Source organism: Pseudarthrobacter sp. MDT1-56, assembly GCF_059383555.1.
The window spans coordinates 227,824-285,494 of the sequence record NZ_JBWZCK010000005.1 but is presented as its reverse complement, the minus strand read 5'-3'; the positions used below and the strand labels follow the sequence as shown (position 1 = coordinate 285,494).

Genomic DNA, 57,671 nt, shown 5'->3' with positions numbered 1-57,671 from the left:
GCGAACATGGCGAAGTGCTGCGCGAGCTCCCCGCCGACGGCGTGGGTGAGGACGGCCCGGACGGCCGGCTCCGCGGAGGTGGAGGCCACCGCAAGGGTCCACCCGGCGTCGTGCGCTTCCTGGGCGAGCCGGGCGATACCGGGCCGGGCGGGCATCACGCCGGAGGCCACCAGTTCCTTGTAGATGGCGGTCTTGCGCTGGTGCCAGGCCAGAATGGCCCCGTCCACGGCGGCGTCGTCCCTGAGGCCGAGGCGTGCGGTGAGGTCGGGTGTGAGGATGCTGCGCATGCGTTCCTTGCCGCCGCCGATCTTGACCTTCTCCCCGTATTTCTCCACGCTCCACTGCACGGGGACGTTGAACTCGGTGAAGGTCTGGTTGAAGGCCGGGAGGTGGCCGTGCTGTTCGGTGTCGGCGAGGACGCCGTCGCAGTCGAAGATGAGCGCCGGCATCAGCGGCCGCCCTTGCCGGCGCTGCCGAACTGCTCGGTGAGTTCCTTGACCATGGTCATGACGTCCGCCCGGTTGTGTTTGAACAGCGACGGCGGGTCCCACTTGTTGTTTTCTTCGGCGCCTTTGAGGAAGGCCAGAGAGGACTTCATGAAGGTCTCCTTCAGGGCGGTGGAGATGTTGACCTTCGCGCAGCCCCGGGCGATCAGGTCCGCGAACTGCTCCGGGCTCAGGCCGGACCCGCCGTGCAGGGCGATGGGGATGTTGCGGGCCTCGACGATCTCGGTGACGCGGCCGACGTCGAGCACGGGGGCGGCCTTGTAGGAACCGTGCGCGTTGCCGATCGAGGGGGCGAAGACGTCGATGCCGGTGGCGTCGATGAAGTTCAGCGCGGTTTCCAGGCTCTGCTGCGGAGCGACGTCGTCCGAGCCGTGGTCGTCCTCGACGCCGGTGATCGCCTCGATCTCGCCTTCCACCTGTGCGCCGTACTGGCGGGCCTCGGCGACGACCTCGATGGTCTGGCGCTGGTTTTCCGCCACGGGCAGGTTGGAGGCGTCAAAGAGCACGGAGTTCCAGCCGGCCTTGAGGCATTCGGTGACCACATCCCGGTCCGGGCAGTGGTCCAGGTGCAGAGTGACCGGGACTTGGATGCCGCGGGTCAGTGACTGCCACATGTCGAACAACTGGCGGGAGCCGATGCTCCGGACCGTCTTGACCGAGGTCTGCAGGATGACCGGGGAGTTCGCCTCCTCGGCGGCGGCAAGGACCCCCTCCATGGTCAGGTCGTTGAAAATGTTGATCGCCGGCACCCCGTAACGGGCATGGAAGGCCGGATCAACGATGTCCTTGAGGGGCACAACACCCACGGGAACCTCCTAGGTTGGCTGCCTCCCACGCTAGGGGAGCTTCGCCGCTTCGGGTACGGGGGGAACCCCGCATGCGCCCTTGGGGGTCATCCCCACCTGTCGGGCCGGACGGGTGCCGTGTTTGAGTTGGCCCACTATCCCCCAGCGAAAAGGATCAGAGCCATGGCCGACGGAACCGTACTGGAAACCATCACCCTCGAGGAAGCCCAGCAAGTCATCGACGCCGCCGCCAAGAAAGCCGCGGAGATCGGCCAGCCGATGGACATCGCCGTGGTGGATGCCGGCGGGAACCTCAAGGCGCATGCCCGGATGGACGGGGCCAACATCGGCTCCATCACCATCGCGATCAACAAGGCGTACACCTCCATCGCCTTCCAGTGCGAGACCGGCGGCCTGCAGGAAGCCACCCGGCCGCACGGGCCCATCCACGGGCTGAGCGACGCCCACGGCGGCCGGCTGGTGGTGTTCCCCGGCGGCATCCCGCTGGTGCGCGACGGCCGGATCATGGGCGCGATCGGTGTGTCCACCGGCACCATCGAGCAGGACCAGGAGGTCGCCGAGGCCGGAGCCGGGGCTTACTGACCGGGCTTCACTCAGCGCCGCCCTGAATCATCCTCTGCGCGTCAGCCCGGGCCGCGCATCAGTGACCGCGCCGTCTGCAGGGAGTGCCGTGTCGACGAAATTCCCTGACGAGATCTGCCGCTTGACCTGCTCAAGCTCATCTTTGAGCAGGTCAACGGTGGCACGGTATTTTTCGAAGTCCGCCGCCCGGCGCCTGGCCACGGCGAAACCGATGCTGGCGGCAAGAATGGCGAGCGGAAACGACACCAGCAGGGCCCAGCCGGAGATGGCAAGGAAGTCCAGCGCTACGGGGAGTGCCTGCTGGAATGCCAGGAAGTCGTTGACCCCACTGACCACTCCGTTCAGCGCGGAGTCCAGCGGGCCCAGGAACTGCCCCACGAGAGGCGTCCCGGAAAGCGACGGAGCGCTCAGCGGCGGGTCTCCCCCTGCCGACCAGCGCGAATCACCGAAATGGTTCAGGACGTAGATCCCGGCGCCCGCGTTGAGGGCTGCGAAGAGCAGGACGGAACCGAGCGCCGTCCAATGAAGCCTGCGCGGACGCCAGACGCCGGCCACGAGCGCGAAGACGGCGGCCGCAACCCAAGAATAGATGCGGAGTTCGTCGCGGCTCAGGCCGCCCAGTAGATCCAAGGAATTCCCTGCCCCCTTCAGTTGGAATCAATGCTTGATCCGGTCGCAGGCGAGCCTACCCCAGTCAGGACTCCCGCACCTTCCAATGAGCGCCGCCCCAGGCTACCGGGAGCGGGAACCGGCATATTCCGGGACGACTGGAGGCGAAGCCGCTTCTGCCCGCCATGGGATGGCCGGACTGTCCGCGGGCTCTTCGCTGCGGCTCCAGCGCCCAACCGCGCGGCCCACGGCCATCGAAAGCCGGTGGGACGGCTGTTCCACGTAGCGGTAGAACAGCTCGGCGGCCGCAAACGAGGCGGCCACGGAGACGGCGAGCGCCAGCGGAAGCGAGACCGATCGCAGCAAGGTGACGCCGGCCAGGATGATCGGAAGGTGCACAAGATAGAGGCTGAAGGACACGCGTCCCAGCCATTGCGCGGCGGCCGTGTCACCGATCCTCTTAGCCGAGCGGCAGGACACGAACAGCAGGACGATCAGCGTCGCGCCCACCGTAACAACGGCCTCGACGCCGGGGATCGGCTGCGCGGGGCTGATCCATTCCGCGTTGGCCAGGAATATGCCCGCGGCGGCTACGAAGATCCAGACGACGCGGGGCCAGGACTCGGTCAGTTCACGGATCCGCTCACGCTCGGCGCCGAGGACGGCCCCGATGGCGAAAATCGGGAGGTAGGACAGCCACTCCACGTCCTGCAGGGCCCCCACCGCGACCAGCAGGAGCGCAACGCCGATTTTCACGTGCCAGAAGCGCCGCCAGCGGAGGGCGATGAGGACGTAGGCCGGGAGCAGGAGGGAGAACAGAACTTCCCATTTGAGGGACCACAGCGGGGTGTTGATGGTGCTCGCATTGAGCAGCAGCAGCCCGTCCTTGAGGACCTGGCCCATGCTGGGGTCGGTGACGTAGATGTCCGCCCACGGGCTCTGCAGCGGCGATGCCGACCGGGGAATGATGGCCATCAGCGCCACAGCCACCGCAAGGGACGCCCACGCCGGCAGGTAGAGGCGGAAGAAACGCTTGGCGTAGTACTGGGCCCACTTCCCGGCTGCCCCCGGCCGGGTGAACGGCAGGACCAGGACGAAGCCGGAAAGCACAAAGAAGACGTGGACAGCCGGAGTGCCGTTCCAGAGCAGGTGCAGCGGGGAGAAGACGGCCCACGCCTCCGCGGTGTTGAGCCCCGCGGAGCGGTCGCCACTGACAACGTTCCCGATTCCCGGGAGCGTTGACAAGGCGTGACAGGCGACAACCAGCAGGGCGGCAAGCCCCCTGAGGCCATCCAGCTGCGTGACTCGTGTTTGACCGTTTTTAGAGCGCATTCACCTTATGTTACCAGTTCGTTACATTGCGCCCCTGGCGGCTGGGCGTATTTTCAGTCCGTTCCGTGGAGACCGGACCGGTGGCCGCGACGTCATTCCCGCCCCGGGCTTCCGGCATCAGCCCCGGCGCAGCGGCCAGGGGCTCCACCCGCCTGCCACATCCCGCAGCCTGACCTCAGCGTCGTGGAGGCGGGCGTCGTCGACAGAGGCGGGTTCGCCTTGTCCGCTTTCCGAGCCGGAGCCGTCGAACGCGGTCAGGGCGTATTCGCTCCACCGCTTGCGGCCCACGGGGTAGCGTTCGCTGTAGCCGCCGGCCGCTACAGAGAGCACCAGCCTCTCCAGTCGGCCGGCTGTTGTCTCCACCGTTTCGTCGCAGGCGTCGCAACCGCAGACCGGAAACGCGAAGTCATGCAGCACCCCGGCGTGCACCATCACCCCCGGATACCCGGTCAGCACAAACGTCAGGGCCGCCGCCCGGGAATCCCGCGGGGCGACTTTGACCGCCCGCAGCAGGTCCCGGCCCTCGATCAGCAGCTCGCCGGCATGCACCGGATTGTCCAGGACCTCGACGTCGTACACGGCCGTGAGATGGTCGATCAGGGCACGGACGACGACGTGCAGCCCGGCGAAACGCTCGGGGTGGCTCTCCACGCTGTAGGACTCCGGGTCGGGCGCACCCGCGCCCCATTGCCGGCCGTAGGGAATGGGCTCCCCATCGCGGTTGTAATAGGTCTCAGCCGTCAGGGCGGGCCGGACGTAGCGGGGCTGTCCCGCTGACCGGAACACCGGAAGGGGCCTTGCCGGGGGCTCCTCCGGCTCTTCCTGGGCCCAGTCGGACAGCACGGAAATCAGCCCGCGGACCGCGTCGTCGTCAGCGCTGCGCAGAGCCTCGAGCAGGCGGTCAACCTCGAACGCCTTCTCCCGGTTTCCCACCGTGGAAGGGGCCCCTTCGTAGGCTGTCCACTTCGCGTCCGGCCGGAGCCCGGCGATGGTGTTCCCGACGAAGACCGCCGCAGCAGCACGGAGGGTGCTGTCGTCCGCGAGCTGGGAGCCGGCCGTGCGCAGGAACCGGATAAGCCGCTCAGGGTCCGCGGCCAGCTCCTCAGCCCGGACTCCCTGGGCCTCGCAGAATTCAACGAACGGGCCATAGGCTTCAAGGTGCCGGACCACCGCGGGGCCGGCCCCTTCCCGGTACAGCGCCGTGCGCCGCGGCATCGGTTCCGGCATTCCGGTGGGCTGCCCTTCGAACAAGTCCTCTGCTGTCCCCATAACCGCGATCCTAATCCCCCGAGCTCCTCGTAGAGTCCGCCGACGTTCGTACCGGCGTTCGCCATTGATGCCATCGCGAAGCGCACCTCTCCCGGTATCATCGCCACCGGCCCGCCACCCGCCTGCGACCGATGACGAGGGTCGAGCGGGCCGCTTCGATGTCGTCGTCGGACCGGGGTTTCTCGCCCCGTCGCCTATGTGAGGTATCGGTAGACCGTGGCGCGGGAGACTCCGAGCATCTTGCCGATGTCTGAGGCGCTGTTGCCCTTGCCTAACTCGTCGGCCGCAGCGAGGTGATCATCCTCCTGATATCCCGGTACTCGGGAGTGTCCGCGTACCTCTTCGCCTTCTCCAGATACGGCAGGGTTGCGTCTCCAGGCGTCACGTTGTTGGCAGGGTCGTAGAACGCCCCGAACATGGCAGAGTTGGGCGGCCAGAGGAAGAAGTGGAACATGTAGCACGCAGAATCCCCCGTTGGTACCGGGCCGGTCACGATGCCGTAGGCAGCTCCCGGCGTATCCGCTGGCCCGGGATCCTCGGCGTTGCCGCGGGTCTCGAACACGTACCGGGGCGCCGCACCGTTCTGCGTGAGCGCCGTCATCTCCTGCGAGTCCAGGACGGAGTAAGGGTACCGCTCCGTACAGGTGGAACCCGTGGCCATGTTGGTCCGGAGAGTAGCCAATGGCTTCCCGGCCTGGTTCTTAACCTCAGCGAATGCGCCACCACCTTCTGCCAGCTCACCGGCGGGATCCCTGACGGTCCACGCGGCGGGCAAGTCGAATGTCAGCTGGCCGTCCGCCGTCGTGTACTTAGTCCAGGCCGCCGACGACGTCGGGGCGCCAGTAGCGCTCGGTGACCCACCCGAGGAGGGCCCTTGGCTCGGTGCTGCGGTTGTCGTGACTGAGGCGGCGGGTCCGCTCGGAGTGTCCGACGCCGGCGGCGCGGCCTGCTGACCACACCCGGAAAGCGACACGGCAAATAGAAATGCCGCGGAAACCACAACGCTGGACGATCTTGATCTGCTCATGTGACCCTCCCGGTACCGACGATGGTCCCTTAAGTGTCGCGCCCCCCGGAACTTCCGGAAACTCCTGATCAGCATCCAGGATCCGTCCATCACATGGGTGCGGCCACCGCGTGAGCTCTCTTCGAAACGTACTTTGGTGGGTCGTTTCAAGAATTCACGCGGTGGCCGCCTCACGCCCGGGAGCCGGGCCGTTACATCATGCTAATGGGCGCTTCCGATTTCGTCTCGGCGGAGCCCAGCGAGGGAGGTGCTGTGGTCGCGGCTGCATGCCCGGCGAGGACACCCGTCTGGTGCCGAAGCTTCAGCCGGTACATCAGGACGCCGGCGAGGGTGACGGCAGCGACGAAGAGAACCCCGCCCCACTGCAGGTACCACTCGAATGGCGGCACGGAGTTGTAAATTTCCGGACGTGGCCAGATGAGGTTCACAGTCATGGCGCCGCCCCACAGGACCGCGAGGATGTTCACCGGCAGTCCCCATTTGCCCAGGCTGAAGCCGGGCTCGGTGCCGTCATCGGGCAGCGGCCACTTTTTGGCCAGGCGGTTCCGAAGCATGGGCACGGTCACCAGCAGGTAGGAGAGGTAGATCAGGACAATGCTGATGCTGGAGAGGATGGTGAAGATGGCGGGCTGGGAGACATTCACGATCAGCGGGATGATCGCGATGATTCCGATCACGATGGCGGCGACCGTTGGGGTCTTCCGGACGGGGTGTACCTTGCCCAGGTGGCGGCTGAAGGGAAGGTTGTTGTCCCGGGCCATTGCAAACATCATGCGGATGGCGGCGGCATGGACGGCCAGCGTACAGACCATGACGGCCACCACGATGCACAGCAGGAAGGCTTTGCCGAAGGGGCCGCCCAGCACGGAGAGCACTATGTATTGCAGGCCGCCGTCAGGAGAGCCTAGCTTGGGATCGTTTAGGTCCGGGGCCGCGAGGAGTCCGGTGAGGAGGATCAGTCCGCCCAGCACAAAGGACGCGGTGATCGCCCGCAGGATGGCCCTGGGGGCTGTGCGCTTCGGGTCCTTCGTCTCTTCGCCGAGGGAGCTGGCGGTATCAAAGCCGTACATCACGTAGCCCGATGCCATGGCGCCGATGATGAACACTCCGAAGAAGCCCAAGGGGTGGTCCGCCCCAAACCCGGTGGTTTCGAAGAGGATACCGGGTCCGCGGACCATGTGCCATGCAAGTGCAAGGATAAGCAACACCGCGGCAACAAGTTCAACGAGGACGCCTACGCTGTTGATCTTGGTCATGAGTTTCACGCCGAACGCGTTGATGAGGGTGGAGATGCCGATCATGATGCTCGCGAGCAGTACCCCGTTGAGGGCGAAGTCGTAGGTGCCGGTGCCGTCACCGATGATCTGGAACCCGGACCAGATCTGGGGCAGGGTGAGCTGGAGGGCCAGCGCCACGGCACCCAGGGCCACAATTGAGGAAATCAACAACAACCACCCGGCCAGCCAGGCGAAAGTGCCGGAGGAGAGCCTTTTGGCCCAGTTGTAGACCGAACCGGCCACAGGGTAACGCCCTGCCAGTTCGGCGAAGCATAAGGCCACCATCAGCTGCCCGGCGAAGACAATTGGCCAGGACCAGGCGTAGGCCGGGCCGGCCATCGCGAAACCGAAATAGAAGAGCTGAAAAACGCCGGTAAGGATGGAGATGTAGCTGACTCCGGCCGCGAAGCTGGCGAACTTGCCGATGCTTCGGTCCAGGGTCTGGGCATATCCGAACTGGTCCATGCCGCTTGAATCAGTACTCTTGCTGGGTTCTATCAATGGAACTCCTAAGTCAGAAAAGCACGATGGTGGTGATTTGCGGCCGCTTTGGACGCAGATGAAACCAAGCGACCGGGCGCCGCGCCGTTGTGGCGCCCGGCTGTTTCCCCAATGCTGTTGCCTAGTGGGCTGTGCCCTCCCCCGTTTCCTTCGGAGCCGAAGCCGCCCCGAACCAGCCGCTGGGCGCGGGCTGGATGTTCTGCCAGATGTGCTTTGCCTCGCGGTACTCGTTGAGGCCCGCCCGGCCGAGTTCGCGGCCGATCCCGGACTTCCCGAAGCCGCCCCACTCGGCCTGGGGCACGTACGGGTGGTAGTCGTTGATCCACACGGTTCCGTGCCGGAGGGCGCCGGCGACGCGCTGCGCTTTAGAGGCGTCCGATGTCCATACCGCGCCGGCCAGGCCGTACTCTGTATCGTTCGCGATTGCGATGGCCTGATCCTCGGTCCGGAACGTCTCGATGGTCAGCACCGGGCCGAATGACTCCTCGCGCAGTACGCTCATGCCGGAGCGGCAGTTGCCGAGGACGGTGGGCGGGTAGAAGTAACCGTCGGCGAGCGGTCCCTCGTCAGGGATGTAGCCGCCACACAGCAGCTCGGCGCCCTCCGCAATGCCGGCCTGTACGTAGGCGTGGACCTGGTCCCGGTGCTTGGCGGAAATGAGCGGCCCGGTCTCGGCGTCGGGATCGAACGGCCCGCCCATCCGGATCTTTTTCGCCCGTTCCACGATCTCGGCCGCAAAGCGGTCTGCAATCGACTCCTCGACGACGAGCCGCGCCCCTGCCGAGCAGACCTGCCCGGAGTGCAGGAAAACAGCAGTCAGGGCGTTGTCGACGGCGGCGTCCCAGTCGGCGTCCGCGAAGACGACGTTCGGGTTCTTCCCGCCGAGTTCGAAGGCGACGTTCTTCACGGTCTCCGCGGCCGCGGCCATGATCGTCTGGCCTGTGGCCAGGCTTCCGGTCAGGGAGACGAGGTCGACGCGCGGGTCGGAGCTGAGTGGGCCGCCCACCGTCGAGCCTGGTCCGGTGACGAGATTGGCGACGCCGGCAGGGACGCCTGCCTCTTCGAGGGTTTCCATGAGCAGGATCGAGGTGGACGGTGTGAGCTCGCTGGGCTTTAACACGAACGAGTTTCCGGCGACGAGTGCTGGCGCCACTTTCCATGCAGCCTGGAGGAGCGGGTAGTTCCACGGTGCGATGAGGGCACAGACACCGAGCGGCTCGTAGACCACGCGGCTGATGGCGTTGGGCTGGCCCGTGTCGATCACCCGGCCGGCGTCGAGGCCTGCGATCTTTCCGTAGTAGCGGAAGCAGGCAGCAATGTCGTCCATGTCGTACTCGGCCTCGACGAGGCGTTTGCCGGTGTCGAGCGCCTCCGCCCGGGCGTAGGCGGCCTTGTCCCGCTCAAGCAGGTCGGCCACGCGAAGCAGCACGTTACCCCGCTCGATATCTGTGAGCTTGCGCCACGGGCCGCCATCGAACGTTGCCCGTGCACTGGCGATCGCCCGCTCCGCGTCCTCGACGGTGGACGACACGACCACTGCCACTTCGTGACCGTCTGCCGGGCAGCGCACGGAGGTGGTGCCGCCGTCGGACGCCTGCTGCCAGGCTCCGCCGATGTAAAGGCCCTTGATGGGATCCCGTGATTTCCCGGCCTGATGGACTTGCTCAGCTGTGGCAGTCATTGTCTCTCCTTCTGGTGTGTGCATCCGTCATTCCTAGCCCCTGGTCGCAGGGGCGGCGTTGCCGTTACGCTCCAGCGGGCTGACGCCGTGCCGGTAGAACTCCGTGTGCTGCGGCGCCAACGGTGCATTGCCGGCGATCAGGTCGGCGGCCTTTTCAGCGAGCATCATGACAGGCGCGTAGATGTTGCCGTTGGTGACATAGGGCATGGCGGAGGCGTCCACCACGCGGAGGCCCCTGGTGCCGTGCACGGTCATGTCCAGCGGGTTCACTACAGCCATGGGATCGGAATCGGGGCCCATCTTCGCAGTGCAGGACGGGTGGAGTGCTGTTTCGGCGTCGCGGGCAACCCAGTCGAGGATCTCCGCGTCCGTCTGCACGGCCCGACCCGGCGACAGCTCGCCCCCGCTGAAGGGGTCCATGGCGGACTGGCCCAGGATGTCACGGGCAACTCGAACGGCCTCAACCCATTCGCGGCGGTCCTGGTCCGTGGAGAGATAGTTGAACACCATGGACGGGTGCACGGTGGGATCAGTGGACTTGATCTTGAGGGTGCCGCGGGAGTCGGAGTACATGGGGCCGATGTGCACCTGGTAGCCGTGCTTGGCATCGGCCTTCTGGCCGTCGTAGCGGACTGCGACCGGAAGGAAATGGAACATCAGGTTCGGGTACGCAACGTCCTCGTTGGAGCGGACGAAGCCGCCGCCCTCGAAGTGGTTGGTGGCTGCCGGTCCCGTCCGGCCCAGCAGCCACTGGAGCCCGATCAGCGGGTAGCGCCACAGGTCAAGGTTAGGCTGCATGGAGACCGGCTGGGTGCAGGCGTGCTGGATGTAGACCTCGAGGTGGTCTTGGAGGTTTTCGCCGACGCCGGGCAGGTTGACAACGGAGTTGATGCCCAGGGAGTTCAGGTGGGCCGCGTCTCCAACGCCGGAGAGCTGGAGCAGCTGTGGGGTGTTGATGGCGCCGCCTGCGAGGATCACTTCGCCTGCGTTCACCTGGTGGGTCCTGCCATTGCGGCGGTAAGTGACGCCGGTAGCCACGTTGCCCGTGAAGTTGACCTTGGTGACCAAGGCCCGGGTCAGGATGGTCAAGTTGTCCCGGCCGAAATTAGGCCGGAGGTAGGCGCGGGACGCCGAGAGCCGCTGGCCTTTGTGGACGTTGCGGTCAAATGCCGCGAAGCCTTCCTGGCGGTAACCGTTGACGTCATCCGTCAGCGGGTACCCGGCTTCCTGGGCGGCGGCGAAGAAAGCCTGGAACAGGGGGTTCGTGGCCGGGCCGCGTTCCAGCACGAGGGGGCCTGAGTGCCCGCGCAGCTCATCGTCCGGGTCCGCGGCGGACGCGTTTTCCATCCTGTTGAAGTACGGCAGGCAATGCGCGAAGTCCCAGGTTTCCATCCCGGCGTCCGCGCCCCAGCGTTCGTAGTCGAGCGGGTTTCCGCGCTGGAAGATCATGCCGTTGATTGAGCTGGAGCCGCCCAGTACCTTGCCGCGTGCGTGCGCTACCCGACGGCCGCCCATGTGAGGCTCGGGGTCCGACTGGTATCGCCAGTCGTACAAAGGATTGCCGCTGGGAAAGGTCAGCGCGGCGGGCATCTGGATGAAGAGGTCCCAGGGGTAGTCGCTCCGCCCCGCTTCGAGGACCAGGACACTGCTCTGGCCCCCATCGCTCAGACGGTTGGCAAGCACGGACCCCGCGCTCCCGCCACCGACGATGACGTAGTCGTAGTTGGTTTTTGTCATGCTGCAAACTCTCCTTCTGCCTGGCGCAGATCTTCCGCCCAGGGCCGGTGATCCTGCTTCCGGGAACTGGCGGTACACCGTGGCGCTCCGGAGAAACCGTAAGACGTCACTGGTGTGGTGTAGGTCATACCGCTGAACAGTAATGCAGCTTGAACAAGTGTTCAATAGCACTACTGGACAAGTGTTCAGAAAAGTTTGTTTGTTACGTTCAAGGGCTACGGCGGCCCGGTACGCGCCAGGGACTGGCGGCCGTGCGGTGGCCGAGCATGAAGGGTCCTAGCGTCGTTGGAAGGCGCTGGCGCCTTCACGGAATGCCTGGGCAATCCCCCCGCTAGGCGGCGAAGGCGATCTCCTCAGTACGGGCGATGCTCCTTTGGATGGAGGACTCGTCCACGCCCAGGAGCGCTGTCAGCCACATCCCGTTTTGCACGACAACAATGTCCGCCGCCCGCACCCTACATTCATCACTGGAAAGTTCAGGTTTCGCATTACCTATCAGCGCCGCGAGTCCACTGAGGTACCGCTCGAAGGCCTCCGCGTTAATCAGCGCAAAGTCTTCATGGGCCTGCGCGAGAGCCCAGAGGTGGAGGCGCAGGGACAGATGTTCGGTGGTGAGGAATTCCGGGTCCGCAAGGCGGCGAAGAGCCTTCTGGAGCTGCCCGTCGGGGGGCGATGCCGGATCGGGGGCGACCAGCTTGACATCGCGTTCGTCGATCTGATGCAAGACCGCACGGATGAGGCTCATCTTGTCTTCGAAGTAGTAGTTCACCAGCCCGAGTGCGACGCCGGCTTCCCGGGCCACGGCGCGCATATTGACACCTGAGATGCCGTGGCGTGACAGCAGCTCCAGTGCCGCTTCGAGAATGCGCGCCTGCCTGTCAATCTGTTGGCCCGACTTCACGGTGTTTGTAGTCACTTGGCCAGAATATGGCCAAAATCGTGACGGTGCATCCCGCTGACAGGACGCCCTGCTCCCATGCGCGGTCGCACGCCACCGCGCCTCCACCCGGGAGACTGCTTACGGGTGGAGGTAGCACTCCCTGGGCGGCTACGCCCGGATCTTATATCCGGTCGGCTTGTCAAAGAGCTTTCGCGTGCTGGTTCCGGCGGCCGCAATCCAAAGGACGGAGTCGTCGTCAGCGGCTTGTTCCACCACCCCGGTCACGATGTGCTCCCCTAATAGCCACACCTCCACCGTGTGGCCCGTCAGCCTCGCCCAGTCGCTGCGCGGCCCGCGTCCAGCCGAGGTCCGGCCTGGGCTCGTATCCCACATGATCCGCTACCAGCCGCGCTTGACGCGGTTGCTGCCGGCGACGGTGACGTGTTCGTGGCTGCCTGGGTGCTTGTTCACGCTTGGAGCTACCGGTACTTCAGGGCTCAGCACTCGATAACGTTGACGGCGAGACCCCCGCGGGAGGTTTCCTTGTACTTGGTTTTCATGTCCGCTCCTGTCTCGCGCATGGTTTTGATGGCTTTGTCGAGGGATACTTTGTGGCGGCCGTCCCCGTGCAGGCACAGGCGGGCGGCGTTGATAGCTTTCACGCTGGCAATGGCGTTCCGTTCGATGCAGGGGATCTGCACCAGTCCGCCCACGGGATCGCAGGTCAGGCCGAGGTTGTGCTCGATCCCGACCTCAGCGGCATTTTCCACCTGCGCGGGGGTGCCGCCCAGGACTTCGCAGAGCCCGGCCGCCGCCATGGAGCAGGCCGATCCGACCTCGCCCTGGCAGCCCACTTCGGCTCCGGAGATGGAGGCGTTGATCTTGAAGAGGATTCCGACGGCGGCCGCCGCCAGGAGGAACCGGACCACGCCGTCGTCGTTGGCGCCGGGAACAAACTTCACGTAGTAGTGCAGGACGGCGGGGACGATTCCTGCCGCGCCGTTGGTGGGCGCGGTGACGATGCGGCCGCCCGCGGCGTTTTCCTCGTTGACGGCAAGGGCGTAGAGGTTCACCCATTCCATGGCCCGCAGCGGATCGGTGACGCCGGTGTCCGCGGTCAGGGTCTGGAATAACGACGGCGCCCGGCGCCTGACGTTCAATCCGCCGGGAAGGATCCCTTCCGCGGCGCAGCCGTTGTCCACGCATTCGCGCATGACCGACCACAGTGCCAGCAGCTTTTCGCGGAGCTCCGCTTCGCTGCGCCAGACGAGTTCGTTGGCGAGCATGACGTCGGAGATGGACATGTCCTCGCGCTGACAGATCTCCAGGAGTTCGTCGGCGGTGGTGAACGGGAAGGGGAGGACTGTAGCGTCGGCCACCACGCGGTCGCCGGCGTCGGCGTCGCCGTCCACCACAAAGCCGCCGCCTATGGAGTAGAAGCTCCGTTCGCTCAGGACGGCCCCGGTGTGGTCGAGGGCCCGGAAGGTCATGCCGTTGGGGTGGGCCGGGAGGGACTTGCGCCGGTGCAGCACCACGTCCTCGTCCCAGTTGAAATCCACCCGGTGGTCCCCGCACACCCACAGTTCGGCGTCGAGGGCTGCTGCGGCCACCTGGTCATCAGCCGTAGCGGTGTCCACGGTTTCCGGATCCAGCCCTGTGAAGCCCAGGACCACGGCCTTGTCCGAGCCATGGCCCCGCCCGGTGGCACCGAGGGAACCGAACAACTCAGCCTGGACGCGTTTGGTGGCGCTCAGGTGGCCGTCGCCCTTGAGTCCGTCGGCGAACAGCTTTGCCGCCCGCATCGGGCCGACCGTGTGTGACGACGAGGGCCCGATGCCAACGGAAAAGAGATCCAGGACGCTAAGCGCCATCAGGGGACCTCCGGCGAGCCGTACTCGCGCATTGCATCGAGGAGCCACCGGCCCAGGAAGTCTCCGAAGGAGGCGCGTGGGAAGAGCCGGAAGCTTTCCTCCCCGGTCTTCTCAAGAACCACCGGGATGTTGCCCACCTCGGTGTTCAGGGCTGTTCCCGGAGTGAAGCTGCGGGGGTGCAGGTCAAGGGCGCAGCCCTTTTCCAGAACTGCCCGGGCCTGCGGGCCTGAGAGCTCGAACGTGGTGCGGTTCGCGGAGAGGTCCACCACCTGGCCCGGGGCGTCGCCCAGTGCTTCCTCGAGGGATCCGATGAGGGTGCCACCCAAGGAATCATGGGCAGCTTCCGGTGCCACCACCAGGAACTCGGAAGGTCCGAGCCAGAGGACGCTGATGCTGTCCGTGCCGGTCACTTCGCCGCAGCGCGCCGGCAGGTTGCCGGCTACGCGGGCGATTCGCGAGCCTTCCTCGGAACGGGGGTCCACGCGGACTCCGACCATGGTCTGGAACGGGCCTTCGTGGAGGACGACCTGGCCCGGGACGGAGCCGGCACTCAGGGCCTCGGCCAGGTGGGAGGCGGGGCTGCGGCGGATGTCCCGGAGTCCATTGACGCCTGTCAGTGCTGCTGTCTTAGCCATCTTTGCGGGTCCCTTCGGGGTCATAAAGTACGGTTTCTGCGACGACAACATCCACGAGCTGGTCGCCGGCGGCGGCCACGAGGGTCTCGCCGATGCGGTTGCGGCCATTCTTGATCAGTGCCAGCCCAAAGGAACGTCCCAGCGCCGCGCTATGGTAGCTCGAGGTCACGAATCCCTGCATGGGGACGGGTCCGTCGGCGGGGTTCGTGGCAATCCCCTTTTCCACCAGCTGGGTTCCTTCGGGCAGCCGGATCGTTCCGTCCACGGGAAGGACGCTGACCAGGTGCTTCCGGTCGGTGCGGCCGGCGTCCTTGCGGGCGTAGGAGCGTTTGCCGATGAAGTCCTTGGCCTTGGACACCACCCATTCCATGCCGGCGTCCTGCGGGGTGACGGTGCCGTCGGTGTCCTGCCCGACGATCGGGTAGCCCTTTTCGGCCCGCAGCACGTGCATGGTTTCGGTGCCGTACGGGGTGATGTTGAATTCCGCTCCCGCGGCGGCCACAGCTTCCCAGATGTTCAGCCCGTACCAGGACGGAACGTTGATCTCGTAGGCCAGTTCGCCGGAGAACGAGATCCGGCAAACCCGGGCCTGCACGCCGGAGGCGAGGGTGGTTTCGCGGAAGGTCATGAACGGGAAGGCTTCCGCTTCCAGCCCGCCGTCCGCGGCCAGCTGCGGGGCCACCTTTGCGAGTACCGCGCGGGATTTGGGCCCGACGACGGCAATGGTGGACCACTGTTCGGTCACCGAGGTGCAGTGCACGTCCAGGTCCGGCCATTCGGTCTGCAGCCACTCCTCCAGCCAGTCCAGGACCTTGGCGGCGCCGCTGGTGGTGGTCGTCATGAAGAACCGGTCCTCGTCGAGACGCAGGGTCACGCCGTCGTCGAAAATCATGCCATCTGCCATGCACATCACGCCGTAACGGGCGGAACCCGGGGCGAGCTTCTTGAACGCGTTGGTGTAAATGCGGTTGAGGAACTCACCGGCGTCCTGGCCGCGGATCTCGATCTTGCCCAGGGTGGTGGCGTCCATGAAACCGACGGATTCGCGGACGGCCGCGCATTCCCGCAGCACTGCGGCGTCCATGTCCTCCCCCGCCTGCGGGTAGTACCAGGGGCGCTTCCACTGCCCGACATCCTCGAAGAGGGCGCCGCGGGCCACATGCCAGGGGTGGATGGAGGTGACGCGGGCGGGGTCGAACAGTTCGCCGCGCTGGCGTCCGGCGAGTGCCGCGAACGCCACCGGGGTGAACGGTGCACGGTAGGTGGTGGTGCCGATGTCGCCGATCCCGCGCGAGGCTTCCCCTGCCTGGCGGAGCGCGGCGGCGATGACGCCGATCGCGTTGACGCCGGAGGTTTTGCCCTGGTCATTGGCGGTGCTGATTGAGGTGTAGCGCTTGATGTGTTCCACCGAGCGCATGCCGGCGCCGGTGGAGCGCAGGACGTCGGCTACGGACTGGTCACGCTGGAAGTCCACGAAGTGGTGGTGCCAGTCCTCCGGGGTGCCGGACTGGCCGGGCACCAGCCACAGCTGCCGGGTCGGGGCCGACGCCTTCGGTTCGCCGATGGGGGCGGGCTCGACGACTGCGCCAGCATTTTCAGGGCTGAAGCCTGCGGCGATGGCTGCCGATGCTCCGGCTGAGATGCCCTCGGCCACGCAGTCCTCGAGCTCGAAGCTGCCGCGACCGGAGCCGATGGTCTGCTGGTTCGGAACCACGGTGCTCGGCACGAAGGCGGCGAGCTCGTCGTCCCAGCGCAGCTTGCCCTGCCGCTGGGAGTGCAGGTGGACCAGCGGGCTCCAGCCACCGGAAACGGCCAGCAGATCGCAGGGGACCTCTTCGATGCCGGAGGTGAGTTCGCCGTCGTCGTTGATGCTGCGGACCGTGACGGCGGTGAGCCGGCCGTCGCCGGCGTCCGAGGCTGTTCCTGTTCCGTCGGCGGTGGCGGCCACGGCGCTGCCGATCAGCACCCGGGTGCCTGCTTCGACGGCGGCCGCAGCAACGTCCGTGAACTTGGCACGGGCGTCGACGACGGCGGCGACCTTGACGCCGGCGGCCTGCAGGTCCGCAGCCAGTGCGTAGGCGCTGTCATTGGTGGTGCTGATGAGAACGCGCTGTCCGGCCGCGACGGCGTAGCGGTTGAGGTAAGTGCGGACGGCCGAGGCGAGCATGATGCCGGGGCGGTCGTTGTTCTCGAAGACCAGCGGGCGTTCGTGGGCGCCGGGAGCAACCACCACCTGGTTGGCGCGCACGTGCCAGATCCGCTGGCGGGACACACCGGGCGCTGCGGGGCTGGACAGGTGGTCGGTGCGGTTCTGGACGGCGATGACGTAGTTGGCGTCGTAGGCACCGAAGGCGGTGGTGCGGTTCAGGACGGTGCACTCGGCAGCGGAAACCAATTCGGCTTCAACGTCCGCCACCCATTCCAGGGCCGGCTTGCCTTCAATGGCCTCGACCAGGCCGGGAGCCGTGGATCCTGACAGGAGCGAACCGCCCAACTCGGGCTGGTCGTCCATCAGGATGACCCGGGCGCCGGTGCGTACGGCCTCGCGGGCCGCGGCCAGGCCCGCGGGGCCGCCGCCGATCACCAGGACGTCGGTGTGGACGTACTTCTTGTCGTACTCGGCGCGGTCCTCCTCCGGATCCAGCTTGCCCAGTCCGTTGAGCAGCTCTGCTTTCAGGCCGTCCACCAGGGTGACGGTAGTGGCCGGGAGCATCGACTCGGCTACGTGCCCCGGGAACCGGGGTTCAATACGAACCAGCGCGTTGGATTCCTCCACGCCGGCGGACATGATGCCGCGGGCGCGGTCCTCGTACAGCGAGTTGCCGGCGGCGATGCGGCCGTTGGCGAGCAGGGCCGAGGCGAGGGTATCGCCGGGGTGGCCGGTGAATTCCTCGCCGTCCACGGTGAAACGCCAGGAGATGGTTCGGTCGATGCGTCCGCCGGCGTCGAGGCGGGCGTTCTGGGAAGTCACTTGGTTGCTCCTTCCGGGGCGGTGGCGCTGGCGGGGGATGTGCTTGTGCCGGTGATGTCCGGAGCCGCGGTCCCGGTGGTGGTGCTGTCCGGGGCGGTGCTGGCGGTGCCGGATTCAGGTGCCGGGGCGGCTTTGTCCGGACGGGCTGCCCCCATGGGGTAGACAGCCTGGATCTCGTAGGTGACCGTGTCGCGGAGCATGTTGAACCACTGGCGGCAGCCGGTGCTGTGCAGCCAGCGTTCGGCGAAGGCGCCCTTGGTGTTGTCGCGGTAGAACAGGAACTCGGCCCATTCGCGGTCGTTCAGTTCGTTCGGGTTCTCCGGATAGGCCACGTGGGCCTGGCCGCCGTAGTGGAACTCGGTCTCGTCGCGGGAGCCGCAGTTGGGGCATGAAATGAGGAGCATGTCCGGACTCTCTTCTAGTGGGCCACGGCGGCGGCGCCGTGTTCGTCGATCAGGGCGCCGGTTTCGAACCGCTCCAGCGCAAACGGCTTGTTCAGTTCGTGCGGAGTTCCCGTGGCGATGGTGTGGGCGAACGTCAGGCCCGCGGCCGGGGTGCCCTTGAAGCCGCCGGTGCCCCAGCCGCAGTTGACGAACATGTTCTCCACCGGGGTGGTGCCGACGATCGGGGAGGCGTCCAGTGTGGTGTCCACGATCCCGCCCCAGGTCCGGAGCACGTGGGCGCGGGCGAAAATCGGGAAAAGCTCGACGGCGGCTGCCATCTGGTGCTCGATCACATGGAACGAGCCGCGCTGGCCGTAGCCGTTGTAGGAGTCGACGCCGGCGCCCATGACCAGTTCACCCTTGTGCGCCTGGGAGACGTAGACGTGGACGTGGTTGGACATCACCACGGTCGGGTGGACCGGCTCGTGCAGTTCGGACACGAGCGCCTGGAGCGGGTGGGACTGGATGGGCAGCCGGAACCCGGCCATTTCCGCGAGGACCGAGCTGTGCCCGGCCGCGCAGAGGCCGACCTTTTCGGTGTTGATGGTGCCGCGGTTGGTCTTGACGCCGGTGACCCTGTTGCCGTCCTTGACGAAGCCGGTGACTTCGCAGTTCTGGATGATGTCCACGCCGAGTTCGTCGCATTTGCGGGCGAACGCCCAGGCGACGTGGTCGTGCTTGGCGATGCCGGCGCGCGGCTGGTAGGTGGCGCCCATGACGGGGTAGCGGATGTTGTCGTTGATGTTCAGGATGGGGCAGAGTTCCTTGACCTGCTGCGGGTCCAGCCACTCGGCGTCCACGCCGTTGAGCTTGTTCGCTCCCACGCGGCGCATGCTTTCGCGCACATCGCCCAGGGTGTGGGCGAGGTTCATCACGCCGCGCTGGCTGAACAGGAAATCGTACTCGAGCTCCTCGGGCAGGATTTCCCAGAGCTTCAGGGCGTGCTCGTAGATCGCCGCGCTTTCGTCCCAGAGGTAGTTGGAACGGATGATCGTGGTGTTCCGGGCCATGTTGCCGCCGGCCAGCCAGCCCTTTTCCAGGACGGCGATGTTGGTCATGCCGTGGTTCTTGGCCAGGAAGTAGGCCGTGGCGAGGCCGTGCCCGCCACCGCCCACAATCACGGCGTCGTAGCTCTTCTTGGGGTCCGGGTTGTGCCAGAGGAATTCCGGGTGCTCCGGAAGCAGATCGGCCATCATGCCACCTCGGTCACGTCAGAGGAGAGGTTGGGGTAGAGGGGGAACTTTCCGGCCAGGATTTCAACCCGCTGCCGGAGTTCCGCCACGGTCTCGTCGCTGAACTCGCGCTTGAGTGCTGCGGCGATAATGTCCGCGACCTCGGTGAATTCTGCCTTCCCGAAGCCACGCGTGGCCAGTGCCGGCGTGCCGATACGAAGACCGGAAGAGACCATCGGCGGACGCGGGTCGAAGGGCACGGCGTTGCGGTTGACCGTGATGCCGATCCGGTGCAGGCGGTCTTCGCCCTGCTGGCCGTCCAGTTCCGAATTGCGCAGATCCACCAGGACCAGGTGCACGTCAGTGCCACCGCTGACTACGGTCACGCCGGACTCTGCAACGTCGGCGGACAGCATGCGTTCTGCGATGATGCGGGCGCCTTCCAGGGTGCGTTCCTGGCGGTCGCGGAACGACGGCTCAGCAGCGAGCTTGAACGCAACAGCCTTCGCCGCAATGACGTGCTCCAGCGGGCCACCCTGCTGTCCGGGGAACACCGCGGAGTTGACCTTCTTGGCGATGTCGGCGTCGTTGGTCAGGATCACACCACCGCGCGGGCCGCCAAGGGTCTTGTGGGTGGTGCTCGTGACAATGTGGGCGTGAGGCACGGGGTTGGGGTGAAGCGCCGCGGCCACCAGGCCTGCGAAATGCGCCATGTCCACCATCAGGTAGGCACCTACCAGGTCCGCGATACGGCGGAACTCGGCGAAGTCCAGCTGCCGGGAGTAAGCGGACCAGCCGGCGACGATCAGCTTCGGCTTGTTCTCGAGCGCCAGGCGCTCGACTTCAGCCATGTCAATCAGCATGGTGTCTTCGGCGACTCCATACGGGACCACCTTGTAGAGCTTGCCGGAGAAGTTTATGCGCATCCCGTGCGTCAAGTGGCCACCGTGTGCGAGGTTCAGCCCCAGGATGGTGTCGCCGGGTTGGATGAGGGCGAACATCGCCGCTGCATTGGCCTGGGCGCCGGAGTGGGGCTGGACATTAGCGAATTCGGCGCCGAAGAGGGACTTGAGGCGGTCGATGGCCAGCTGCTCGACCACGTCGACGTGCTCGCAGCCGCCGTAGTAGCGCTTGCCGGGGTAGCCCTCGGCATACTTGTTGGTCAGCACAGATCCCTGGGCTTCCATGACGGCAGTCGGCGCAAAGTTTTCGGAGGCGATCATCTCCAGTGTGCCCTGCTGGCGCAGCAATTCCTGGTGCACAGCGGCGTGGATCTGGGGATCGGTCTCTGCGAGCGAGCGGGTCAAAACATCGACCATCATGTCTCCTAGTCTCTCTAATATCCTGTTGATATATTAGTTCAGTGACTCAAGTATGCTATCCGTGCCGGTAGGTGTCAACAGATTTCCCGGCCGGCCTGGCCGGCGGGGCTGGGGGCCACGCAGCGGACCAAAGCGGCCCGGAACGGGCTAAAGCGCAGCCCGTTCAGGGCTGCGCTTTAGTTTCGTGGCCGGCGGCGCCTGCCTCAGGCGGCGAAAAGAGCTTCGCGTACCGCGTGCTCGAAGCCACTGACGTGGATCCGTGCGAGCTCAGCGGCCCCTGCCTCATCTCCGTCGATAACGGCGCGGAGCAGGTCCACATGCTCATGGACGTGCCGGGACAGGTCGGGCAGGCGATCCAGGACCATGCACCAGATTCGTGTTGCGAGATTGTCGTAGCGGATCAGGACATCCTCAAGGTGGGGATTGCCGGCGGCAGCATAGATGCCTCGGTGCACACTGGCGTCCAGCCGCAGTGTTTCGACGACGGACGCTGCGCCCGCGTCGAATGCCTCAACGGCGCGCATAACATCGCGCAGTTGCTCCCTGGCAGACGCCGTGGCCACGCGCGCAGCCCGGGCAGCGGCGAGGGGTTCAAGCTGCGTTCGGATTTCGGAAATGAACGCAAGGTCAGTAACCTCCACGCGCGTCGCGAAAGTTCCTCTTCGCGGGTAGGACACAACGAGGCGATCGAGCTCCAGCCGCTTCAAGGCTTCGCGCACCGGTGTCCGCCCGACGCCAAGGTCCTTCGCGAGCTGGTCATCATTAAGGAGGTCGCCGGGTTTGATGTCCAGCATCAGCAGCCGGTCCCGGATGCGTTCATAGGCCACATCCGCCAGCGACCTCCTTGCGGCATCATCACCAGCACGCACCCAAGCTTCGACAGCCATCCGTGGACCCCTTTCAATTCCAGTGAGAAGGCTATTGACCTCCCCCAATGATCAGTATACGCTGGTGATCAAATCTAATATATCAGTATCAATTCTAGGAATATATCTAAAGGCGGAGACATGACGCTAATGGCGACTGACGCATCTACCAGCACGCTGCCCCAGCCGGAGGTTCTCGGCGAAGAGCCGACGAAGAAGTTCGTTCTCACTTTGTCGTGCGTCGAACGCGCAGGCATCGTCCACGCGGTCACCACGTTCCTCTTTGAGCGCGGCTTCAACATCGAAGAACACCAGCAGTTCGATGACGGCCTCCGCGAGACTCTGCATCTGCGCACCGCATTCTCGGGCCCCTCTGCCCACACCCCGGACGGGCTCGAGGAAGAATTCCGTTCGATCGCTGACCGCTTCGATATGAAATTCAGCTTTCATGACGAGACGAAGCAACGCCTCCTCGTCATGGTGTCCAAGTTCGGCCACTGCCTGAACGACTTGCTGTTTCGTTGGCGGGGCGGAAGCCTCGGCGGCGACATCGCCCTTGTGGTTTCCAACCATGAAACCCACCGGGCCATGGCCGAGGCCGCCGGCGTCCCCTTCATCTACCTCCCGGTGACCCCCGAGACCAAGGCAGATGCCGAGCGGCGCCTGCTGGAATTGGTGGACGAGCATAACATCGACCTCGTCGTACTCGCCCGGTACATGCAGGTATTGTCCGACGACCTTTGCCGCTCTTTGGCAGGACGCGCTATCAACATCCATCATTCCTTCCTCCCGGGATTCAAGGGTGCCCGCCCGTACCACCAGGCCTACGATCGTGGCGTCAAGCTGGTGGGCGCCACGGCCCACTACGTCACCGCGGAACTGGATGAGGGACCAATCATCGAACAGGAAGTCATCAGGGTCGACCACAGCTACGGACCGACCGCCCTTTCAACGGTTGGCCAGGACGCGGAGGCACTGGCACTGTCCCGCGCCGTGCGCTGGCACTGCCAACACCGTGTCCTGCTGGATCGGACCAGCACCGTCGTGTTCAGGTAAGTAGAAGCCACCAAACCCGCAGAGACAACACACGAATATCAGCAGGAGAAACCACATGGCATCGACGCCAAGCATTGTCATTATCGGGGCCGGAATCGTCGGCACGAACCTGGCCGATGAACTGGTCACCCGGGGTTGGAACAACATCACCGTCCTGGACCAAGGGCCGCTGAACATGCCCGGGGGCTCCACGTCCCACGCCCCGGGCCTTGTCTTCCAGACGAACCCCTCAAAGTCCATGGCGCTCTTCGCCAAGTACACGGTGGAGAAGCTGTTGTCCTTGACCGAGGACGGCGTCAGCTGCTTCAACCAGGTCGGCGGCCTCGAGGTCGCCACCACCGAGACCCGTCTCGCGGACCTGAAGCGGAAGCTCGGATATGCGGCATCGTATGGAATTAGCGGCAAGATGCTGTCGCGTGAGGAGTGTATGGAGCTCTACCCGCTCCTGAACGAGGAGGACGTCCTGGGTGGACTCCATGTCCCCAGCGACGGCCTGGCCAACGCCGCCCGCGCCGTTCAGCTGCTGATCAAGCGTACGGAAGCCGCGGGCGTCAAGTACCGGGGCAACACCATGGTCACGGGTATTGAACAGTCCGGCCGGCGCGTCACGGGCGTCCAGACGTCCGACGGTGTTATCCCCGCGGACATCGTGGTTTCCTGCGCAGGCTTCTGGGGGGCCAAGATCGGCGAAATGATCGGCATGTCCGTCCCTCTTCTGCCCCTGGCCCACCAGTACGTCAAGACCACTCCGGTGCCGGCGTTGAAGGGCAAGAACGCCCTGCCCAACGGGGCCTCCTTGCCCATTCTGCGGCACCAGGACCAGGACCTTTACTACCGCGAGCACGGCGAACGCTACGGCATCGGTTCCTACGCCCACCGCCCCATGCCCGTGGACCTTGACGAACTCGGCACCTTTGAGCCCGCCGCGATCAGCGAACACAACATGCCCTCCCGGCTGGATTTCACCGTGGAGGACTTCCTCCCGGCATGGGAAGCCACCAAGCGGATGCTGCCCGCGCTGCGGGAAAGCGACATCGAGGATGGCTTCAACGGCATCTTCTCCTTCACTCCCGACGGCGGATCCCTGGTGGGCGAGTCCAAGGAGTTGGACGGCTTCTTCGTCGCCGAAGCCGTGTGGGTGACCCACTCTGCCGGTATCGCCCGCGCCGTTGCCGAACTGTTGACCACCGGCAGGTCGGAGATCGATCTGGGTGATTGCGATATTCATCGCTTTGAAGAGGTCCAGCTGACCCCGGAATACGTCAGCGAAACGTCACAGCAGAATTTCGTGGAAATTTACGACGTCCTCCACCCGCTCCAGTCCAAGCTCTCCCCCCGCAACCTCCGCGTAAGTCCGTTCCACGCCCGCCACAAGCAGTTGGGCGGATTCTTCCTGGAGGGCGGCGGATGGGAACGCCCGTACTGGTTCGAAGCCAACGCGGAGCTGCTGAAGGAAATGCCGGACAGCTGGCTGCCGCCGGCCCGCGACGCCTGGTCAGGGATGTTCAGCTCGCCAATTGCAGCCGCTGAAGCCTGGAAGACCCGCACGGCGGTGGCCATGTACGACATGACTCCGCTCAAGCGCCTCGAGGTCTCCGGCCCGGGAGCACTGAAGCTGCTGCAGGAACTCACCACCGCTGACATGGCAAAGAAGCCCGGCGCAGTCACCTATACCCTCCTGCTGGACCACGCCGGCGGCATCCGAAGCGACATCACCGTGGCCCGGCTGAGCGAAGACACCTTCCAGCTCGGAGCCAACGGAAATATGGACACTGCCTACTTTGAGAGGGCAGCCCGCCATCAGACTGAAAACGGGAGCGCCAGCGACTGGGTACAGGTGCGCGACACGACGGGCGGCACGTGCTGCATCGGCCTCTGGGGCCCCCTCGCCCGGGACCTGATCAGCACCGTCAGCACCGACGATTTCAGCAACGACGGTCTCCGTTACTTCCGCGCCAAGGAGGTAGTCATCGGCGGCGTCAACGTCACGGCCATGCGCCTGTCCTATGTCGGCGAGCTGGGCTGGGAACTCTACACAAGCGCAGATAATGGGCAGCGCCTCTGGGATGCGCTGTGGAAGGCCGGCCAGCCTCACGGTGTCATCGCGGCAGGCCGTGCAGCGTTCGGCGCGCTGCGTCTTGAAAAGGGTTACCGCTCCTGGGGCACGGACATGACCACCGAGCACGATCCCCTGGAAGCCGGACTGGCATTCGCCGTGAAGATGGCCAAGGAATCCTTCGTCGGAAAGGAAGCGTTGGAAGGCCGTACCGAGGAAAACTCCGCACGGCACCTGCGCTGCCTGACGGTCGACGACGGCCGGAGCATCGTTCTGGGCAAGGAACCGGTCTTCTATAAGGACCAGGCGGTCGGCTACGTCACCAGCGCCGCCTACGGCTACACCGTCGCCAAACCGATCGCCTACGCGTACCTCCCAGCCGCTGTCTCCGTGGGCGATTCCGTTGAGATCGAGTACTTCGGCCGGCGCATCCAGGCCACGGTCACCGCAGATCCGCTGTACGACCCCACGATGACCAGGCTCCGCGGCTAACACCCCCGCCGGACCATTCAAGGCAGCGGCCCGGACCCATCCCCTCGGACCAGGGTCCGGGCCGCAGCCTTCCATGGCTCTCATAGTCAGGAAGACACATGATCAGTTCAGAAACAATCAATGGCTACCTTGCCAGCCTTGCCTCACGCGAGCCCACCCCCGGCGGCGGCGCCGTCGCAGCCATCCACGCCGCCCAGGGGGCGGCACTCGTCGCCATGGTTGGCAGGTACACCACCGGCCCGAAATACGACCAGCACGCCGACCTCGTTCACAGGATCATCAGCGCTGCGGACGGACTGGTGACCGAGGCGCTGGGGTTGGCTGACGCTGACCAACATGCGTTCCAGGGCGTCATCGCTTCGTACAAACTTCCGACCGGGACGGACGACCTCAAGGCCGCACGGACGGAAGCCATCCAGGGTGCCCTTATCCTGGCCGCGCAAACCCCCGCACAACTCATCAAGCTAGCCGGCGCCGTCGTGGATCTTGCCACGGAGCTTTTCGAGGTCGCGAACGCCAATGTGATCAGCGACATCGCTGCTGCCGCAGACGCAGCCCGCGCAGCCGCCACCACCGCCCGGGTGAACATCGACATTAACGTGGTGGCCATCAAAGACGCCGCGGCCCGTTCACGGCTGGCTGGCCAGACCGACGGCATCGAGGAAAAGGTCATCCTGGCAGCAGACTCCCTCGTGGGGCGCGTGCGCGGAAGGATCTTCGGTTGAGCACCGTACTCCTCTCCGGCAAAACACTGGCAAAGACCATCCAGCAGAAAGCCCATGATGAGGCGCAGGACCTTGCAACGGACGGGCTACGGCCCACCCTCGCGGTCGTTGTAGCCACCGACGACGGCTCCACGCATTGGTATGTCCGGTCCATCGAACGGGCCGCGGAGAAGGCCGGCATCCATTGCCGGGTCGTGGACCTTGGCCAGGGTGCCAGCGGACGGGCCCTGGCCGCCGTGCTGAAGGATCTCAGCGCCGATCCTTCCGTGAACGGCATCATCCTCCAGACGCCGCTGCCTCCCGGCGTCCAGACGGACGAGCTGGTCGGGCACATCGCCCCGGAGAAGGACATAGATGGCGCGAACCCGTTAAGCCTGGGACGACTGGCTGTCGGCCAGCCCGCGTTCGCACCTGCCACTGCCCGCGCCGTAATCGAGATCCTTGACCACTTTGACATCCCACTGGCTGGCCGGAACGTCGTCGTCATTGGCCGTTCCGCCGTCGTGGGAAAGCCGCTGTCCCTGCTGCTGCTGGAACGCGACGCCGCGGTTACTATCTGCCACTCCAGGTCAGGGCCGCTGGAGAAATACACCAAGACCGCCGACGTCGTGGTCGTCGCAGCCGGGCGCACCGGCCTGCTGACCGGCGACCACGTTTCTTCAGCGGCCACCGTGATCGACGTCGGCACCAACGTCCTTCCCGACGGTTCCCTCGTGGGGGATGTCGACGCAGCCAGCGTGGGCGGTGTTGCCGCGGCGCTGACCCCTGTCCCCGGCGGCGTGGGCTCCGTCACCACATCACTGCTTCTGCTGCACACAACCGAGGCTGCGCGGAAACAGTCGCGTGATCTAGCTCTGGAAGCAGCCGGGTAATCCACGGTAGACGCACTTGCCAGCCCTGGAACCCGTTGTCGTTGCCGCCCTCTGAAGCGCCGCTGCCTCCGCGGCCGGTTGCCGTCTACAGCACAGCCCTGATGAGCTTCTCGAAATCGGAGACGTGCTGGGCGGTCAACCGCGCAGCGGCTTCGGAGTCCCCAGCCGCGATGCATTCGAGAAGCTCAATATGCTGGGCAATATGCTCGGACACCGGCGGGAGCTTTTCCAGCACCAGGCTCCAAATCCGGGTTGCCAGATTGTCGTAACGAATCAGGACATCCTGGAGGTGCCGGCTTCCTGTGGCGCGATAGATCGTCCGGTGTACCCGCATGTCCAGGCGCATGAGGTCCTGCTGCGACTGCATCCCTGGCAGCAGCTGCTCTACTTCCCGTGCAAAGTCCCTCAGCTCCTGCCGAAGCTTCGGCGACGCCATCCGCGCAGCCCGCGCGGCTGCGGCAGGCTCCAGAAGGTGGCGAATCTCGGAGATTTCAGCCAGATCCTTGATGTCCACGCCCGCGGCGAACGTTCCGCGCCGCGGATAGGCCACCACCAAATGGTCGCTCTCAAGCCGCTTCATGGCTTCGCGGATTGGCGTCCGGCCCACACCGAGACGCTTGGAGATTACTTCATCGTTGAGGGGCTCCCCCGGCTTGATGTCCAGAACGATCAATTCATCGCACAAGATCCTGTAGGCGAAGTCGGCAAAGGATTCGTCATCTTGCCGCTGCGGCACCGAGGAACCCCCCGCCTCCACCGGTAATCCGCCAGCGTTTGCCATTTTCAAGACTCCTCCCGATGCGTCCGAGCCTTGACGCCCCGGCTCTCAGTACATAGTATTCCAACAACTGATATATCAATACGTCAGCCTAAGAATGTCAAGGGCTACGTGCCTTCCAATTGATAAGCCCCGGACTGCACGGGCTTTGCAACCCGTACGCCACGAAGGAGAGCCATGGGCAACGAAGCTGCTGCAAGGGTGCGGCTGGAAGTTGTTCCTTCAGCCGATCTGCTCACGGCACTCCCCCCGGTATTTGATCCCCCGGGCTCGGTAAGTGTGACGTGCCTTCCGCACCACGGTCCTGAACGCACCGTAGAAACTTCCACGCATCTGGCGCGCCTGGGGTACCACGCGGTTCCCCACTTGGCCGCCCGCAGCATCACCAGCGAGGCCCAACTGCATTCCCTGCTGCTGGAGTTGCAGGGGGCGGGAGTCTCCGAGCTGTTTCTCGTGGCCGGTGACCGCCGTACCCCCGCGGGTCCCTACTGCTGGAGCGGACAGCTCCTGGAGGCTGTTAAAGCGTATTCGGCTGATTTTTCAGTAGGGATTGCCGGCTACCCCGAAGGCCACCCCCACCTGGGCCAGGACAAGCTCCTAAGCAGCCTCGAGATCAAGGCGCCGACGGCGTCATCCCTGGTCACCCAGATGTGCTTTTCTGCCGAGGCGATCAGCAACTACCTTCGGACGATCCGCAAGAACGGCGTCGAGCTCCCGGTGTGGGTTGGGGTGCCCGGGCCGGTCTCAGTCAAAAAGCTGGTGTCCATGGGAGCACGCCTCGGTGTTGGCCGTTCGCTCAAGCTGGCCCGCAGTTCAGGCATGGCAGGCGCCCTCTGGCAGCGAGGGAACTTGATGAACTACGACAGCGGCCGACTCATTCGCGAAGTTCACCAAGAGCTGGCGGGTGATCCCCTTTTCGCCGGTTTCCACGTCTACACCTTCAACGACCTAGGCCGCTTGCCCGGCCTCCTGGACAGCCTGCCGAAGCTGCACGAGGCCACCACAAAGCCACCAAGCAAACCCGGCCCCCTGTTTCCTGCCGGGATCTGAAGGGAAGATCACATGGCTTCGCAAGCCCCGTTGCACTCGACACCGAAGGGCTGTTCGGCCGCGTACTACCCGGAGACCAACGTGCTCGTGCCGCTCGATTCCGTAGCTGACACCAGCGGTACACCGACATCCAAGTCCGCCATCGTGCGGCTGGAACGGGCCGAAGCGTGAGCGCCGACATGACGACGGCAACAGCGTCCAAGGGTGTGGACGGTCCGCGGGTTGAGCAGGCTGTCCGTGAATATCTGCTTGCGATCGGAGAGGACCCGGACAGGCCAGGGCTCGTGGACACGCCCGCGCGGGTGGCCCGGGCGGCTGCGGAGATATTTGGCGGGCTTCATGAGGACCCGCTGGCCGTGCTGGATAAGACCTTTGACCTTGGGCACGGAGAAATGGTCATCGTCAAGGACATCCCTTTCTACTCCACCTGCGAGCACCACCTGGTGCCGTTCCACGGCGTAGCCCACGTTGGCTACATCCCATCGGCCGAGGGTCTCGTCACGGGACTGAGCAAGCTGGCCCGGCTCGTCGATGTCTTTGCACGCAGGCCCCAGGTCCAGGAACGGCTGACAACCCAGGTCGTTGATGCGCTGGTCAGCTCGCTGCGGCCTCTGGGGGCCATTGTGGTCGTTGAGTGCGAGCACCTCTGCATGTCGATGCGCGGTGTCCGCAAGCCCGGGGCCAAGACCATCACTTCAGCCGTCCGCGGGGAGCTCCGCCTGCCGGCGGCCCGGGCTGAGGCGCTCAGCCTGATACACGGCCGCTAAGAAATCTCTGGACACACACCCAGTCCTGCCATACGATGTAACTGATATATCTTTACTGATAATCAAAACATATCAACTTATCAGTACTAATTGCGATTTCTGAGTAATGCGGAACGATCCCGTCCTTACCCCTTGCCGCGACCTTATTCACCTGAACAAAAAAGGTGCTCCAATGCACAAGGTCCGCCCACTCTGTAACTCGCTCCGGGGAGGCGCTACGGCAAACTGCCGGTACGCACCCACGAAGTGCACATCGTCGACGGCAACATCATGACCATCAGACCGGACGAAGCCCCCAACCTCCGGCCGGCCTGACTCCCGAGGGCCATGCTTGACCTCCGGCCCGTGCCTCACCGAGCAAAGGACCCGCTCATGGCTTTTAATAGTGACCTAAAATCCCATACCCCCGAAGAGTTGCCTGCTGACAACGGGGTGGCAAAGGCTCTGCGTAATGAAGAACCTGGAAATGGGGAGAATAGTGAAGCAGTCAGTAGTCTCTCCGGCGAAGTAGACAGAAACTCCCCTGTCCTCGATCCGGAGGAGGGAGGCGCACCTCCCCTACCGGACGTCGAGTACGAGCAAATCCTCGAAGAGCTGCGTCATGCCAAGACCGAGCAAGCAGTTGCGGATCGCCGGAACCACAAGCTCGTTCTCGACAAGGTCACGTTCGGTATCACAGGCGTCATCGCCATTGCCTTCGTTATCTGGGGCTTCGTGGGACGCGACAGCCTGTCCGACACTTCCACGGGTGCCCTCAACTGGGTTATGGAGTACACCGGGTGGCTCTTCATGCTCATGGCATCGCTCTTCGTGATCTTCGTCCTGTGGCTGGCCCTGGGCAAGTTCGGCAACATCCCGCTGGGCAAGGATGGCGAAAAGCCCGAATTCCGTACTGTCTCCTGGGTCGCGATGATGTTCGCGGCCGGCATGGGCATCGGGCTGATGTTCTACGGCGTGGCCGAACCGCTCTACCACTACATCTCTCCCCCGCCCGGCACTGTGGACGGACGGACCCCCGAAGCCATCCAGACTGCCATGGCCACCTCGATCTTCCACTGGACCCTGCACCCCTGGGCCATGTATGCAGTTGTCGGCATCGCAATGGCCTACGGGACCTACCGCTTGGGTCGCAGGCAGCTGATCTCTGTCGCCTTCACGTCGATCTTCGGCGTCAGGACGGTCGAAGGGCCAACCGGGAAGTTCATTAACATCCTGGCCATTTTCGCCACGTTGTTTGGTACCGCCGCATCGTTGGGCCTGGGCGCTCTGCAGATTGGCAGCGGCATGACCTCCAACGGCTGGTTTGGCGAAATTGGCACGCCCGTGCTCGTTGCGATCGTCGCCGTCCTGACCCTGTGCTTCGTCGCTTCGGCCGTCTCCGGCATCAGCCGCGGCATCCAGTGGCTCTCCAACATCAACATGGTCCTGGCCGTCGTCCTTGCACTGATCGTTTTCGTCGCTGGCCCCACGCTTTTCATCCTTAACCTGGTCCCCTCCGCGGTCGGCGACTATGCCCGTGATCTGGCCGAGATGTCGTCCCGGACCGAAGCGGTCGGCGATGAGTCACTGCGTAGCTGGATGAGCAGCTGGACCATCTTCTACTGGGCCTGGTGGATCTCATGGACCCCGTTCGTGGGCCTCTTCATCGCCCGCATAAGCCGTGGCCGCACCATCCGCCAGTTCGTCACCGGTGTGCTGCTGGTGCCCAGCGTCGTCAGCGTGATCTGGTTTGCCGTCTTCGGAGGCGCCGCCTTCCAGATCCAGCAGGAAGCCGACAAGGCCAACACCCCCGGCCTGGTCACCATGGTCAACGGGGCACCGTCCGTCAACTTCGACGGAGCGCTCTTCGACCTGATCAAGAACCTGAGCATGCCTGACTGGGCTACCACTGCCGTTATCGTGCTGGCCATGATTCTGGTCGCTATTTTCTTTATCACTGGCGCCGACGCTGCCTCAATCGTGATGGGATCGCTCAGCTCCAATGGCGCCGAGCACCCTCGCCGCGTAGTGGTCATCTTCTGGGGCTGCCTCACCGGCGCCGTGGCGGCGGTCATGCTGCTGGCCGGCGGCGATAAACCATCGGAAGCCTTGGCTGGCCTGCAACGGATCACCATCGTGGCAGCGCTACCGTTCGTCATCGTCATGATGTTGCTCTGCTTTGCCCTCACCAAGGACCTGCGTCGCGATCCCCTCTCCTTGCGGCGTCGCCTGGCCACATCCGTAGTAGAGCGGGCCATACGCACTGGCGTGGAACAACACGGCGGCGTGCAGTTCGACCTCGTAACAAAGCACGACTGCGCCGAAAAGTGCCCCGACTCGGACTGTCTGGGAGGGACTCCCACGGGGAGCATCCCCTCCGTAGAGCCCCGGCATCCGGATCCGGACAGTAAATAGCTCCTCAACTAGCAACCCACCTCGGCGGCACGCGGCCTGTTACGGCCCGTGCCGCCGAGGCACACGCATAGCAAATAACAATCCAGCCAGCAGGCCCGCCAGAATCGCGGCCATGTGATTTCAGAGATCGTCTTCGGGCCGGGCGGTGAGGATCCGATTGGCGCTGACCTGCAGGATGCCGAGCGACTCCTGGATCAGGGGCGATGCGATGCTGCCCCTGCGCACCGCTGCGACAATGCGGCGCATTGGCTTCCCCTTGCCAGTAATGCGCAGTCGAACCACGTTTTCGGCACTGTGCAGGGGCGCCAGTCGCGGCAGCAGGCCCACGCCCAGCCCTGCACCAACGAAGGCGATCTGGGTTTCCCATTCAACGGCCTCATGGGCAATCCGCGGTGTCACCCCGACTGCCGTGAACGCCGCGGTGAATAGGGAATGGTACGTGGAACCGGCGGCCTCGGTGATCCAGGGTTCCGACGCCAGCTCTTCGAGCATCACCGTCTCCCGCGATGCCAGCGGGTGATCGGCGGGAATGATCACGTCCAGGGGATCGTCGAGCAGAACGGTCTGCTCGAAGCGCGGATCGTCCTCAACATAGGTGTCGGACTGCATGGCGATGATTACCGCGAGGTCGATGCGCTCGGCCACCAACAAGTCGAAGCAGCGAGCCGGGTTGGCCTCGAGTACCTGTACCTCCAGCAGGGGGCGTGTTGAGCGCAGGGTGGCGGCCAGCGGCGCGAGCAACTGGGCGGCTGCCGTGGAGAATCCGCCGAGGCCAAAACGGGACTGCACCTGGTCGCCGGCCTCCATGGCTGCGGCGCGCAGGCTCTCCCATTCCGCAATGAGCGTGTCCGAGCCCGCCACGAGAAAGCGGCCCGTGGCGGTCAGCCGCACACCCCGGCCGTCCTTCGTCAGCAGCTGCATGCCAAGCACGCGCTGCAGCTCCCGCAATTGCGCGGAGACGGCGGAGGGGGAATAACCCATGAGCTCCGCGGTTGCGCCAACGGTGCCGCACCGGGCGAACACCCGAAGTGTTATGAGCCGTGGATCGATCATGCACCTATTGTGCACTGTTATATCCTAAATGTTGCGCTTTTGTTGCAGATCGATCGTCCCTAATCTCATGACTACTAGGTTTTCGACAACGCCGGTTGCACCCACCAACCCGTGGTCCCCACGATTCGCACACTTACCCAGCCCTCCCGGGAGGAAACACATGTCTGCTCCAGTGAACGTGCCACTCAATTCACGTGGAAAACTCGCTTCATCAGTGCCTGCCGAGCAGCTGGCGGAAATCACCGAGTTGTTCGATTTCCGGCGCGTGGGATACTCCCTCGATGCCCCCTTCTACACCGATCCGACGATTTTCAACATCGACATGCAGGCCATTTTTGGCCAGCACTGGATCTTTGCCGCCAGCATCGCCGAGCTCCCGGAGCCGGGCGACTACGTCACCGTCGACTACGGTCCCTACTCTCTGATCGTGCTGCGCAACGACGACGGCGGCGTGAACGTCCTCCACAACGTGTGCCGCCACCGCGGCGCCCGGGTCCTGACCGAACCCGCGGGGACAACGGGGAACCTGGTCTGCGGCTACCACTCCTGGACCTACTCCCCCAATGGCGATCTCATCCATGCCTCGGCGCCGGGGGAAAAGAAGTTCGACAAGGGCTGCTTCGGGCTCAAGCGCGCCCACAGCCGCGTGTTCGCCGGACTCATCTTCGTCTGCATTGCGGACGAACCGCCGACGGACTTCGACGAAACCGGAGAGATCTTCGAGCCTTACCTCGCGCCCCACGATCTGTCGAAGACGAAAATCGCCTACCAGCAGAACATCATCGAGGAGGGCAACTGGAAGCTCGTCATGGAGAACAACCGTGAGTGCTACCACTGCGACGGCCACCCGGAACTCGCCTGTTCACTCTTTCCCACCTGGGGCCTGACGGAGGGCCTGATCCCGCCGCATCTCGAGGAGGTATGGGACCGCAACAAGGAAGCACAGTCCTCGCTTGAGGACCGTTGCCGCCGCTATGGCCTTCCCTATGAGATCGTCGAGGAGCTCGACACCCGCATAGCGGGAATCCGCATCTCACGAGACTCGCTGGACGGTGACGGCGAATCGTTCTCGCCCGATGGGCGCAGGCTCTCCAAGAAGCTGCTCGGTGACTTGCGGGACTTCCGCCTGGGCCGCTGCTCGATGCACCTGCAGCCCAACAGCTGGTTCCATTTCCTCGGGGACCACGTCATCACGTTCGCCGTCTTCCCCGTGAACGAACACCAGACACTGGTACGCACCACCTGGCTAGTGGCTGACGACGCCGAGGAAGGCGTCGACTACGACCTGGAGAAACTCACCCACACCTGGAAGCAGACCAATCTGCAGGACAAGGCGTTCGTGGAGCTGTGCCAGAAGGGCGCCGGCAGCCCCGCCTACGAGCCCGGCCCGTACATGAAGAGCGAATACCAGGTCGAGGCGTTCATCAACTGGTATGTGCAGCGCGTGCAGGAGCACTTGGCATGATTGAACTCCGCACCGTCACGGCAATCCAGGAACCACAGCGCATCCGCGGTCTTGAGATGCCGTGGAACAGGGTGATGGGCAGCACCGAGGGACCCGCCCGTGCCGCCCGCGCGCTGGGTCCCTGGCATCCGCAGGAGTTCATGGCCGAATGTGTCGAGACCGTTCCCGAGGTGGGCGGCATGATGACCTTCGTGTTCCGCCGCTCCGACGGCGCGCCCCTGGCGTTCCGTCCGGGGCAGTACGTGAACGTCGCCTTTCCCGTCAACGGCGAGGACCACGACGCGGTGGACCGCAGCTACTCGCTGTCCAGCTCCCCCACCAAGCCGTGGACCTTCGACATCACCGTCAAGTGTGACCCCACGGGACTGGTCTCGCCGTGGGTGCACGAGAACGTCAAACCCGGCACCGTCCTCGAGATGCTCGGACCGGTCGGGGCATTCCACCTTCCCGACGCCGACCGGCGGGCACGCTATCTCTTGCTGGCCGCCGGCGCAGGCATCACCCCCATCATGTCGATGTTGCGGACCATCCACTCCCTGCCCGGACAGGCCGACGTCGTGGTGCTCTACCACGGAGCGGCGGCCGGAGGCTTTGCCTTCCACCAGGAGTTGGCCTACATCGCCTCCGTGGACTCACGGATCAAGGTCTTCTACTCCCTGGGCGACCGCAGCCGACCCGAGGGGTGGGAAGGGCTCACCGGAAGGCTGACAGCGGCCATGCTCGACGAGGTGGCTCCCGATGCCAACGGCCGCCAGGTCTATGCCTGCGGCCCCGAGGGGTACCTGAATACCGCCACCGAGCTCCTCGAGAAGGTCGGCGTCGACGACACCTCCATCCACATGGAATTCTTCTCGGGAGACCGCCAGACAATCCTTGAATACCAGGCGGAGCTCGCGCTTGCAGTGGACATTGCGGAGGAAATTGCCGAAGAAATCGCCGATTCCGCCGAGGACTACTACGAAAGCCAGCCCACCGCGTTCGGGCTCTACGAGCCCGGCTACGACGCCGAAGGAACCCTGAAGGCCACGGGGCTGCCGCTGGAAACCGTCGATCCGGACGCGCCCTGTCCCGAAGCCCCCGACGGCACTCCGGACGTGGGGCCGGAAGCCGGGTCCCCCGATGCCTCGAGCTTCGACACGGTCGGAACGGGACCTCTCACCCTGTCCTTCATGCGCACCGGCATCAACGTGCGCATCGACCCCGCCGAACACATCCTCGGGGTCGCCCAGCGTGCAGGCGTCAGGATCGGCGCGAACTGCAAGGAAGGCATGTGCGGCTCCTGCAAGGTCGTCAAGCTTTCCGGGGAGGTCGAGATGAACCACCAGGGCGGGATCCGGGCACGGGAAATCGATGCAGGCAAGTTCCTGCCCTGCTGCTCCACCGCGCGGACCGATCTGGTGATCGATGCGTAGTCGCGTTTAGCTGCTGCAGGCCGGACAGCAGCAGGGATTGTTTTCATGGCACGAATAGCCGCACCCACCGGCTCGAGGGGCAGGTGCGTTCAGGATGCCGCCCCCCGTCCATCGCCAGGCGGGGGCCAACCAAGGCACCTAAGCGTGGCCACCTGTACTGTGTCCCGCGGCGGGCATATCCTGCAGAAAGACCCGTTCCTCACCGGCAGACACCGGAGGTACCCCATGGAAATGCCCAAAGCGTCCGACGCCGACAAGGACCACTTCCGCTCGGTGTTGCCGGAGCTTCCCGAGGTGGTCATCAAGCCGATGTTCGGGAACCTCGGCGCCTTCGTGAACGGCAACATGTTCGCCGGCCTGTTCGGCCCCACCATCGGGGTGAAGCTGTCCGCAGCGGACAGGGAACTGCTCGAAAGCTCGGAGCGGACGGTTCCATTCGGGCCCGCCGAGCGCCCCATGGGCGGCTACACCGGGTTACCGGACATCTGGAACGCCGAGGGCGACGGCGACCAGGCGCGGGCCCGGGCCTGGGTGGAGAAGGCGTTCGAGCATGTGGCCGGACTCCCGCCCAAGGCTCCCAAGGTTCCGAAGGCGAAGGCCGCGAAGGACTAGCCATGCTTTCCCCCGCCGCAGGCCCGGTCCACGAGGTCGACACCCTGGTGATCGGCGCGGGGCAGGCCGGCCTGGCCACCAGCTACTGGCTGAGCCGGGCCGGCGTCGAACATCATCTGCTGGAGCGGCGGCCGGAACTGGGTGGCGCCTGGCAGGACCGCTGGGATTCGTTTTACCTGAACACCCCCAATTTCTCGTTCCTGCTGCCTGAGCTGACCTATGACGGCCCCGAGCCGGACGCCTTCATCCCCCGGGACGAGGTGATCGGGCTCTTCCGGAACTACGCCGCGAGGATCGCGGCGCCGGTCCTGCTCGGCACGGAGGTGACCCGGGTCGCCGCGGCCAACGGCGGCTTCGCCGTGGACACCACCCACGGCCGCTGGCAGGCTCGGAACGTGGTCCTGGCCAACGGCGCCTTCCAGCTCCCGCGCATCCCGCCGGCCGCCGCTGCGCTGCCAGGGCACATCCGCCAGCTGCACAGCCACGACTACCGCAACCCGCGGCAGCTCCCCGGGGGCGCCGTGCTGGTGGTGGGCACCGGGCAGTCCGGCGGGCAGATCACGGAGGACCTGCTCGACGCCGGCCGGGAAGTCCACCTCTCCGTCTCGGCCTGCCCCGAGGCCCCGCGGCGGTACCGCGGCCGGGACGTTTTCCACTGGATCCTGCAGGTCAACCTCCACGGCCCCGACTACGGCATCACCGGCCTCCAGACGGACCAGCTCCCCTCCCCCGCCGCGCGCTTTATGTGCAACCCGCTGATCTCCGGCAACGGCGGCGGCCACGGCATCCATCTGCGGGACCTCGGCCGCCGGGGCGTCCGGCTGCACGGCCGGTTTGAGGCATCGGACGACGGCGACCTCGTCTTCAGCGACGACCTCCCCGCACGCCTCGCCCTGGTGGAGGCGGGGTTCGGCGCGCGGCTGGGGCGGCTGGCCGACGCCTACATTCACGCCGCCGGCATCGACGCTCCGCCCGCTGATCCTGCGCCGGTGGACGACTGGCTGCCGGCGGACTCCGGGGCGGGCCTGGACCTGGCTGCCGACGGCGTCACCTCGGTTATCTGGTGCACCGGCTACGGCCTGGACTTCAGCTTCCTCGACGTGCCGGTACTCGACGAGTGGAACTACCCGCGGCACAGCCGCGGCGTCACCGAGGTCCCGGGTCTCTACGCCGTGGGCCTCCCCTGGCTCACCAAACACCTGTCGGCCACGCTGTCAGTGGTCGGCGACGATGCCGAGTTCGTGGCGGCACACATCGCGGCCCGCTGACCGAGGCTGCGTTCCGGCCCGCGCTGACGCCGGCTAAAGGCAGCTGGGCTGGTACGCCGGATCGGCGGGGCCGGAGGCCTGTCCCAGTGCGTGGGCCACGAACTGGTGCACCACGGGGTCGTTCGGCGTCTGATCGTGCTCGAAGACGTCGGCCGGGCACTTGTCCTGGATGGTGATGTTGGTGACCTGCCGTGCCGGGCCGCTCAGGAACTGGCTGTTGTAGGGGATGACCACTTCGTCGTAGACCGTGGAAAGGACGGTGTAGGACGGGCCGGCAACGGTGTCGCCGATGGAGTTGAGCTGCTGCATGAAGGCCGATCCGGCCTGCTGGTCGGCGCAGGCGGCACAGCCCAGGCCGGTGTAGTCCGGAGGCGGGACGAAGCCCGGCGGCGGGACGATCACACCTTCGGTGCCGTGGTTGGAGGGTGCGATGCCCACCAGGTGACGGACGTTCTTGGCTCCGCCCAGGAAGCCCATGTAGTAGCGGGGCATCATGCCGCCCTGACTGTGGCCCACCAGATCCACCTTTTTGGAGCCGGTGGCAGCACGTACCGCGTCCACGAACGGGGCAAGTTCCTTCGCGGATTCGGCCACCGGCGCGGTGGCATACACGCCGTTCGTCTCGCCGTAGTTGAGGGCGAACACGCAGTACCCCGTGCTCTTCAGATAGGGCGACAGGGTGGACCAGTTCTTGGCCATGCTTTCGAAGGTCCCGGGCACCAGGATGACGGGATAGGGGTGCTCGGCGGAGGGCTTGCACGTCCAGTCGTTGGCGCCGGGCGGGGCGACGTCAAGGGTGCCTGCCTGGGCGGGAGCCACGGTGAGGGAGCCGGCGAGGACCGCGGCGGCGGCGATGGACAGGGTTCTGGTGAGCAGTGACATAGAAACCTCTTTGTTCGTGTGTCAGCGGGTGGGACCAGCCGCGGCTGCCGGTTCTTCGTGCCGGTCGAATCGTTACCGCGGTCCTAGAATGCTAGGCAGGTCAAGGGCCCATGCGGCGTGGACTGCACGCATGTGCGCGAAATTGGGCCGCTCAGCTGAAGCTCGTCTTCCACGGCAAAACACTCTCATTCACCCCATAGCTACTGGTGAGTAGCTATTCTGGCTCGGGCCGCTGGCCCAGTGACGGCCGGGAGCATCTGCACAAACGTTCACTTCCTGCGCGGCGGGAACAGCTGGTAATGGACGAAGCCGGCACTTCGACGGTGTTGGACTACGTGTCCTCACCAAAGAGGTTGATTGAGTGACTCACTCGCCACGACCGTGCACCGGTCTGGCGTTCGCTGGGGGCTCTCCGACCTCGTGGATGGTATGGCCGCCGCAAGCCGTCTTGGTTACGCTGGCTCGCTCGATGCGCGACACGGTGAACCATCGCATTGCGTTGCGCAGTCGGCACCACCCAACTAGGTACCACTGGCCGTTCGTGGAGGCGAACAGCACTGGCTCAATGTCGCGGGTGGTCGTGGTCTCGTCGCTCGATGTGTAGCGAATGCGGATCACTCGCTGCTCGGCCATCGCCTCCTCCAGCGCCGACCTGATTGTGCGCGAAGAGGAGGGAATCGCGTTGACCCAGACGCGGCCGGCCAGCTCGTCGGCTCGTGCCCGGGTTCTGGGATCGAGGACGTCCAGGATCTTCTGGATCCCGGCTGCTGCCAGATCGGCGTAGGGAGCATCTGGGGCAGCGGACACGGCCGCCATGAGCGCCACGGCCTGCGCTGGGGACAGGCTGACCGGCGGCAGGGACGCGCCTACGGCCAATCCGTAGCCACCGCCCGGACCAGGGCGAGACCATACGGGCGCGCCGCTGTTCTCGAGCGCAGCGAGGTCTCTCTTGACTGTGCGCACGGACACGCCGAACTCTCTCGCCAGCCGCTCGGCCGAGCAACCCCGTGATCCGTTACGGCGCAGCATCTCGGAAAGGGCATGGAGCCGCTCGACTCGCTTCACCGTTCAGCCCGCAACAAATTCATGACACAAATAGTGACATACACCTGCCCGTAGCGCATAAGAGCGTAGTGCCATGACAACTACTACAAGCAGTCCGACCATCATTCTCATCGCCGGCCACTGGCTGGGCGCTTGGGCGTGGGATGAAGTCCTTGAACACCTGACAACCGACCACTCCCGTGCGATCGCGATGACACTGCCTGGTCTCGACGGGGACGATCCCGAGCGTGCGGCGAAGACTCTCGACGATCAAGCCGCAGCGGTACTGGACGTCATCACTCAACTCGGGGTCTCCAAGGATCAGCCCGCAACTCTCGTCGCTCACAGTGGGGCGAACGCCCCCGTCAGCCTCGTCCTCGACCGGCACCCTGACCTTGTCCATCGGGTGGTGTGGGTTGACTCCGGCCCTGTGGCGACGGGAAGCGTCTTCGCCCCAGACCTCCCGGAGGGGTTCGAGGAGCTTCCGCTGCCGTCCCTCGACGTTCTCGCACAGCAGGCGAGCCTCGAAGGCCTGAGCGCCGAGGTCCTCGAGCGTTTTCAGGCCCGGGCAGTCCCTGAGCCCGGTCCCGTGCTTCGTCAGCCCGTCGACCTCACGAACGATGCCCGCCGCAAGGTTCCCACCACCCTGGTGTGCTGCTCGATCCCGAGCGCGCAGGTGCTGGAGCTGGCCCGAGGAGGCCATCCCATGTTTGCCGAAGTCGCGAACGTCGAGCACCTCGACGTCATTGACCTCCCGACGGGGCATTGGCCTATGTGGAGCCGTCCCCGCGACCTCGCCCAGGCCATTCAATCAGCGGCCTCTCGAACCAACTGAACTGCACGTACAACCTGAAGGGGTCAGCCGAGTCCGGCTGGCCCCTTTCCGTCTCCCAGGGAATTCATGACACACCCAAACGCTACTCTCGACGGTGATGCCCCGCTGGTTGAACCACTCAACAGCACGAGCGAGCAGCGACTCCACAAGGACTGCTTCCTTCATCTTCGCAACCCGGGTGTCGGCATTCGCAAACCTGCCAAAACATCTAAGACTTGCGGGCCCGACGGTACGCTCTCCCTAGCTGCAGCGCAGCAGGGTTTCGACCGAACTGAATATCGAGGGGAGACGACTGAATGGTGGAACTGAAACGCATCTACTGGAGCCGCCACGCTCTGCGTGCGGCTTATTCGGCTGTGGTTTTGTGGTTGGCGCCTCCGTCGTCCTGGCGCTCGTGCCAAAGGCGAACCCGGCCGGCAGCCGCAGCGCTGCCACCGTCGCTGAAATTCTTCGCGGCATGGTCGACGGCGTTCTGGCTGCGGTCACGGTCCCCGCGCTTTTGCTGGTGGTTCTGATGATTGTTGCCCTCGTCATTCGGGCCAGAGACGTGAGACGCCGGGACCCGGTCCGGCGTTTCAGCCGCCAGCAGCGCCTGGAGGGCATGGCCCGCGCCGGTGGCCAGTGCGATATGGAGTCCGGACTCCGGCGGCGGTGCCCGCTGCCGGCTGAGCACGGTGACCATTTCTACCCGTGGTCCAAGGGCGGATCCACCAGCCTGCAGAACTTCGTCGCGGCCTGCGCCAGGTGCAACCGGACGAAGGGCGCGAGGGTTCCCTCGCCCGGTCAGCAGGCAAGGATGGAACAACGACGGCGGGAGTACGTCACGCCGGCCGGTTCCGTCAGCGTCGGTGCGCGGCAGCCGCTGTCCTGAGTGGGCCGGGTCGAACCCGCGCGGTTCCTCGCTGAATGCAGTCGGAAATCCGCCGCCGGCGTGTGAGGGAACCGGGGGGAAGGGAAGGCGCGGTCGTTCGCCCAGTGCGCATACTGCCAGACTAACGGTCAGGGAAGTTTCGGGAAGGAGACAGGATATGACGTTCCAGCCATACCGTTCACCGTCAACCGGGTGCGAGTTACGCGCCGTCCTCTTCGACACCTTCGGCACGGTGGTGGACTGGCGCGCCGGCGTCGCCCGGCAGGCGGCCGCCTTCGCCGCGACACATGGGCAGGACCTCGTCGCTGAGGCGTTCGCCGATGACTGGCGCGCCCTCTACCAGCCGGCAATGGAGGCCATCCGCTCCGGAGACCGCGAATTCGCCACCCTGGACAGACTCCACCGCGAAAATCTGGACCAGGTGCTCCGCCGCCACGGCTTCGATCCGGACGGGCTGGACGCAAGAACCCTGGAGGAGTTGAACAGATCCTGGCACCGTCTGCCCCCGTGGCCGGACAGCCTGGAAGGTCTGGCCGCCATCCGCCGTAGCTACATCGTGGGCCCCCTCTCCAATGGCAACACCTCGCTGCTGTTGGACATGGCCAGAAACGCCGGCCTTCCGTGGGACGTGATCATCGGCTCGGACATGACGCGCACGTACAAGCCATTGCCCACGGCCTATCTTCGGACTGCGGAGTTCCTGGACCTCAGGCCCGGCGCAGTGATGCTCGTGGCCGCCCACAACAACGACCTGCGTGCTGCCCGCGAGGCTGGACTCGCGACGGCGTTCATCGCCCGCCCCACCGAATACGGCCCGGGCCAGGCTGCGGATCTGACGCCGGAGAGCGATTGGGACCTCTCGGCGTCGAGCATCACCGAATTGGCTCACAAGCTCGGGGCCTGAGCTTACGTACTGGCCGCGGTCACCGTCCCCGGGCTTTTCCTGGTGGTTCTGACAATGGTTGCGGCCGTCATCCGCGCTAGAGACATCAAACGCCGGGACCCGGTCCGGCGTTTCAGCCGCCAGCAGCGCCGGGAGGGCATGGCACGCGCCGGTGGCCAGTGTGAGATGGAGTCCGGCCTCCGGCGGCGGTGCCCGCTGCCCGCTGCCCGCTGCCCGCTGAGCACGGTGACCATTTCTACCCGTGGTCCAGGGCGGATCCACCAGCAGTTCGGACGATGACCTGCCAGCGGAGCGTGACGTGCGTGGCGGACGGCGTGGTTAGGCGCAAGCGCCCGGACTCGAGCGGCTTGCCTATTCCCCGGCGTCTGTGGGCTGACGCGGTGTTCCCGGATCCGCTGGAATGGCGCCGGCAGAGTTTCGAGTGGTCCCGCCACGACACATGGCACCCGGGGATGATCGGCCACCTAGCGTACTTCCAAGAGACGCGGGACACGTACCGCAAGGCCCAAGGCCTGAAATAGTGAAGAAAAGGAACTGCCACGACAGTAGCTAGACTCAGACCGTGTTCCTAGACGTGATTCAAGTAGAAGTAGTTGGCGGCGACCCCTGGGCTGCGCTCATGCCCGCAATCGCAATACTGATTTCTTTGGCCTCGGTGGGGCTGACATTTTGGTTCCGGTGGTCGGATAGCGCCAGAATCGAACTCAAAGTTGGCACGGCCATAGTCGGCACGGACCCCGCCGACTATTTCGTCGCTGTCACAGCGACCAACAAGGGACGTACAGGAACGACGGTCATTCAGTCCGTCGTGCTGGTGCCGAATACGGGGGGAGTGCAGATGACTCCGACTCGGTACCAGCCGTGGGAGGATCCTCTGCCTTGGACCCTGGGGCCCGGGCAGTCAAAGACGCGCTATTTCCCTCACGAGTGGGTGGCGAGCGCTGCAAGGGATAACAAACTTGACCCCCAAGGCTTTCGTGCCGTGGCCACTTCGGGACACGGAGACGCTAAATCCAAGCTGACGGACTGGCCGATTCAGCTTGTGGGGCAGTAAGAACTCCCGCCCCCCGGCCAGCAACATTCTGACAACATCGGGCGGACTATGCGTTATCTCGTGTGATGAAATCCTAAGATTTAGCAGATGTCGCGCCACCGCACGAGTCCTCAATGGGTTCTAATCCCACCGTCACCGCCAAGGAAAACCCCCGGTAATCCGAGGGTTTTCTGCATTTCCTGGGCCTTCATGGTGCATTTGTGGTGCATCTTCACGCGGCGGGTGATCCGGACAAGGTGGTCCACCGCGGCCGCAAAGACTTCAGCGGAAGCGCGGCTCAGTTCAGAAGACTGAAACGTCGTCCGGGATCTGGCCGGTGGCGCTGACCGCCGTATCAACGAAAGTCAGAAACAGTCGGATGACAACAACCCATACGCAGCCGCACCCCGTCGAGGGGGTCTTACGATGGGCAACCTCCTGAGAATCGGCAAGAATCGATCCGAGCCACGTGTTGTTGTTGCGGCACACCTACACCACGAGGGGTCGGTCTAACCGGGCGGGCCCGATGATCTTACACGGGCGAATGCCATGGCATACGTCCGCGAGCAGGTGGTTGTAGGCAGTGAATTCCCCAAGACACCCCTTCCCATTTAGTTGAACTTCATCGCCGTCGGAGGTAACCGCTGCAGGTTCAGTTGCGCGTATGAGAACCAGGGCGAAGCCGTGGCCGAACGAACCGAGACGCGGCGCTTCTATGACCTGTTGCCCTCCCCGTGCCTGGCCTCATTCCGAGGTCGGCTGGTCATCGAATGGGTTGGTCACGCGATCAACTGGGCGAAAGGGGCGAAGTCACTCTCGGATTTCACGTCACTGAAATCGCCGATTCCCTGGCGCCGACATTCCAGGGATTCGGTGAGCTGATCCTCTCATTCAGCAAATTGCAGTCGGTCATTGAGGACTCACGGTACGCGAGCTGGCGTCAGGTGCTCAAAGTCAGTGCCGAGGGAAACGTCTTCGACTGGGGGTACCGGCTTCCCGGCCGCCGACGGCTAATCTCCACGGCGGCGGGGGAAAGCCGTCAGGACTCCAGGTGGAATTCGACCCGATACCTCATGAACCGGATGTTCCTTGCAATGGACAGTGCCCGACGGATTTTGAGGTCGTCCTCCTGGGCGATGATGACACCCTCAACGCTCTGTCCTCGCTCGAGTAAGGCTTCCTGGACGAACCCCATGTAACGCTGGATCTGGCCGACCACGGCGTCGCTGGCCCTTCCCCGCTTCAGCTCAACAACGAGGAGCCTGGTACGGTCCTTGCTGATCGCGAGAATGTCCAGGGGTCCGGTGTCGGTAGGGTACTGCTGGCCGGCCGGCTGGCCGTCCTCCTCGTAGATGTCGTATTCCCGACCCAAGGCGGTGCTTCGCCAGTTATGGACCAGGAAGTCCTCGAGCTGCTTCTCCATTTGGAACGCGAGTTGGTCCTCGACCTGGGCGGAGATCGCTTGGGCGATCGGTTGCGCCGGGTCTGCCAGCTGCGTGAGAGTGGCCAGCTCTGCAGTGTGCGCGGTCAGCTGGAAGACCGTCATCAACGAGCCGGCCGAGGAGGCCAGGGCGGGGCTCATGTCATCCCTGTTCAGGGACCCCTTCCAGTCGACGCGGCGCCGGTGCGGAAGCTCAGTGCCGGGATGATACTCATAGTCCCCGGCGACGTTTCCGTACTGGTAGGCCCGGCCAGGTTTCGGGGCAAGGACCAGGTCGCCTTCGCTGATGCCTTCGCAAGCCGCCCACAAGTTCCCCATCGAGAGGCCGGCAGAGATGCGGCTCTTGTCCGGGTACATATCAAGGAAGACACTGTTCATCGCACCCCGGAACGCCTCGGCCCCGCGGCCAAGGTGGGGCTTGATGTCATAGTCGCCGATGAAGTCGACCCCTATGTAGCCGGCCTCAATCATCTCTTCTGCGTTCCGGCCGCCCGTGCCCTGGCGGACTATCCATGCTGTCGTCATTTCTCTCCCCGGTTTTGATGACCCGGCAGGGCCAGTCGTTCTTCCTGCTTTGAACCTATCCCAGAGGGCTGCCCTGGTTGTCGCGCCCGCGTCGATCATCCGGATTTCCAGCCCGGGGCGCTTCCGTCCCCTTACCGGCGGCCCGCTATTCGATTGGGAACACTTTTGTTAGGCGGCGGGGCGACTCTAGCAAGTCGGCGCCACCCAATTAGAGCCCGCGCGCGTGACATCGCAGCTCATTACGGCTCACGATGGCAGCACGAGTCGCTTCAAGCTGAAGGCGGCGCTGCGGGACGGTACAGGTGAGCACGCACACTCGCGGCGACTGCTAAGTCGGCGACATCGGATTCATGCTTACGGTCACGATCATGCGAGAAATGAACGCCCACGCGACATGGCACTACTGCGCCACGGCAGCAGCAGTCGCAAACACATCCGCCGGCATAGGCCGGTGCAACTTCCACATGATCGCGATCGGCTTCTCCCCCTTATGCTGGACGTAATCCAGTTGCCCGAGGCACGAGTAGGGCATGATCAGCCCGGTTTCGTCTTTCTCGGTGTCTCGCGTGAACAAGAGAATCAACGATCCATGAGCCGCTCTGTCCAAGTAGCGGCGAGCTACTGGGCTGTGGGCAGGTGTCGTGCTCTGCGATTCCCAGTGGAACAGCTCCGGACTGATCGCATAGTCCTTGTACAGGGTCGTGGCTGAGTGTTTCTTGTGGTCCTTGTTAAGCGTGACGAAGAAGGCGTCCGTGAACGTCGCCGGGCACCAGGCCACGCCCTCGCGGTGCTGCACATTCTTACCGAGCTCCAGCGAGCCGTACTGCAGGGCTGCCAGGATCTCTTCACGTCGGTACGTGGCGTGCGAGAGCAGGGGGACATGTTGCAGCCCCGCACCGAGTCCCTTGGCGGCATGCTTAGACGCGGCCACGCCGAGCTTCACGATCTGGCGGATCTCGCTGCAGACAAACTGGTAGCCGCGCAAATAGTCGAGGGCGGCGTCGTATGACTGGAAGCCGCCGCCGTCGTCCCACAGCGTATAGAACAGCATCCGGGCGAACGCCTGCTCCCGCATGTCGAGCTGCGCGTAGCGGGGCACGTCGGCAGAGACCAGCATTGAGTAGGCCTCCGCACGCTCCTGATCGTCTACATGAATCAGGCGCGCCATCCGGCTGAGGAGCTTCTTCTCGTCCGCATCGGTCAGCTCCTCGATCTTCCCGGTGAGAACCGTCTCAAACGGAGAGTATCCCTCGATCAAACCGGCCTGGCGCAAGTAGCCGGTCCAGGAGTCCTTCGTGGACCGGTAGATCGTCTTCACGTCGTTTCCGGACCGCTCGAGGTAAACCTCGAGCTCGGTCTCTGCGTACGAGGCGATGTCTCGGACCAGTTGTGCCCGGTTGAACCGCAGCTGCGCCTTGATGTTGTCCAGCACGACTTTCTGCGCCACCCGGTCCAGAACGATCTGGGAGCCAGACGGCAGGTAGGGGAACTCGTCCTCGACGGCCTTTTCCAGTTCCTTGCGGCCGTAGCCGGTGAGCGCCCGGAAGCGCAGATCGAAGCGGAACTCACGGCGTTGCTGGCCGATGAAGTCCATGACGGTCAGCACCGCCTTGCCCTCGGCACGGCGCAGCCCGCGCCCCAACTGCTGAAGGAAGATCGTGGCGCTCTGCGTGGGCCGGAGCAGCAGGATCGTGTCCACCTGCGGCAGGTCCAAGCCCTCGTTGAAGAGGTCGACGGCGAAGATGCAGTTGATCTCCCGCCGGCGGAGCCGCTCCAGCGCCGCCGCGCGGTTGGCGTCGTCGGTGCTCCCGTCGACAGCAACGGACGCGATGCCGGCGCGGTTGAACACCAGCGCCATGTAGTGGGCGTGCTGGACCGAGACGCAGAAGCTGATGGCCCGCATCTGGTCCGTGCTGGTCACCTTGTCGCGCAGTTCGCGGATCACCTTGGCGGCGCGGGCGTCGTTGCCGGTGTAGAGATTACTCAGCTGCGCGGTGTCGTAGTTGCCGCGTTTCCACTCCAACTGGCTCAGGTCAACATCGTCCGAGACTCCGAAGTAGTGGAACGGCACCAGCAGATCCGCGTCCAGGGCATCCCAGAGGCGCAGTTCGCTGGCAGTGCGGCCGTCGAAGAATTGCTGGGCCACGTCGACTCCATCGCCGCGTTCCGGTGTCGCGGTCAGCCCGAGGAGCTGCTGCGGCTGCAGGTGGTCCAGCAGCCGGCGGTAGGTGGGTGCCATGGCGTGGTGGAATTCATCGATGACCACGACATCGAAGAAGTCCGCTTCCAGCTGTTCAATGCCGAGCGAGGACAGCGACTGGACGGAGGCGAAGATGTGCTTCCACTGCCGCGGCTTGTGCTCGCCGACGTAGAGTTCGCCGAAGGCGCCGTCCTGCATGACGTCACGGTAGGTGCGCATGGCCTGCTTCAGGATTTCCTGGCGGTGGGCGACGAAAAGCAGTTTCAGATCGCGGCCTGCAGTTTCGCAGAGGCGCTTGTAGTCCAGGGCGGCGATGACGGTCTTGCCGGTGCCGGTGGCTGCGACGACGAGGTTGTGGTTGAAACCCTTGAGCCGTTCGGCTTCCAAGTCTTCCAGCATCTCCTCCTGGTGGAGGTACGGCTGGACCTCGAGTCCGGTGGCTGCCCCCGGGACGGCGGTGCGGCGGCCGCCGTTGCGTTCCAGGGCTGCGTCCAGTTTTTCACCGTCGCATTCCGGATCGTAGCTCTGGAAGGCGCGCTGCGCCCAGTAGCTATCGAAGGTGACCTCGAATTTCTTCAGCAGCGCGGGCGTGCCGACCGAGCTGAGGCGGACGTTCCATTCGAGGCCCTCGAGCAGAGCTGCCTGGCTGAGGTTGGAGCTGCCGACGTAGGCGGTGTCGAATCCTGAGTCCCGGCGGAACAGCCAGGCCTTGGCGTGCAGCCGCGTCGCCTGGGTTTCGTAGCTGATCTTCACCTCGGCGCCGTATCGAGTCACGAGTTCGTCGATGGCGCGGCGTTCGGTTGCGCCCATGTACGTCGTGGTGATGACGCGGAGTTTGGCGCCGCGTTCCTTGAGCTCCTCAAGCGCGGGGTGCAGTAGCCGCAAGCCTGTCCAGCGGACGAAGGCGCAGAGCAGGTCTACGGTGTTGGCGGACTCGATCTCGGTTCTCAGCTCGGCTGCGAGATTCGGATCGTCCTTGCTGTTCGTGAGCAGGGCCGAGTCGCTCAGCTTGGTGGTGGGGCGGCGGATGTTTTGGCGCTTGAGCGTGTACGGAAGGTGGAGGGACTGGAGTTGCGTGGGGCCTTCAGAGATGCGATCGCCGTGCTGCAGCTCTTGGAGGAGCCTGTTTGCGAGGGCCACGCGTTCGGTGGGTTTTGCCGCTGTTAAGGCTTGGCGGACTGCATCGGCGACGTGGCGGGAGAGGATGTCCGGGCTGTCTTCGTCGTCTATGTCAGCAAAGATTGGCTGCAGCTCTGCCCCTGTGTTGAGAAGCTGGCCGAGTGCATCAGTGTTGAGAAGTTCGTACAAGCCCTCCGGCAGCTTCCCCGCTGCCCCTCCCCCAATGAAATTAGTCACTGCGCCAGGGTATTGGCTGGACGGACAAACACGAAAACTCGGCGGCAGTCGATTCACTCACCGGGGACCACCTCGTTCCACTTTCGTGTCGCCGTACCGAACGAACAACGCCTCCAGGAGAATGACATCATGTGGGAAACCTTCTGGCCCGATGTATTGGTTGCTTTGATCGGCGCATTGCTAACAGTTGCTATCGCGTACGGAACATTCCTCTTGCAGCAGCAATACAACGAGAGACACGTTTTGCGCGGACTCATTGGTGATCTGAACCATCGGCGCGCGCTTACGGTCAAGACACCGCGCGAAATTCCCAACGCCGCAGGGAATCCGGATTTTGACCGAGCGAGTTTGAGTGTAATCGATATGCGGGACCACATTCGTCGCGCCCGAGGTCTGATCCGGCCAAGCTCTCCGGCACAGGAATCGTTATCCATGATGATCGGCGCATGCAACGTCTATTTAGAGGAGAGCGATCACGTGCCAAACTTCTACGCTTTCCTGTTGAAGGACTTAAGAGACGACCTGTCTCGCAATGTCACGGAGATCGCAGATAGGGTTCGACGTGTGGATCCGCTTGAACCGGGTGCCGCCGCCTTCTCGTCGGATGTCTCGCGGTAGGCGCACCTCAACGATTTCAAAGCAGGTAACAAGTGAGCAGTTGGCGTACATGGAGCAGCGAGGTTAAGGCTGCCATTATTGCCGGATCCGTTTCGGGCGTTGTAGGTATTATTACTGCAGTATTCGCTCCCTACGGGCTCGACATCATCCAGACCGACCGGGCAGTTGAGCAGATTAAGAGGGAGAACCGGGAAAAATCGTACGGGCCATTCCTTGACGCCGCTCACGAGTACTATCAGGCCCTTGACGAACTGGGCGTCATGGTAGAACCCGTCAAATTATCCTCAGATGGTACGGAGCGCAAGTACGTTCCAACATCCGTGGACCTCGCAGACGACTCAGCGACCAGAAAGGCTATAGAAGGCGCAAGGGCAGAATGGAAGGAGTTCGACGCGGAGCATGCGCGAGTGTCGCGCGACGTCACCAGTGACTCTGTCGCCGCATTTAACGATCTCACTGACGCTCTACCATCAGTCGACACGCTGTTACCCGCATCTGAGAAGCCCTCTGTTTCATTTGGGACGGATCAAGTAAAGGTATCCGCTGTGAGCGCTCAAGACTACCGAGACGCGTACTACAGGTTCGTGGATCGATTTCGAGTGGAAGCTCGCGACGACCAGGCATTGTGGACCCCTCAAGAACCCTCTGAAAAATGACCCGTCAAGTTCAATGGTCGCCGGCATTTAGGGCTTAAACGCCCGGCGCTCCCGCCAGTTTGCGGCAAAAGTTGAGCGCGAAGTCAAGCATGGTTACATTGCCAACCTCGAATCCGTTTCCCCGCACAAGGGCAGCCCGCTACCCTTGTGCCGCCGGGGACGACGCCAGGAATCCAGATCTGTGGCGGAAGCAACGCAGTGAACTGTACGCTCGGCGTAGTAACTCAGCTACGGAGCCTTGCTCGACCGCAATCCATCCCCGTTTACGAAACGCAACGCGATCCCCCACCTACCGTTTACTGTTGACCCTGCACCCAACGAAACCGATTACGTAAACCGTTTTCCGAAACCGATTACGTAACGCGTTCAGCAGACAACAAAGACACCCTCAGGGAGGAGGAACAGTGGTCACCATCCGCGATGTCGCCAAGCATGCCGGTGTTTCCCCGGCCACAGTCTCCCGGGTTGTCAACGGGCTCGTCGGCTACTCCGACGAGACCCGGGAACGGGTCGAAAACGCGGTCAAGAGCCTCAGCTACGAAACGGACTACCTCGCCCGGGGCCTCAAAACCCGGCAAACGTCCGTGATCGGGCTGCTCGCCCCCATGGTGTCCGATGCCCTGGCCTCCCAGGTCATGCAGGGCGTCGAGGAAGAGGCCCAGGAACGCGGCTACGCCGTCATGCTCGGCCGCACCGGCGCCAAATCCGCCTACATCGGCGGCTACCTCCGGACGCTGCGCACCTACCGGGCCGCCGGCGTCATCCTCATCTCCGCGGTGATCACGCCGGAGACGCGGCAGCTGCTGGGGCCCAACGTCCCGATCATCTCCGTCGCCATCAGCGACAAGTCCGGCTCCCCCAGCGTGGCCATCGACGACGAGCAGGCAGCCTACGACGCGACCCGTCACCTGCTGCGGCTCGGCCACCGGCGCATCGGCCTGCTGACCGGGGATCCGGCGTCGGTCTACGTTGCCCAGCCCCGGAAGCGCGGCTACCTCCGCGCCATGACCGAAGCCGCCTGCACCCCGGTCACCGCCACCGGCAGCTTCTTCTACGAAAGCGGCGCCCCTGGCGTCGACGAGCTGTTGCAGCAGGACCCCGGGCTCACCGCGGTCTTCGCGATGAGCGATGAGATGGGCGCCGCCGTCGTCAATGAATTGCAGCGGCGCGGGCTCCGGGTACCGGAGGACGTCTCCGTCCTGGGCTTCGACGGCACCTCCACCTCGCTGCACGTGAACCCGCCGCTGAGCACCATGGCCCAGCCGCTCGAGGAAATGGGGCGGATGGCCGTGAAAAAGCTGCTCCGCTCCCGCGACCTCGGGCCCAAGATCATGCCGCACCGGCTCATCGAGCGAGGCTCCACCGCGTCACCCAGTCCAGCCCCGCCCGGCTCCCAAGAACCAGCCAGCTAACACCACCAGGCCACCACCCACAGGCGGCAGCCGGCACTCCCCCGTGCCACCAAACGGCCAGCCGCCGCAGTTCCGCATGCACCAAACCACTCGCACCACCCCAGATAACAAGGAGCAACACATGAGGCAGCGCCGCCACACCTGGCAGACTCTTCTCGCCACCACCGCATCCCTGACCGTCGCCGCCGTCGCCCTCACCGGCTGCGGCGGGACCGCCACGGAAGCGAAGAGCACCCCGAAGGCCGCCGCCGCGTCCTTCGAGGGCAAGGGCCCCATCAACTACGTCTCCAACCGCGACGCCTCCGGGGCCGCGAACAAGAGCATCGAGGAATGGAACGCCGCCCACCCGGAGGAGAAGGTCACGTTCATCGAACTGCCCGACTCCGCGGACCAGCAGCGCCAGCAGCTCATCCAGAACGCGCAGATCAAGTCGGACACCTTCAGCGTGCTGAACCTGGACGTCGTCTGGACCTCCGAGTTCGCCGCCAACAAGTGGATCCTGCCGCTGCCCGCGGACGCCGTCCCCACGGACAAGATGATTCCCGCCACGGTCAACGCCGCGACGTACCGGGACTCCCTGGTCGGCGCCCCGTACTACACCGACGGCGCACTGTTCTACTTCCGCTCCGACCTGCTCAAGGCCGCAGGCATCGCCGCCCCGCCCAAGACCTGGGATGAAATGAAGACCGCCTGCAAGGCCATCCTGGCCCTCCCCGAAGCGGCCGGCATGTCCTGCTACACCGGCCAGTTCGACAAGAACGAGGCGCTGACGGTCAACTTCTCCGAGGCCGTCGCCTCCGCCGGCGGCACAGTGGTCGATGCCGACGGAAAGCCCACCGTCAACACTCCCGAGGCCAAGGAAGGCCTGAACCTGCTGGTGGACGGCTTCAAAGAGGGGCTCTTCCCCTCCGACGCCATCACCTACCTCGAGGAGCAGGGCCGCCGCGCGTTCCAGGAGGGCAAGCTCGTCTTTATGCGCAACTGGCCCTTCCTGCACGCCTCCCTGAGCGCCACGGACGGCTCCAGCCAGGTCGCCGGCAAGTTCGACATCACTTCCATCCCCGGCACCGACGGCCCCGGCGTCTCCACCCTGGGCGGCCGCAGCCTCGCCATCTCGCCGTTCACCCCGAACAAGGCCACGGCGCTGGAGTTCGTCAAGTTCTTCACCAGCGAGGAGCAGGCCCAGAAGCGCCTCGCGCTGTCCTCCCGCGCCCCGGTCTACGCCTCGCTGTTCGAGGACCCCGCCGTCGTCGCCAAGCGCCCGTTCTTCCCCACCCTGCTGACCTCGCTGAACAACGCCCAGCCGCGCCCCAAGGTGGTCCAGTACGGCGCCACCACCAAGGCGATCCAGGAGGAGGCCTACGCAGCCATCACCGGCGCCAAGGACACAGACACTGCCCTGAAGGACATGCAGGCCAAGCTCACCGAGCTGTCCAAGTAATCCAGCAGTAGCCCCCGCAGTTCAGACCACGAGCCTGGCCGGCCGGTCCACCCCGGCCGGCCAGGCACGCTGCAACTCCAGTTAGGTACCAAGCATGACGACGACGACCGCCCCGCCCTCCGGCGCGCAGACCGGCACGCCCCACGCCCCCGGGCCCCGCAAGCGCGGCAACCGCTCCCCCGGCGAAGGCCGCATGGCCGCGATGCTGCTCTCCCCCACCCTCCTGGTGCTGGCCCTGGTGATTGTGTACCCGCTGCTCTCCGCGGTGCACCAGTCCCTGTTCCGCGCCGAATCCGGCCTGGACGCGGACGGCTTCGTCTCCGACGTGGAATCCTTCGTGGGCCTGGCCAACTACGCCGACCTCTTCGTCGGCGAATCCGGCCGGCGCTTCCTGAACGCCTTCGCCAACACCACCTTCTTCACCGTCACCACGGTGTTCCTCGAGACCGTCCTGGGCCTCTGCCTGGCCCTGGCCATGAACCGCGCCTTCCGCGGCCGGTCCTTCCTGCGCGCCAGCATCCTGGTCCCGTGGGCCGTCCCCACCGCCGTCTCCGGGCTGCTGTGGCGCTGGATCTTCCAGTCCGACGGTATCGCCAACACCCTGCTCGGCACCGAAATCCTCTGGACCGCCGAAGGCAACGCCTCCAAGCTCGCCGTCATCATCGCGGAAGTCTGGAAGACCGCCCCGTTCATCGGCCTGCTGGTCCTCGCCGGCATGCAGGTCATCCCCGGCGAAGTCTACGAAGCCGCCCGGATCGACGGCGCCGGCTGGTGGCGCCAGCTCGGCTCCATCACCCTCCCGCTGGTCAAGCCCACCCTGCTGGTGGCCGTACTGTTCCGCATGCTCGACGCGCTGCGCATGTTCGACCTGCCCTTCGTCCTCATCGGCCCCGGCAAGGAATCCGTGGAGACCCTCTCGATGCTGGCCTGGGATGAATCCAACCAGCTCCGCTACGGCTCGGCCTCCGCGTTCGCCGTCATGCTCTTCCTTTACGTCGCCGTCGTCGCGATCGTCTTCGTGAAGGTGCTCGGCGCCGACGTCACCGGCGCCAAGGAACTGAAGCTGCTCTCGAAGAAGACCGCCCAGAAGAACCGCATCGCCGCCAACCACGCGGCGGCGGCTGACCAGATGACCTCCGATCAGGCGAACGCTGACCAGAAGAAGGCCGAGGCCACCCGATGACCATCTCCGACCTCCGCAACGCCGCGGCCGACTCCGGCGCTGGCACCGGCTCCTCGAACGGCACAGCCGACGCGCCGCCGTCGGACCGGCCCAAAGCCAAGCGCACCTGGCGCTCCTACAGCGTCTACGCCGGCCTGGCCCTGATCTTCGCCTACTGCCTGGCACCGTTCTACTGGATGCTGGTCTCCAGCTTCCGCCGCACCGCGGACATCTTCGACAACACCCTGCTGCCGGCCCCGTTCTCGCTGGAGAACTACGCCAAGGTCTTCGACGGCTCCACGATGTTCGGCCAGGCGCTGCTGAACTCCCTGATCGTCGCCGGCACCACCACCACGTTCGCGCTGGTCCTGGGCGTGTTCGCCGCCTACGCCATCTCCCGGCTGAACTTCCGCTTCAAGTCCGTGATCCTCGGCGTCATCATCGCCACCTCGATGTTCCCCGGCATCTCAGTCGTGGTGCCGCTGCTGCGGCTCTTCACCGACATCGGCTGGATCAACACCTACCAGGCGATGATCGTGCCGAACCTGTCCTTCGCGATCCCGCTGGCGGTCTGGAACCTCACCACTTTCATGAAGGCCCTGCCGTTCGACCTCGAGGAGGCGGCCATGATCGACGGCTGCACCAAGTGGCAGGCGTTCCGCCGGGTGCTGCTGCCGCTCGCCGCGCCGGGCGTCTTCACCACCGCGATCCTGACGTTCATCCACAGCTGGAACGAGTTCATCATCGCGCTGTCGATGATCAACGACCCGAAGATCCAGACCGCCACGGTCGCGATCTCCAAGTTCACCGGCGCCACCGAATTCCAGGCGCCCTTCGGCGAGCAGATGGCCGCCGGCGTGATCGTCACCGTACCGTTGGTCATTATGGTGCTGATCTTCCAGCGGCGGATCGTCGAGGGCCTCACCGCGGGCGCCAGCAAATGAGCGGACACCCTCCGGCGGGCCTGGTCGAGGAGACGGCCCTCACCCCGGCCGCGGACTGGTGGCAGTCCGCCGTGATTTACCAGGTCTATCCGCGTTCCTTCGCCGACGGGGACGGCGACGGCGTGGGCGACCTCGCCGGGCTGACCGCCCGGCTGCCGTACATCGCCTCGCTCGGCGTGGACGGGATCTGGATGACCCCGTTCCAGCCCTCCCCGCAGCTGGACCAGGGCTACGACGTGTCCGACTACTGCGGCGTGGACCCGCTGTTTGGCACCATGGAGCAGTTCGACACCCTGCTGGAGCTCGCCCACTCGCTGGGCCTGCGGGTGCTGCTCGACGTCGTTCCCAACCACTGCTCCTCGGAGCACCCGCTGTTCCAGCGGGCCCTCGCGGCCGGCCCGGGCTCCCCGGAGCGGGACATGTTCCACTTTGTCCCGGGGACCGCTGGCGGCGACGTCCCGCCGAACAACTGGCAGAGCGTCTTCGGCGGCCGCGCCTGGAGCCGCACCAACCCGGGTTCTGAAACGGACTTCGACTGGTATCTTCACCTCTTCTCGGCCGGGCAGCCGGACTGGAACTGGCGGAACCCCGCCGTCGGCGACTACTTCGACGGCGTGCTGCGCTTCTGGTTCGACAAGGGCGTGGACGGGCTCCGGATCGACGTCGCGCATGCCCTGTTCAAGGCCGAGGGCCTGCCGGACTCACCCTCCACCGACGGGGTGGTGGACGGGCTGCGGTCCAACCCGCAGGTCTCGGACCAGGAGGAAGTCCACGAGGTCTACCGCCGCTGGCGCACCCTTGCGGAGAAGTACGAGCCGCACCGCCTGCTGGTGGGTGAAGTCAACCTGGAACCGGCCCGCGCCGCCCGCTACACCCGTGCGGACGAGATGCAGCAGGCGTTTGCCTTCGCGTTTGTGAAGCTCGGCTGGGATCCGGCGGCGTGGGCCGCTGCCGGGAACGACCTGGAAGCCGCCCGCCGGCTCCACGGCGCCACCCCGACGTGGGCGCTGGAGAACCACGACATCGTCCGCTCCGTCACCCGGTTCGGCGGCGGCGAGCTGGGCGCGATGCGGTCCCGCGCCGCGCTGGTGGCGCTGCTGGGTCTGCCCGGTCCGGCGTACCTGTACCAGGGGCAGGAGCTCGGACTGCCTGAGGTCGACGTCCCGCTGGAGTCCCGGGTGGATCCGATGTGGGCCCGCGGCGGCGTCTGCCGCGACGGTGCCCGCGTTCCGCTGCCCTGGACCGCGGACCCGGCGTTGAACCACGGCTTCTCGCTGGCTCAACCTGCTGCGGAAGCCTGGCTCCCGCAGCCCGCGGCCTGGGGAACACACGCGATCGAACTCCAGCAGCAGGACCCGGAGTCCTCGCTGGCGCTGGTGACCAAGGCACTGGAGCTGCGCCGGCTGCTCTGGAAGAACGAGGTCTTCGGCCCGAACGACGGCGGCACGTGGCGGGTCGAGGCCGGGAATCTGCTGGTCTGCGCACGCAGCGCCGACTTCTTCGTCGCCGTCGCCATGGGCATCGAAGCGGTGCAGCTCCCCGCCGGAACGGTGCTGCTCAGCGCCGCGCCGCTGACCGAGATCGGCTGGTTGCAGCCGAACAACGCCGCTTGGGTGCTACGCGGCTGAGGCCATCTTGCCTCGGGCCCCACGGTCAGCGTCCCAGCAACAGGACGGTCGTGGCTCCCGGCGCGGCGCGGCAAAGCCCCCGGTGATATGCCGGGGGCTTTGAGCCTTTCTTGTATGTGATTACTTTACGGCGACGAATACCTTGTCGCCGAGCATGCTTGGCCTGACGGCGAGGACGCCTTGTCCGGCCGTGGCGGTCGGCACCTCAAAGGCCTCATTTCCTGTTGCAGTGCCATCTTTGTAGAGCGTGCTCATGGAGTCGATGGGCTCCGGTGCAACGACCAGCTTTTCGGTTCCACTTACGGTCGTGCCGTTTGCTGTGACGTAGTCGACTGACACGAAGGCCGGCATCTGCCCGTCCGGGTCATCGCCGATGTAGGTAGTGGAGTAGTTCACCATAATGTACTCCGACCCCGCAGCCGGCGGATCATTGAATTGGTTTCCAGCGACAACGGCATCCGTGGCCGCCAGGGTGACAGAATTGATCACGACGCGCCATTCGTCAGACTCGATGACCGAACCGATCGGGTGTGGGTTCTCGCGGGTTCCGACATTAGCGGCCGGCTTCTCCGCTGTCGCTGCACCTGCATCGCTTGCGGCGCTGGACGGCTGTACCACTTTGGTATCCCCACTGCCGATAGCGTCGTCGACCGACGTGGCAAGGACGGCGAAAAAGACGATGAACCCCACGATCGTTCCCACGATGGATACGATCAGGGCCGCGATGCCCATCCACTTGGCCTTGTCCTTGATGAACAGCGATACGAGAGCCAGGATAAATGCGATCGGCAGCAGAATCCAACCGACAATGAGGGCGCCGGGGATGCAGGCGAAAATGAACCCCAGCACCGCGGTGATGAGAGCGATGAGCCCGAGGACGTTTCGCGGCTTCTTCGCCTTCGTCGGCTCAGGCAAGGGTGTCTGCATTGGCGCCCCATGATCGTGCTGCGCGAGAGATGATTGTTGTTGCTGGTGGGGCGCGGTCTGCTGTGAGCCCACCCCAGGGAGCTCTGGTGTTGTCATGGCCCAACTATCGCAGATACGCGGGGTTTGTCATGTTTCACGACACGACGCAAGTTCAACTATGACGGATATGAGGTTCTCATCTGCGCTTACCCTTTAGTTTATGACGAGTTCCGTGGGTGCCCTGTTCGACAAATGCGGCTTGGAGTGGGCTGGAGCTGTCAAGTGGCAGCAGCGGCTTCCCTCTGACGAGCCTGGGGTATACGCAA

The 57,671-nt window shown here is 64.9% G+C and carries 48 protein-coding genes and 1 pseudogene (1 of these 49 running past the window's edge); 23 read left to right on the top strand and 26 right to left on the bottom strand.

Annotated features, from left to right (window positions below):
- Both AC50YC_RS09590 and AC50YC_RS09585 read right to left on the bottom strand, forming a co-directional pair.
- Positions 1-449, bottom strand: partial view of an HAD-IA family hydrolase gene (locus AC50YC_RS09590; RefSeq protein WP_494953298.1) — the 5' portion only. The gene continues 394 nt to the left of window position 1, outside the view; 449 of the gene's 843 nt are visible here — the first part of the coding sequence; the start codon lies at positions 447-449; its stop codon lies beyond the left edge, outside the window.
- Positions 449-1,312, bottom strand: coding sequence for a class II fructose-bisphosphate aldolase (locus AC50YC_RS09585; protein WP_494953297.1), 864 nt, complete (start codon positions 1,310-1,312; stop codon positions 449-451). Before AC50YC_RS09585 ends, AC50YC_RS09590 begins: the two co-directional genes overlap by 1 nt.
- A 162-nt stretch (positions 1,313-1,474) precedes the next feature.
- Here AC50YC_RS09585 and AC50YC_RS09580 point away from each other — a divergent pair, with 162 nt between their 5' ends.
- The gene (locus AC50YC_RS09580) at positions 1,475-1,894 is read left to right on the top strand and encodes a GlcG/HbpS family heme-binding protein (protein WP_494953296.1); all 420 of its coding nucleotides are present in this window, start codon (positions 1,475-1,477) and stop codon (positions 1,892-1,894) included.
- Between the two features lie 27 nt (positions 1,895-1,921).
- On the opposite strand, the gene AC50YC_RS09575 is transcribed toward AC50YC_RS09580, so the two are convergent.
- The 17 genes and pseudogenes from AC50YC_RS09575 to AC50YC_RS09495 form a co-directional block, all read right to left on the bottom strand.
- Positions 1,922-2,524 (bottom strand): hypothetical protein, encoded by a 603-nt coding sequence (locus tag AC50YC_RS09575; protein ID WP_494953295.1) that lies wholly within the window; start codon positions 2,522-2,524, stop codon positions 1,922-1,924.
- Between the two features lie 102 nt (positions 2,525-2,626).
- A complete protein-coding gene (locus AC50YC_RS09570) occupies positions 2,627-3,835 on the bottom strand; it encodes an acyltransferase family protein (RefSeq protein ID WP_494953294.1) in 1,209 nt (402 codons plus the stop codon).
- A gap of 117 nt (positions 3,836-3,952) precedes the next feature.
- On the bottom strand, positions 3,953-5,104 hold the full coding sequence (locus tag AC50YC_RS09565) for a DUF6226 family protein (RefSeq protein ID WP_494953293.1): 1,152 nt from the start codon (positions 5,102-5,104) through the stop codon (positions 3,953-3,955).
- Positions 5,105-5,298: 194 nt separating this feature from the next.
- Positions 5,299-5,367 (bottom strand): annotated as a pseudogene (locus AC50YC_RS09560) (helix-turn-helix domain-containing protein); the annotation flags it as partial.
- Between the two features lie 8 nt (positions 5,368-5,375).
- A complete protein-coding gene (locus tag AC50YC_RS09555; protein ID WP_494953337.1) occupies positions 5,376-5,786 on the bottom strand; it encodes a hypothetical protein in 411 nt (136 codons plus the stop codon).
- Between the two features lie 127 nt (positions 5,787-5,913).
- The gene (locus AC50YC_RS09550; RefSeq protein ID WP_494953292.1) at positions 5,914-6,063 is read right to left on the bottom strand and encodes a hypothetical protein; all 150 of its coding nucleotides are present in this window, start codon (positions 6,061-6,063) and stop codon (positions 5,914-5,916) included.
- Positions 6,064-6,322: 259 nt separating this feature from the next.
- Positions 6,323-7,873 (bottom strand): APC family permease, encoded by a 1,551-nt coding sequence (locus AC50YC_RS09545; protein ID WP_494953291.1) that lies wholly within the window; start codon positions 7,871-7,873, stop codon positions 6,323-6,325.
- A 157-nt stretch (positions 7,874-8,030) separates the two neighbouring features.
- Positions 8,031-9,590, bottom strand: a complete 1,560-nt coding sequence (locus AC50YC_RS09540; RefSeq protein WP_494953290.1) for an aldehyde dehydrogenase family protein — start codon at positions 9,588-9,590, stop codon at positions 8,031-8,033.
- A gap of 33 nt (positions 9,591-9,623) precedes the next feature.
- Positions 9,624-11,327, bottom strand: coding sequence for a choline dehydrogenase (betA, locus tag AC50YC_RS09535; protein WP_494953289.1), 1,704 nt, complete (start codon positions 11,325-11,327; stop codon positions 9,624-9,626).
- Between the two features lie 331 nt (positions 11,328-11,658).
- A complete protein-coding gene (locus AC50YC_RS09530) occupies positions 11,659-12,243 on the bottom strand; it encodes a TetR/AcrR family transcriptional regulator (RefSeq protein WP_494953288.1) in 585 nt (194 codons plus the stop codon).
- A gap of 461 nt (positions 12,244-12,704) precedes the next feature.
- A complete protein-coding gene (locus AC50YC_RS09525) occupies positions 12,705-14,078 on the bottom strand; it encodes an L-serine ammonia-lyase (protein WP_494953287.1) in 1,374 nt (457 codons plus the stop codon).
- Positions 14,078-14,713, bottom strand: coding sequence for a sarcosine oxidase subunit gamma (locus AC50YC_RS09520; RefSeq protein ID WP_494953286.1), 636 nt, complete (start codon positions 14,711-14,713; stop codon positions 14,078-14,080). Before AC50YC_RS09520 ends, AC50YC_RS09525 begins: the two co-directional genes overlap by 1 nt.
- Complete coding sequence (locus AC50YC_RS09515; protein WP_494953285.1) at positions 14,706-17,684, bottom strand: 2Fe-2S iron-sulfur cluster-binding protein; 2,979 nt, start codon at positions 17,682-17,684, stop codon at positions 14,706-14,708. Before AC50YC_RS09515 ends, AC50YC_RS09520 begins: the two co-directional genes overlap by 8 nt.
- Positions 17,681-18,088: a sarcosine oxidase subunit delta gene (locus AC50YC_RS09510; RefSeq protein ID WP_494953284.1), complete on the bottom strand. Its 408-nt coding sequence runs from the start codon at positions 18,086-18,088 to the stop codon at positions 17,681-17,683. The genes AC50YC_RS09515 and AC50YC_RS09510 overlap by 4 nt, the downstream gene beginning before the upstream one ends.
- A gap of 14 nt (positions 18,089-18,102) precedes the next feature.
- Positions 18,103-19,323, bottom strand: a complete 1,221-nt coding sequence (locus tag AC50YC_RS09505; RefSeq protein ID WP_494953283.1) for a sarcosine oxidase subunit beta family protein — start codon at positions 19,321-19,323, stop codon at positions 18,103-18,105.
- The gene (gene glyA / locus AC50YC_RS09500) at positions 19,320-20,618 is read right to left on the bottom strand and encodes a serine hydroxymethyltransferase (protein WP_494953335.1); all 1,299 of its coding nucleotides are present in this window, start codon (positions 20,616-20,618) and stop codon (positions 19,320-19,322) included. Before glyA ends, AC50YC_RS09505 begins: the two co-directional genes overlap by 4 nt.
- 206 nt (positions 20,619-20,824) lie before the next feature.
- Complete coding sequence (locus tag AC50YC_RS09495; RefSeq protein ID WP_494953282.1) at positions 20,825-21,508, bottom strand: GntR family transcriptional regulator; 684 nt, start codon at positions 21,506-21,508, stop codon at positions 20,825-20,827.
- 120 nt (positions 21,509-21,628) lie between these two features.
- On the opposite strand from AC50YC_RS09495, the gene purU reads away from it, so the two are divergent.
- From purU to AC50YC_RS09475, 4 genes are all read left to right on the top strand, one after another.
- The gene (gene purU / locus AC50YC_RS09490; protein ID WP_494953281.1) at positions 21,629-22,543 is read left to right on the top strand and encodes a formyltetrahydrofolate deformylase; all 915 of its coding nucleotides are present in this window, start codon (positions 21,629-21,631) and stop codon (positions 22,541-22,543) included.
- A gap of 55 nt (positions 22,544-22,598) precedes the next feature.
- A complete protein-coding gene (locus AC50YC_RS09485) occupies positions 22,599-25,091 on the top strand; it encodes a GcvT family protein (protein WP_494953280.1) in 2,493 nt (830 codons plus the stop codon).
- A gap of 98 nt (positions 25,092-25,189) precedes the next feature.
- On the top strand, positions 25,190-25,816 hold the full coding sequence (locus AC50YC_RS09480; protein ID WP_494953279.1) for a cyclodeaminase/cyclohydrolase family protein: 627 nt from the start codon (positions 25,190-25,192) through the stop codon (positions 25,814-25,816).
- The gene (locus AC50YC_RS09475; RefSeq protein ID WP_494953278.1) at positions 25,813-26,688 is read left to right on the top strand and encodes a bifunctional 5,10-methylenetetrahydrofolate dehydrogenase/5,10-methenyltetrahydrofolate cyclohydrolase; all 876 of its coding nucleotides are present in this window, start codon (positions 25,813-25,815) and stop codon (positions 26,686-26,688) included. The genes AC50YC_RS09480 and AC50YC_RS09475 overlap by 4 nt, the downstream gene beginning before the upstream one ends.
- Before the next feature lie 85 nt (positions 26,689-26,773).
- Here AC50YC_RS09475 and AC50YC_RS09470 read toward each other — a convergent pair whose 3' ends face one another.
- The gene (locus tag AC50YC_RS09470; protein WP_494953277.1) at positions 26,774-27,469 is read right to left on the bottom strand and encodes a GntR family transcriptional regulator; all 696 of its coding nucleotides are present in this window, start codon (positions 27,467-27,469) and stop codon (positions 26,774-26,776) included.
- 174 nt (positions 27,470-27,643) lie between these two features.
- On the opposite strand from AC50YC_RS09470, the gene AC50YC_RS09465 reads away from it, so the two are divergent.
- From AC50YC_RS09465 to AC50YC_RS09450, 4 genes are all read left to right on the top strand, one after another.
- Positions 27,644-28,516: a methylenetetrahydrofolate reductase gene (locus AC50YC_RS09465; protein ID WP_494953276.1), complete on the top strand. Its 873-nt coding sequence runs from the start codon at positions 27,644-27,646 to the stop codon at positions 28,514-28,516.
- A 12-nt stretch (positions 28,517-28,528) separates the two neighbouring features.
- Positions 28,529-28,687 (top strand): hypothetical protein, encoded by a 159-nt coding sequence (locus AC50YC_RS09460; protein WP_494953336.1) that lies wholly within the window; start codon positions 28,529-28,531, stop codon positions 28,685-28,687.
- Positions 28,688-28,695: 8 nt separating this feature from the next.
- The gene (gene folE, locus AC50YC_RS09455; RefSeq protein WP_354349875.1) at positions 28,696-29,283 is read left to right on the top strand and encodes a GTP cyclohydrolase I FolE; all 588 of its coding nucleotides are present in this window, start codon (positions 28,696-28,698) and stop codon (positions 29,281-29,283) included.
- Positions 29,284-29,655: 372 nt separating this feature from the next.
- Positions 29,656-31,677 (top strand): BCCT family transporter, encoded by a 2,022-nt coding sequence (locus AC50YC_RS09450; RefSeq protein ID WP_494953275.1) that lies wholly within the window; start codon positions 29,656-29,658, stop codon positions 31,675-31,677.
- Between the two features lie 120 nt (positions 31,678-31,797).
- On the opposite strand, the gene AC50YC_RS09445 is transcribed toward AC50YC_RS09450, so the two are convergent.
- Positions 31,798-32,730, bottom strand: coding sequence for a LysR family transcriptional regulator (locus tag AC50YC_RS09445; protein ID WP_494953274.1), 933 nt, complete (start codon positions 32,728-32,730; stop codon positions 31,798-31,800).
- 160 nt (positions 32,731-32,890) lie between these two features.
- On the opposite strand from AC50YC_RS09445, the gene AC50YC_RS09440 reads away from it, so the two are divergent.
- The 4 genes from AC50YC_RS09440 to AC50YC_RS09425 all read left to right on the top strand — a co-directional run bounded on the left by AC50YC_RS09440 (position 32,891) and on the right by AC50YC_RS09425 (position 37,487).
- Entirely contained in the window at positions 32,891-34,195 is a 1,305-nt protein-coding gene (locus AC50YC_RS09440) for an aromatic ring-hydroxylating oxygenase subunit alpha (RefSeq protein ID WP_494953273.1), read from the top strand.
- Complete coding sequence (locus AC50YC_RS09435) at positions 34,192-35,607, top strand: ferredoxin reductase (RefSeq protein ID WP_494953272.1); 1,416 nt, start codon at positions 34,192-34,194, stop codon at positions 35,605-35,607. The genes AC50YC_RS09440 and AC50YC_RS09435 overlap by 4 nt, the downstream gene beginning before the upstream one ends.
- A gap of 225 nt (positions 35,608-35,832) precedes the next feature.
- On the top strand, positions 35,833-36,219 hold the full coding sequence (locus AC50YC_RS09430) for a TfoX/Sxy family protein (RefSeq protein ID WP_494953334.1): 387 nt from the start codon (positions 35,833-35,835) through the stop codon (positions 36,217-36,219).
- 2 nt (positions 36,220-36,221) lie between these two features.
- The gene (locus AC50YC_RS09425; RefSeq protein WP_494953271.1) at positions 36,222-37,487 is read left to right on the top strand and encodes a flavin-containing monooxygenase; all 1,266 of its coding nucleotides are present in this window, start codon (positions 36,222-36,224) and stop codon (positions 37,485-37,487) included.
- 33 nt (positions 37,488-37,520) lie between these two features.
- Here the strand turns inward: AC50YC_RS09425 and AC50YC_RS09420 are convergent, their stop codons facing one another.
- Positions 37,521-38,369 (bottom strand): esterase/lipase family protein, encoded by an 849-nt coding sequence (locus tag AC50YC_RS09420; RefSeq protein ID WP_494953270.1) that lies wholly within the window; start codon positions 38,367-38,369, stop codon positions 37,521-37,523.
- A gap of 366 nt (positions 38,370-38,735) precedes the next feature.
- On the bottom strand, positions 38,736-39,434 hold the full coding sequence (locus AC50YC_RS09415) for a helix-turn-helix transcriptional regulator (RefSeq protein ID WP_494953269.1): 699 nt from the start codon (positions 39,432-39,434) through the stop codon (positions 38,736-38,738).
- Between the two features lie 73 nt (positions 39,435-39,507).
- Here AC50YC_RS09415 and AC50YC_RS09410 point away from each other — a divergent pair, with 73 nt between their 5' ends.
- The 3 genes from AC50YC_RS09410 to AC50YC_RS09400 all read left to right on the top strand — a co-directional run bounded on the left by AC50YC_RS09410 (position 39,508) and on the right by AC50YC_RS09400 (position 42,023).
- Complete coding sequence (locus AC50YC_RS09410; protein ID WP_494953268.1) at positions 39,508-40,248, top strand: alpha/beta fold hydrolase; 741 nt, start codon at positions 39,508-39,510, stop codon at positions 40,246-40,248.
- A 364-nt stretch (positions 40,249-40,612) separates the two neighbouring features.
- A complete protein-coding gene (locus tag AC50YC_RS09405) occupies positions 40,613-41,119 on the top strand; it encodes an HNH endonuclease (protein ID WP_494953267.1) in 507 nt (168 codons plus the stop codon).
- Positions 41,120-41,276: 157 nt separating this feature from the next.
- The gene (locus tag AC50YC_RS09400) at positions 41,277-42,023 is read left to right on the top strand and encodes a haloacid dehalogenase type II (RefSeq protein WP_494953266.1); all 747 of its coding nucleotides are present in this window, start codon (positions 41,277-41,279) and stop codon (positions 42,021-42,023) included.
- 2,072 nt (positions 42,024-44,095) lie between these two features.
- Here the strand turns inward: AC50YC_RS09400 and AC50YC_RS09395 are convergent.
- Complete coding sequence (locus AC50YC_RS09395; protein ID WP_494953265.1) at positions 44,096-45,022, bottom strand: endonuclease NucS domain-containing protein; 927 nt, start codon at positions 45,020-45,022, stop codon at positions 44,096-44,098.
- A 400-nt stretch (positions 45,023-45,422) separates the two neighbouring features.
- Positions 45,423-48,578 (bottom strand): DEAD/DEAH box helicase, encoded by a 3,156-nt coding sequence (locus tag AC50YC_RS09390; protein WP_494953264.1) that lies wholly within the window; start codon positions 48,576-48,578, stop codon positions 45,423-45,425.
- Between the two features lie 129 nt (positions 48,579-48,707).
- Between AC50YC_RS09390 and AC50YC_RS09385 the strand changes: the two genes are divergently transcribed.
- The 7 genes from AC50YC_RS09385 to AC50YC_RS09355 all read left to right on the top strand — a co-directional run bounded on the left by AC50YC_RS09385 (position 48,708) and on the right by AC50YC_RS09355 (position 56,439).
- Positions 48,708-49,196, top strand: a complete 489-nt coding sequence (locus AC50YC_RS09385) for a DUF6650 family protein (RefSeq protein ID WP_494953263.1) — start codon at positions 48,708-48,710, stop codon at positions 49,194-49,196.
- Between the two features lie 32 nt (positions 49,197-49,228).
- On the top strand, positions 49,229-49,852 hold the full coding sequence (locus AC50YC_RS09380; RefSeq protein ID WP_494953262.1) for a hypothetical protein: 624 nt from the start codon (positions 49,229-49,231) through the stop codon (positions 49,850-49,852).
- Between the two features lie 404 nt (positions 49,853-50,256).
- Complete coding sequence (locus tag AC50YC_RS09375) at positions 50,257-51,264, top strand: LacI family DNA-binding transcriptional regulator (protein ID WP_494953261.1); 1,008 nt, start codon at positions 50,257-50,259, stop codon at positions 51,262-51,264.
- 121 nt (positions 51,265-51,385) lie between these two features.
- The gene (locus AC50YC_RS09370; protein WP_494953260.1) at positions 51,386-52,705 is read left to right on the top strand and encodes an ABC transporter substrate-binding protein; all 1,320 of its coding nucleotides are present in this window, start codon (positions 51,386-51,388) and stop codon (positions 52,703-52,705) included.
- 94 nt (positions 52,706-52,799) lie between these two features.
- Positions 52,800-53,888 (top strand): carbohydrate ABC transporter permease, encoded by a 1,089-nt coding sequence (locus AC50YC_RS09365; RefSeq protein ID WP_494953259.1) that lies wholly within the window; start codon positions 52,800-52,802, stop codon positions 53,886-53,888.
- The gene (locus AC50YC_RS09360; RefSeq protein WP_494953258.1) at positions 53,885-54,811 is read left to right on the top strand and encodes a carbohydrate ABC transporter permease; all 927 of its coding nucleotides are present in this window, start codon (positions 53,885-53,887) and stop codon (positions 54,809-54,811) included. The genes AC50YC_RS09365 and AC50YC_RS09360 overlap by 4 nt, the downstream gene beginning before the upstream one ends.
- Positions 54,808-56,439 carry an alpha-amylase family glycosyl hydrolase gene (locus AC50YC_RS09355; RefSeq protein WP_494953257.1) on the top strand — a complete coding sequence of 544 codons (1,632 nt, stop codon included), beginning with the start codon at positions 54,808-54,810 and terminating at the stop codon, positions 56,437-56,439. Before AC50YC_RS09360 ends, AC50YC_RS09355 begins: the two co-directional genes overlap by 4 nt.
- 120 nt (positions 56,440-56,559) lie before the next feature.
- Here AC50YC_RS09355 and AC50YC_RS09350 read toward each other — a convergent pair whose 3' ends face one another.
- Positions 56,560-57,462, bottom strand: coding sequence for a DUF308 domain-containing protein (locus tag AC50YC_RS09350; protein WP_494953256.1), 903 nt, complete (start codon positions 57,460-57,462; stop codon positions 56,560-56,562).
- Positions 57,463-57,671 lie beyond the last annotated feature (209 nt).

Excerpts from the sequence above, each read along its gene's own strand:
- AC50YC_RS09580 (WP_494953296.1), top strand. The coding sequence starts at position 1,475 with ATGGCCGACGGAACCGTACTGGAAACCATCACCCTCGAGGAAGCCCAG.
- AC50YC_RS09570 (WP_494953294.1), bottom strand. The coding sequence starts at position 3,835 with ATGCGCTCTAAAAACGGTCAAACACGAGTCACGCAGCTGGATGGCCTC.
- AC50YC_RS09565 (WP_494953293.1), bottom strand. The coding sequence starts at position 5,104 with ATGGGGACAGCAGAGGACTTGTTCGAAGGGCAGCCCACCGGAATGCCG.
- AC50YC_RS09545 (WP_494953291.1), bottom strand. The coding sequence starts at position 7,873 with ATGGACCAGTTCGGATATGCCCAGACCCTGGACCGAAGCATCGGCAAG.
- AC50YC_RS09540 (WP_494953290.1), bottom strand. The coding sequence starts at position 9,590 with ATGACTGCCACAGCTGAGCAAGTCCATCAGGCCGGGAAATCACGGGAT.
- betA (WP_494953289.1), bottom strand. The coding sequence starts at position 11,327 with ATGACAAAAACCAACTACGACTACGTCATCGTCGGTGGCGGGAGCGCG.
- AC50YC_RS09525 (WP_494953287.1), bottom strand. The coding sequence starts at position 14,078 with ATGGCGCTTAGCGTCCTGGATCTCTTTTCCGTTGGCATCGGGCCCTCG.
- AC50YC_RS09520 (WP_494953286.1), bottom strand. The coding sequence starts at position 14,713 with ATGGCTAAGACAGCAGCACTGACAGGCGTCAATGGACTCCGGGACATC.
- AC50YC_RS09510 (WP_494953284.1), bottom strand. The coding sequence starts at position 18,088 with ATGCTCCTCATTTCATGCCCCAACTGCGGCTCCCGCGACGAGACCGAG.
- AC50YC_RS09505 (WP_494953283.1), bottom strand. The coding sequence starts at position 19,323 with ATGATGGCCGATCTGCTTCCGGAGCACCCGGAATTCCTCTGGCACAAC.
- glyA (WP_494953335.1), bottom strand. The coding sequence starts at position 20,618 with ATGGTCGATGTTTTGACCCGCTCGCTCGCAGAGACCGATCCCCAGATC.
- AC50YC_RS09495 (WP_494953282.1), bottom strand. The coding sequence starts at position 21,508 with ATGGCTGTCGAAGCTTGGGTGCGTGCTGGTGATGATGCCGCAAGGAGG.
- purU (WP_494953281.1), top strand. The coding sequence starts at position 21,629 with ATGACGCTAATGGCGACTGACGCATCTACCAGCACGCTGCCCCAGCCG.
- AC50YC_RS09485 (WP_494953280.1), top strand. The coding sequence starts at position 22,599 with ATGGCATCGACGCCAAGCATTGTCATTATCGGGGCCGGAATCGTCGGC.
- AC50YC_RS09480 (WP_494953279.1), top strand. The coding sequence starts at position 25,190 with ATGATCAGTTCAGAAACAATCAATGGCTACCTTGCCAGCCTTGCCTCA.
- AC50YC_RS09470 (WP_494953277.1), bottom strand. The coding sequence starts at position 27,469 with ATGGCAAACGCTGGCGGATTACCGGTGGAGGCGGGGGGTTCCTCGGTG.
- AC50YC_RS09465 (WP_494953276.1), top strand. The coding sequence starts at position 27,644 with ATGGGCAACGAAGCTGCTGCAAGGGTGCGGCTGGAAGTTGTTCCTTCA.
- AC50YC_RS09460 (WP_494953336.1), top strand. The coding sequence starts at position 28,529 with ATGGCTTCGCAAGCCCCGTTGCACTCGACACCGAAGGGCTGTTCGGCC.
- folE (WP_354349875.1), top strand. The coding sequence starts at position 28,696 with ATGACGACGGCAACAGCGTCCAAGGGTGTGGACGGTCCGCGGGTTGAG.
- AC50YC_RS09450 (WP_494953275.1), top strand. The coding sequence starts at position 29,656 with ATGGCTTTTAATAGTGACCTAAAATCCCATACCCCCGAAGAGTTGCCT.
- AC50YC_RS09445 (WP_494953274.1), bottom strand. The coding sequence starts at position 32,730 with ATGATCGATCCACGGCTCATAACACTTCGGGTGTTCGCCCGGTGCGGC.
- AC50YC_RS09440 (WP_494953273.1), top strand. The coding sequence starts at position 32,891 with ATGTCTGCTCCAGTGAACGTGCCACTCAATTCACGTGGAAAACTCGCT.
- AC50YC_RS09435 (WP_494953272.1), top strand. The coding sequence starts at position 34,192 with ATGATTGAACTCCGCACCGTCACGGCAATCCAGGAACCACAGCGCATC.
- AC50YC_RS09430 (WP_494953334.1), top strand. The coding sequence starts at position 35,833 with ATGGAAATGCCCAAAGCGTCCGACGCCGACAAGGACCACTTCCGCTCG.
- AC50YC_RS09425 (WP_494953271.1), top strand. The coding sequence starts at position 36,222 with ATGCTTTCCCCCGCCGCAGGCCCGGTCCACGAGGTCGACACCCTGGTG.
- AC50YC_RS09420 (WP_494953270.1), bottom strand. The coding sequence starts at position 38,369 with ATGTCACTGCTCACCAGAACCCTGTCCATCGCCGCCGCCGCGGTCCTC.
- AC50YC_RS09410 (WP_494953268.1), top strand. The coding sequence starts at position 39,508 with ATGACAACTACTACAAGCAGTCCGACCATCATTCTCATCGCCGGCCAC.
- AC50YC_RS09400 (WP_494953266.1), top strand. The coding sequence starts at position 41,277 with ATGACGTTCCAGCCATACCGTTCACCGTCAACCGGGTGCGAGTTACGC.
- AC50YC_RS09395 (WP_494953265.1), bottom strand. The coding sequence starts at position 45,022 with ATGACGACAGCATGGATAGTCCGCCAGGGCACGGGCGGCCGGAACGCA.
- AC50YC_RS09385 (WP_494953263.1), top strand. The coding sequence starts at position 48,708 with ATGTGGGAAACCTTCTGGCCCGATGTATTGGTTGCTTTGATCGGCGCA.
- AC50YC_RS09370 (WP_494953260.1), top strand. The coding sequence starts at position 51,386 with ATGAGGCAGCGCCGCCACACCTGGCAGACTCTTCTCGCCACCACCGCA.
- AC50YC_RS09365 (WP_494953259.1), top strand. The coding sequence starts at position 52,800 with ATGACGACGACGACCGCCCCGCCCTCCGGCGCGCAGACCGGCACGCCC.
- AC50YC_RS09360 (WP_494953258.1), top strand. The coding sequence starts at position 53,885 with ATGACCATCTCCGACCTCCGCAACGCCGCGGCCGACTCCGGCGCTGGC.
- AC50YC_RS09355 (WP_494953257.1), top strand. The coding sequence starts at position 54,808 with ATGAGCGGACACCCTCCGGCGGGCCTGGTCGAGGAGACGGCCCTCACC.
- AC50YC_RS09350 (WP_494953256.1), bottom strand. The coding sequence starts at position 57,462 with ATGACAACACCAGAGCTCCCTGGGGTGGGCTCACAGCAGACCGCGCCC.